Raw genomic sequence first — 57,671 nt, 5'->3', positions numbered from 1 at the left:
GACAGACATTCTGGCCCGTTGTGTTCGATACCCCCCTCCAGTTGAAAATTCCCGGGAGCTTTGTTCTGTCGGAATTCAAGGCGCTGCGGTTTGATACGCGCCGTGCCGGTTTCGGGCCGATGTTCAGCCTCGCGTTCATCACCGCGATCCTGGCGTATGCGGGCTGCAAGCTGGCAAGCCTGAAAGGCGGCAACACAATCTCCGCCGCCGCCGCGACCAGGGGGGACAGTATCGCCGCCCTTGCCCTGCTGCTGCTGGTAATATCCATCTTCTTCCCTGAATCCTGGTGGGCGCGCTATGTTCCTTTCACCTGGCTGAGTATCGTGCTGTTCGCGGCGGCGACCCTGTTTTACGCGGCGGATAGCAAGGTTGGCAAAATCCTCTCATTGCTGCGCTGGGTGGCGGTGATCTCACTTCTGCTGTGTATGCTGGCCGCCACCCTCGGAGCCGGGCGCCAGCTTCTCATTGTCCACCGGTTGACGAATGCCGTCCTAGCCCACAAGGATCTGCCGGTTATCGAATTCTATGTCGAGGAAGATCCCCGCATTCACCTCGACCGGCAGTCCACAACGATCTCCGATGCAGATGAAATCTGGGCGAAGCTCTTCAGCCTGCGTGGCGTCAATGCCCGGGTGATGAGCAATGGCGACCGGGCGGAGGAAAACCCCGAGGTGTGCGACGTTTATGGATATCTGGAAGCGCATGTCTTCTGGTGCGGTTATAAAGCCGCACAGAAGCCTGCGCGCAACTGATCTGCGGGGCGGAGGGGTGCAGGATACATTCCGCCGCGTGACCTGTCCCGCCCGGCGGCGGCCCTGCTATGGCTGAAGAAGTGGCCGCGCCCTGACCCTGAGCAGCAGGAGTGCGGCAATCAGCAGCAGACCCCCGAAGAAAATATAGGATTGCAGAATATTGATCGGCGGCGTGCTGTATGCAACCTCTTCGGCATATGGGAAGAAGTTGGCGACAAGAAAACATCCCACAATACCAAATACGAGGGAGAGAACCGAGGGCAGCGTCTTGTCCGTGCGGAGCAAAATGACGATCAAAGCAAGAAGAACGATCACAACTGGCCAGGCGACACCATAATGATGCTCCCACGCGACCGGCGAGGCGATCGTGAGCAGCAGAACCATCGTCGCCATATCCAGCAAGGAGATCATCGGATCTTTATTGCCCGGATCGTTGCGCACCCACGCTGGACGATAAAAAAGACCGAAAAGAAGGAAGCCGATGGTCGAGGCAAGCGTCCCGGCATAAACGAAGCTGTTATAGGGCGCATAGGCATAAAAGTCCCACTCAAGGGAGCTCACATCACTGAGCAGCCGGTTGAGGATGCCGTTGATGCTCTGGTTTGGCCAGAAAACCTCGCCATGTTTACCGATATAGGACAGCACGGCGAGATAGTCGATATGATCCTGAAAGCCGAAAACGATCAGCGACACAATCCCCACCACGGCCAGAACCGCGAACATGCCCAGCGCGAAATGTTTCTCTTTACGGAGTACTGCCCAAAGGAGGAGTAGCCCGAATTGCGGCTTTACAATCGTCGCCAGCGCAATCATCACCCCGGCAGCTATTTTCCGCTCTTCCAGCCACAACAGAAACGACAAGGCGATCACAAGGTCCAGTATGACCTGTATCTGACCCAGATATTGCGCGTGAATGATCGGGTAAAAGGTCAGAGTCCCGATCAGCATCAAGATGAAAAGGACAAACCGTAGGCCCCAGGAAAACTCCCCATGCTGGTAATAGGAGCGAAACGTTACGATGGCTATTCTGTATACACACCAGGATATGGCAATCATCGAGATAAAAGAGGTAATATTCATGATGCTGAGAAAGTCTTCCCAGGTGACGCCCGAATTCACCAGCCCCATAATCGGCAGCAGGCTGGCCGGCGGATACTGGAATTTGATGTTCTGGTCGAAGAATATCGTCTGGTAAAGCCCCGCATCTGGGTTGGTCATTTTTTCGACCGCTGCCCTGTACATGGGATACCAGGAATCAAGATTGACCTGGAACGTCAGGACGAAATCCATCAGATACAGCTCTTCACCCATTGGGAAGTCATCCTGATAGATGTCTTTCAGAAACCCGAGCAGAATAAGCCCGGCCATCATCACGAGAAACCACGCAAGAGGCCCTGCTTTACTGCCCCGAATATCAGAGGTACCCATTCAAAAACTCCGGCATCACAAACCGATTTCACAAGATCTGGCCGACGCCAGCTGGAATAATAGAGAATATATAACCTGCGTCAAACCATCCCCTGACAGCCCGCCGCGACATTTCCCGCATTTAACAGCCTGAAAAGCCGTCGCTATTATCCATCAAATAGTGTTAAAATTTTCTATAACAGGGCGAAAATCGCCGCCGCCCGATACCGCAGTAGCGCGCATCTCGGTGATTTGCCCTATCCGGCAAGTGGACAGTTGTTCTCATCTCATATTGCATTTCAGCGTCCGGGGCTGCTAAAAAGAAAGGGCGGGAGATTGAAACAGATCTCCATATTAAACTTTTGATTGTACGGAAGAACCGCACGCCTGCCTCACCAACCCTTTTACTCAGAGGGAATAAGAAACTGCTTGCGGTGAGGGCATATGAGGCATCTTCTTTTCGTGTTGTTTTTTGATAGTAATTATGTTGGGTCGCAAGGTTTATGATACGTAATTTCAACGCTATGGCCGCCTATATTTTCATTTTTCTGGCCGCCCTGCTGACCATTAGCCGACTTCCCCTGGAAGGAATTCTGCCTCCGGCCCTTTTCTTCGCATTCTCCCTCATTGCCGTTGCTGCCATCATCTGGATAACCGGCGGTTTCAGATCCATGCTGCTGGCCCTTGGCTCCATTGCCGCCTTTTGTGCCCTTATCCTGCTCTGGGCCTGGTTGACGCGAGGCCTCTACTCTCCGGGTGACGACGAATATATCTATCATATTCATGCCATTTGGGACATCGCCGCCGGGTGGCATCCGTTTTTCTCGCCACATAACAATATCTGGGTAGATTCCTATCCGAGCGGTTTATGGGTCCTGCAATCCTACATCGTCTCTCTGAGCGGGCAGTTGATGTCCGGCCAGGCGCTGCTGATCGGATTTATGGCCGTTACCGCCTTGCTTTCCTACAGCTTTTATCTTGAGCGGATTGCTCCCGTCTTCCCCTTATTCCCTCCTCTCGCCGCCCTGGTCTTTACTGGCCTTGTTATCGCCAATCCGGTCGTTCTGACGCAGGTTATGACGCATTATGTGGATGCCCCGATGTATCTTGTCGGCGCCGCTCTCGTCTTTTTTCTTGTTCTGGACGGCTTCGGAACAAATCGGCTGGCGCGCTGGGCCGCCATTGCCTGCATCCTGCTGCTTCTCAACACCAAGACGGCGGCGCTTTACTTCACCCCGCTTATTGTCGTCGGCGGCTTTCTGATGGAACTTGTCCTTCGCAAAGGAGAGGGAAGCCTGATCCGGCGCATGTGCCAGTGGATTCATTCGAAAGGGTTTCTCTACGTCCTCGCAGCAATATTCGCGGTGCTTGTTATCGGATACAAGCCATATGTCACGAATATCACCGACCATGGCGAATTCATCCACCCCCCGTCGGATGAGATTATGGGATATAATGTACCCAGAAATATCATTCCGCTGTCGATCCCGGAAAAGTTCATCTATGGCCTGCTGGCGAAAACCGGCGAAAGCCGCTGGCCGGTCCCGCTCAATGCGCCGGTAACGCTGAAAATTCCGGGGGCATTCAATATGGACGAATTCCGGGTGCTGCGTTACGACACACGCCGCGGCGGCTTCGGCCCATTCATCGCCCTTGCCTTCTTTGCCGCAATCGGCGCCTTTGCGGTCGCCCGTTTCTCCGCCCGCAACAAAACAGATTATGACTGGCACCCCGCCGGGGATGGCCTCGCCGTTATGGCGCTGACCCTGCTTGTTTCCTCCGCCCTGTTTCCGGAACCATGGTGGGCGCGCTATATTCCGCTTTTATGGCTGGGGATTATCCTGCTCGCCATTTCCAGCCTGATGCTTTCCGGGAAGGGCACAGGCAAGCTCATCAGCAGGGGGCTTTTGACGGTCACAATTGTCGCTCTTACGGGATGTATTGCGGCGGGAATGGTGGGCGCCCTGCGCCAGAATTTAAACGCTTATTACAATAGTTTCCAGATTGAGCAGATGAAACAATTCCCGATCATCGAACTTTATGGAAAACTCGATATCCGCATTACCAAAGACCAGCATTCCAAAAGCACGGGCAGCGAAGCGGAGACATGGCAAAGGCTTCTGGAACTGCGAGGCGTTAATAGCCGGATTGGCGGACAGCCCCGCGGCAAGCAAAAATGCGAACTGGACGGCGTGCTGACCGGAAATCTTTACTGGTGCGCGCCCAAAACATCGGGCGGCGCAGAGGGAGGTAGTTCGTGACAATGGCAGGGCGTCATTCACGAGACGAAAAAAACACACAAATCTGAGAAAAGCTTACGAAATTTTTACCTGTTTCCGCTGGAATCCGGCATTTGTGACAAATAAAGGGGAATGAGTGTGGCGCGATTTGCCTTGGTCGGATCATCGTCAATTTTCATATTCCTGGCGGTTCTACTGGTTATCAGCAGAATACCGGCCCCGGAGACGATCCCCCCCGCCGTTTTTCTGGCGGCGGCAAGCGCCATTTCCGCCGTCCTGCTTTATATGAACGGGGGCATCAGAACCCTGCTGTCCGCCCTCTTGTCCATTGCCGGATTTGTCCTGCTGCTCTTTTTCTGGGCCTATGTCACCCGGTCCTTCTATGATACCGGACACGACAGCTACGCCTATCATCTCCGCGCGGTCTGGGACCTTGCCGATGGCTGGGACCCTTTCGTGTCGGAGCATAAAAATATCTGGGTTGACTCATACCCGAGCGGTTACTGGGTTTTACAATCCTATGTGGTCTCCATCACCGGGTTCCTGCTGTCGGGACATGGCATGGTCACCGGACTGATGGCAGTTACCGGCCTGCTTGCCTATGGTTTTTTTGTTGAAAGGGTAGCGCCTCCGCTCGGCGGCTTTCATCATCTCGCGGCGCTGATTTTTGCCGGTATCATTGCGGCCAATCCTGTCGTCCTGACACAGCTAATGACGCATTATGTGGACGCCCCGCTCTATCTCATGGGGACATCCCTTGTCCTATTTCTGATGATGGATGCCCTTTCGGGAAATCGTCTCGCACGATGGGCGGCAATCGCCTGCATCATTTTGCTGATCAACACCAAAACGGCCGCACTCTACTTCACACCACTAATCGTGTTTGGCGCCTTTTGCATGGAACTGGTTCTCAGCCATGGCGAAAACGGCATTCTCACCCGCGCTTTGCGCTGGATGAAGGCGAAGGGACTACTCTATATGGTTACCGGATTATTCGCCATTCTGGTGATCGGCTACAAGCCCTATGTAACCAATGTGCTGAATCACGGGACGCTGCTATACCCCTCCGTTGATAAAATCATGGCGCCAAACATGCCGGAAAATGTCAATGCGCTCCCCGTGCCGGTAAAATTCCTCTATGGCATCTTTTCGGTGACCGCAGACAACCATTGGCCGATCCCGATTGACGCGCCGATTGTTCTCAAAATACCCGGTACTTTCAAGAAATCGGAGTTCAAGGAGCTGATCTTTGATACCCGGCGCGGCGGCTTCGGCCCCTATTTCAGCCTCGCCTTCCTCACCTCAATCCTGGCCTATGGGGCCTCACGGGTGGCGGCGCGCAACCGAAGTTCCTACCGCTGGCAGCGCACCGGCGACGGCATCGCGGCATTTGCCGTTGTCTTGACAATCACCTGCATGTTTTTTCCGGAAAGCTGGTGGGCCCGCTACGTCCCGCATGCCTGGCTTGCCGCGGCCCTCTTCGGTCTTTCCTCCCTGTTCCTGTCGGGCAGTGGCAAGATGATGCTTGCCGTCCGGGCGTTGCAATGGGTGGCTGTGGTTTCTTTCATGCTCTGTATTCTGGCCGGGCTCATTGGCGCGGGAAGGCAGAACCTTAATACCTACAAGAATACGCAGAAAATATATTACATGAAAGAGCTCCCCATGGTTGAGCTGTCCATCTGGAAGGGCGGCAAGGTCCTTTACTCATCATCCGTTGAAATATGGGAAACATTACTGAAAATGCGGGGGGTTAAGACCCGCGCTATCCCGGACGACCAGGAACCCGCCTGCAATCCGCCATATTATTTATGGGGCGGTGTTCACTGGTGCCCCCTGAAAGAAGGGGAATGAGGATCGGAAAGGCTGATCCGCGTGCGGTTTAACATCCCTTAACAATTTGATGATAATTGTACCCATTGGTGCAACGGCAGGTGCGGACATCGCAGGACCGTCCGAGCCTGGGCGCGAGACAATTTGATCTTTTTATATTACATACATGTCGGGGCAGTCGGCGCCTGTTGACAGGAAAATCAATAAATGACGCGTAGTACCAATAGCATAACCGCTTTCATTTTTGTTTTTCTGGCCATTTTGCTGGTTTGCAGCAGAATTCCGCTGCAACACATCCTGCCGCCTGCCGGGTTCGTGGTCGCCGCGGCGGTCCTTGCCGGGGGCCTGTTCTGGTATCTGGACGGTCGCAGGGCCGTTGTCGTCGGAATTATCTCTCTCGTTATATTCTGCGCCATACTGGTTATCTTGTCCTTTGTGACACAATCTTTCTATCCTGCCGGACATGACGGCTACGGATATCATATAACCGCGGTCTGGGATCTCGCCAAGGGATGGTACCCCTTTCTCAACCATCACAACAATATCTGGGTGGACTCCTATCCGAGCGGTTACTGGACAATCCAGTCCTATATCGTTGCGCTGACCGGCCTGCCCTTCGCCGGAATGTCGCTGCTGCTGGGATTGACTGTTCTTGTTGCTTTTCAGGCCTATGGCTTTTTCCATGACCACCTGCCCGTTGCCAACAAGCGGTTGCGTCTTGTCACAGCCCTGCTTATGGCCGCCCTGATTGCCGGAAATCCGGTCGTACTTGTTCAGCTCCACACTCATTATGTCGATGCGCCCCTTTATCTCATTGGGGCGGCTATCATCTTTTTCATGCTGGATAATGCACTTCAGGCAAACCGCCTTGCCCGCGTCGGTACGATGGCCGCCATTGTCCTGCTCCTGAATACAAAAACCAGCGCGCTTTATTTCGGCCCGCTGATCATTTTTGGCGGGCTGCTCATAGAACTGACCCTGAACCGGAGCGGTCGCTCCTTTTTAGCCAATCTCCTGAGCTGGTTCAAAGAGAAGGGCATCGCCTATATACTTGTCGGCATATTCAGCATTGTCGTTGTCGGATACAAGCCGTTTTTGACGAATATTCTCGATCATGGAGCGCTGCTCTATCCGGATTCAGGGCGCATCATGGACACCAACACGCCGCTGAATGTCGATGGCGACATGCCGACCGTTGTCAAATTCTTCTACGGCGTTTTCGCCAAATCGGAAGATAATTTTTACGATGTCCCGGTGGATGCCCCCATCCATCTCAAAATTCCCGGCAGTTTTTCCAAACCGGAATTCACCGCCCTTTACTTTGACACGCGGCGGGGCGGTTTCGGGCCTTTCTTCAGCCTTGCTTTGATTGCCTCCCTCCTCGCCTATGGCGCCTGTCGGCTGGCCAGCCGGAACAATACGGCTTATACATGGCGCCGGGAAGGGGATGCGATGGCTGTTTATGGGGGCACCCTGTTCCTCGCCTCCGCTTTCTTCCCGGAATCATGGTGGGCCCGTTATGTGCCTTTCCTGTGGCTGGGATGTGTCTTCCTCGCGATCACACCAGTCTATCTGTCAGGCAGAGGTTCACTCGCCTTTCTCTCAAGGGCCCTGATGGGAATTGCAATGCTCGCCTTTCTCGGTTGCATGCTGGCCGCTGTTCTTGGCGCCGCCCGTCAGCACCTGCATGTCTATCAGCGTGCGGAACGGCTCGGTCTGATTGAAGAGTACCCCTATGTCGAGGTGACCCTGATTCCAGACAGCCGCATTTTTGAGGATCAGCATTCCAAGAGCCAGTCGGATGCGCTTGAGATCTTCATCAAAATTCTTGAAATGAAGAACATCCGCAGCGTTGTAACGGAAAATTTCAATCGCGAAAAATGCATCCATTCGGGATATTTTAACGGTGATAGCCTATGGTGCATTCCAGTCGGAAGCCGGAAAAAGCAGGAATAGCAGCAAGCGGTCTTCCCCAGATCAGAATGGACAGTCATGGCAAACAGCATGATACATCATCCGCTTTCCCGCTTTGCCCGCATTGGCGCGGCCAGCATATTCCTGTTCCTGATGCTGCTGGTCATTCTGGCGCGTCTGCCGTTTGATGTTCTTGCCTCTCCCCTCATTTACATGCTGGGGGCCGCTGCCGTTACCTGTCTTGCCGTCCGTCTTCTGGAAGGGCCAAAATCGCAGATTATGGCGCTCGGCGCCCTTGCCGCCTTTATGGCGATTATTCTCCTTTGGGCTATCGCAACACAGTCTTTTTATGAAGTCGGACAGGATGGCCATTCCTATCACCTCGCGGCGATCTGGTCGCTCGCGGAAGGATGGAACCCGTTTTATGCCCCGCCGCATAAAAATATCTGGGTCGATTCCTATCCCAACGGTTATTGGGTGCTGGAAGCCTATATTGTCAGCCTCACCGGTCTTTTACTATCCGGGAAATCGCTGAATATCGGGATAATGGCGGCTGTCGCGCTCCTCAGTTTCGGTTACTTTCATGATCGCCTCGCCCCTGTTTATCCACGCGTTAAAATCCTTGCCGCGCTGATCCTTGGCGGTATCGTTGTCGCCAACCCCGTGGTACTGACCCAGATCATGACCCATTATGAGGATGGCCCGCTATATTTGTTGGGGGCCGGGCTTCTGTTTTTCCTCTTGTCCGATGCCTCCACCCCTTCCCGACTCAGCCGATGGGCCGCCATCGCCTCAATCGTCCTGATGGTGAATACAAAAACCGCCGCCCTTTATTATGTCCCCCTGATTACGATCGGCATCTTCATGGCGGAAGGGTTGCTAAAAAAACCAGGCGAGACAATGATCGGCTATGCTGTCGGCTGGATCCTGCGAAAGGGTGTTCCCTATGGCGCCGCCTTTGTCATCGGCATCGCCCTTATTGGTTACAAGCCCTATGTGACGAATGTTCTCGATCATGATGCCTTTCTCTACCCGGCGGTGGATGAAATCATGGACACCAATCTCCCGGAAAATCTGGAAACGCTTTCGGGACCCGAGAAATTCCTCTACGGTATTTTCTCCCGCACGGAAGACAGCGTCTGGCCCGTCCTCGTCACGGCGCCCATCAACCTTAAATTTCCGGGATCGGTTTGGATCTCAGAATTCAAGGATCTGGACTTCGATACCCGCCGCGGTGGCTTCGGGCCGCTGTTCAGTCTCGCCTTCATCCTCGCATTTGCGTCCTATGGGATCGCCCGGCTGGCCGGACATGGCAGACATGAGATGGATGGACAGCGGGATGGCGATGTCCTTGCCGTGACGGGGGGCCTTCTTATTATCATCTCCGCGGCTTTTCCAGAACCCTGGTGGGCCCGTTATATCCCCTTTGTCTGGCTGGGTGTTTTGCTGCTGGCGCTTGGGGCTCTCTTCCAGTTTTCCAGAGGATTGCCCGCAATGGCAGCGCGCGGATTGCTCGGCATCGTGATCCTGTGTTTTCTCGGCAATATTGCTGCCGGGCTTCTCGGCTCCCTGCGTCAGAGCTTGAACACCTATCAGCGCACCGCAATGATAGAGGAGATGAAACGCTATCCTGTCATTGAAATCTCCCTCATTGAGGACCCCCGGGAAACCAGCGACTATCAGTCTGACATCATCACGTCTTCGGACATGGTCTGGCAGCATCTTCTTGCAGCGCGGGGCATTAACGCCATCATCACCGATGAGTTCATTAAAGAAAATTGCGCGATTTCCGGCTTTTTCGACGGAAATATCCTATGGTGCGCCAAAGGGCAGCCGACGGGCTGACGGCAAATGACCAGATATCTCCATACCGGAACGGCCGCCATCTATCTTTTTCTCGGCTTCTTGCTGATCGTGAGCCGGTTTGCCAGCGAAACCTTCCACACACCGCTCGTCTTTCTTGGCATAGCCTTGCTTGCCGCCCTGTTCGTGACCGTAAAAGTTGCTGGGCGCGCCGGGGGGGCGGCCGGATTCACCGCCATATTCCTGTTCTGTGCCTTCCTGCTGCTATGTGCACTTGCGACGCGGCCTTTCTATGATCCGGGCTTCGATGGCTATGCCTATCATTTGAGCGCCATTTGGGATATCGGCGCGGGATGGAACCCGTTTCTAAAACCACATGCCAATATCTGGGCCGATTCCTATCCCAACGGATACTGGGTCCTGCAATCCTATATTGTCAGCCTGACGGGGATCCTGCTCTCGGGACAGGTGCTGACAATCGGCCTTGCCGCCCTTCTGTTCCTTCAGGCGTTCAGCTTTTATCAAAGCCATGGCCCGAATGTGATGCCCCGCATTCCCGCCCTGCCCGCGCTGATCTTCGCCGGGTTGCTGGCGGGCAATCCCGTTGTGATCGGACAGTTCCTCACCCATTATGTGGATGCACCGCTCTACCTTCTCGGCATTTCGCTCGCGCTTTTCCTTCTCGGCAACCTGTTGACGGGGGAGCGGCTCTCGCTGCTCGCGGCCCTTGCCTGCATCATCCTGATGGTCAACACCAAGACAGCCGCTCTTTATTATGTGCCGCTGATCGTCTTTGCAGCGCTTCTCGCCGATCTTGTCTTCAAGAAGAGTTCAGGCAACCTGATCGCCCGGACCCTTAACTGGATCAAAAATCGCGGATTGCTCTATGGCGGGACTTTTATCATCGCGGTGGTCGTGATCGGCTACAAGCCCTATGTGACGAATGTTGTCGATCATGGACAGCTTCTCTATCCCGCGGTCGGCAGCATCATGAAAGGGAATGAACCGGCGAATGTCGTCCCTCTCTCCCCGCCCATGAAGTTCTTCTATGGTGTCTTCGGGCGGACCGCCCACAGCGACTGGCCCATCGACGCGCCGGTCGAACTTAAAATCCCCGGCACATTCCAGCTCGATGAGTTCAAACTGCTGCGCTTCGATACCCGGCGCGGCGGGTTTGGGCCGTTTTTCAGTCTCGCCTTCATTACTGCCATCGCTGCATATGCCATCGCCCGGATGACGGCCCGCCGCAACGGCAAAGCCTGGCCCCGCACAGCCGACAGCCTAGCCGTTACCGCGGGTGTGCTTCTCGGCGCCTCGATGTTCTTCCCGGAAAGCTGGTGGGCGCGCTATGTGCCCTATGTCTGGGCCGTCCCGGTTTTACTTGTCACCGCCAGCCTCGCTTTAACAAGGCCGGGCGCACTGCGCCTCTGTGCAAGAGTGCTTGCCCTGATCACCCTGCTGGCGCTCTGCGGCAATATCCTGGCTGCCGGTCTAGGCGCCTTTCGTGAGGGGCGGCTGCTCCATAACCGCATGCAGCAGATTGATATGATCGCGCATTATCCCAATGTGAAGCTGCTGATGTTCTATGACCCTCCGGCGCTGCAAGATCAGCATTCCTCCTCCACCCAGGACGGGCTTGCCGTCTGGACACGCCTGCTGGCGGATCGCGGTATCGCCACCGAAATCACGCGCGAACGCGATCAGTTTGACTGCGACATGGCAGACTACCTGAATGGCGGCATCTACTGGTGCATCGTCATTGACGATACGGAGCCATCCATCCCCTGACTCTGGTCGCCCCTCCGGCTTTCCCCGATCCGCAAAAAATGCGATACTGGCAGGCAGAGGATAATCGGAGGAAGACGCCATGACCACAGACGGAATTGATTTCGACAAGGCAATGCTCGACCCGGGCTCGGTCTTTGACACTCCGGAGGAGGTCGCAACCCGCTCCGACCTGACCCTTGACCAGAAAATCGAAATCCTGCGCCGTTGGGCCTATGACGCCAGCGAACTCGCGGTTGCCGAGGAGGAGGGCATGATCACGGGGGAACAATCTCTGCTGGCTCGCGTCCTGAAGGAGCTGGACCGACTTGGCGATGGCTATGATTCGAGCCATACGCCGCCGACGAAACATGGCGGCATTTCGCGTAACAGCATTCGCCCCAAAAAGTAACTTTGGTCAGTGCATTCCGGTATGTGCGATCACGCGGCAGCAAAATACTCTTTAACGGCGGGCGACGATAACCACTTTCTCGCCGACCAGAAGCTGTAACGCTCCCGTCTCGTCAATGCGAAAGCGATCTACTTTTGATAGGGTCTGCAAGAAGCGGCCTTCCTGTTTCATTAAGGCTTCCGGGCAGGCCATCATGGTTCCCGCAAGCTGGCCGACATTGATTTTTCCCTCTCCATCAATCGCAAAGCTGCCTGTGTATCGGTTACAGCCGGAAGTGCCGAAAATCCGGCCTTCGTCATTGACGGCAAGGGTGACATGGCTGTTGTCAATGACACCGCCCCCGTCGATATCCTCCACCTGCCATTCCGCGCCCGCCAGCAAATCCATGGTTTCCCCTCCGCATCCGCGCAAAGTTTCCGTGCTGGTTTCAAGTTCAACCGTCGCCGGATAAGCACGGCCGCTCATATCATCTTCGCAAATCCCCTCGCGGACCGAAAAGGTAAGGCCAAAGCGTGGGAAATCATAGCGATACGCGCCCTGCTCAATGACCGGCGCGGGCAGCGGCAAATCCAGCATCTCCGCCCCGTAGTTCAGGGTGAAAGAAATACGACCGTCTTGAATGACGGCCTGCCATCCGGGTTCATTTCCCTGCGCTGTCCAGCCAGCCTGTACCGGCTCTGTAATTTCGCATTCGAGATATTCTGCGCCGCCCACCTTGACCCGCGCGGTGTTCCCCTTGTTCCAGATCATGGTGCGGCCATCCGCGCTTTCAAATTTCGCACCAGAGGCAGATATGACACGGGGTAGTTCGAAAATCTCATCGCCGGTGTCAAGAATTGCCTGATCCCCCTGAAATCCGATGCGGAAGGTCTGATCGGCGCATGTCATGACACTCTGAAAGCCGGACGGGACATACCCCTTCAAGAGAATTTCGCCAAGATCGTGTTGCCCGCGTCCGGCCGGGATATCCTGCATCTCGCTCACCCAGCGAATTTTATCGCCAAGCAATATCGCCACCTGCAATTTGCCCGCCACATCGGCCGGAATATCAAGACGGAAAGACAAGGGAACCTGCCGCCCCTCTGTGGCCATGCGTACCGAGCCGAGGGCTGTATCCTGAAAACCCGTCACGTCTATCACAAGTTCGGCCCCGGGGGGCAACGCCATGCGTTCGCGATAGGTGGCGCTACCCGTGATCTCGCGCCTCTCTTCCGCCCTCACCGGCAGAACAAGAAAGACCAGCAACACCGGCATAAAATATCGAAACATTGTCTGGATCATTCTCCAACCCTCTCAGAGATATACCCTATTTCACATCTGCGACTTCATTCCGCAGACAAGGACCGGAAAATATCAGGTCCGTCGGTGCCGCCGCAGCAGACCGCGCCAGCCTTTGAACAGACTACGTCTGCTCAGCGGTTCAAATATGGCGTCGCTGCCTTCAGGATCAAGGATTTCATTATCCGCCAGCCACTCCTCAACACCGTTGAGTTCCGGCATCTCAAAGGGGACGAGCGTTCGGCCGGGGGCCTTTCCGCGCAATGTCTCCATAGTCGCGATCAGGGAGCCGTTTTCTTGCAGCAGAGCGGCAACGGTTTCCGCTTCTGTATCCAGATGTTCGGCGATCAGATCATTACGCAGCTCTGCAATCCTTCTTTCAACATCATTATTGCCGGGGTCATCCGCCGCAAGGATTACGTCGCATTCACTGTCCAGCCGGAGCGAACGGTTATTGAAATTTGATGACCCGATCCGGAGATAGACGTCATCGACCACCATGACCTTGGCATGTACGTAAATCTCGGCGCCACCGGCAGTTACCGGGTGATAAAGGCGCAACCGTCCATATTTGTCGATCCGCATCAGGGCCTCCATCAGGCGGGCCCGCGCCGAATCCATGGCCACAGGTTCCAGCCACCCTTCCGCAGAAAAGGGATTGAGGATGACAATTTCCGGGCCGTTTTCTTCCGTCAGGCGCCGGGCAATGGCGTGGGCAATCCGGCGGGAGGCGAAATACTGGCTTTCCGCATAAATCCAGTGCTTCGCCCGGGAGATCAAATCGAGATACATCTCCTCGATTTCATGGACCGGCTCAACATCCGTCATGGCCGGGCGGGTCCGGGCAATGGCGAGACGGATATTTTCAAAAGTTGGCTCAAGGTCGCCGGGCCAGCAGTCATGCTGGTCATCGGCCGGGGACAGCCTTTGGCCGGTCGCCGCATACCAGCGTTTGCGGGCAAGATCACCCATCGCGCGCGCGGCCGCTCCGTCAAAGGCGCTTGTCGCATCATGCCACGGATCATGGGGTTCGCCATCGGGGCTGAGACGGTCGGGATTATCGTCGAGATGATCACGGCGATCCCACCTGCCCGCGGTCATATCAATCCCGCCACAGAAAGCGATGCAATCATCAATCACAACAATTTTCTGATGGTGAGATCCGGCCAGCGGATGCGCGCCGTCCAGCGTCAGGGTAATCTGTTTGTGCCATTTCCAGCGCAGGATCGTCGCCAGCGTATTGCCCCGAAACATCGCCTTGAACGCACCGGTATCCCACCGCAAGAGCCGGATTTCAAGGCTTGGAGTCCGATCCGCCAGCCAAACAATGAAATCACCGAGCTTTTCCGGTCCGTCCTCTTCGTTCTCGCCATCACCAAGGCGAATACGGGCATCAAAATCCCAGCCGATCAGATAAATGCTATGCCGGGCCTTCAGCATGGCCTTGCGGGCCGCCACAAAATAATCCGCCGCATCAACGATGAAGGCAAAGCGCTCCGCCGTCTCAAGCCGCCAGTGGTTTTGCTCCCGCTCCAGAAGTGCCGACATCATGAACAAGGTCCGTCTTGTGTCTTGTATTTCTTAAATCGTCTTCGACTTCCCCTGCCAACAAAGTGTCCGGCACGGAAAACGGGTGCAGATCACGCGGCCCGCTTCCCGGCACCGCCATTCTCGCAAGGCAGGGTGATATTTACATAGATGCGATTTGTGGGCAAATTTTGTCTCGCCCCGTTGACAGGCGATATCAATCCTCCGCCGCGTCAAGATCAACTTCAATATTGATATTCTTCTCGCGAAAAACTTCCTGAAGCACTGCCGCGGCGTTTAGCGCCTTCGGCATTCCGGCATAGATCATCGTGATGTATATCACCTCGATCAGATCTTCCGGCTTTGCCCCGACATTCAGCGCGCCCTTGAAATGGACCTTGAGCTGCGGCGTCAGCATCCCTTGCGAGGCCAGTGACGTCACTGTCAAAAGCTGCCGCATCTTCGGGTCGATAACGTCGCGGGAAAGAACTTCACCATACGCAAAATCGACAACGCCATGGGCCAGGGCCGGAAACTCTTTCAGACGTTTGAGGATCCCGGTGCCATCCGACTCTGTGAGGACACCGAGGGTTTTAAGGCCTTTTTCACGCCGTGTTTCCATATTATTTTTCTCCTTCAGCCGGAACAGAAATCACACGCAACAAAAGGGCAAGCATCGCCCCGCTTCCCTCCCGCAAAGGGGGAAAGGCCGTACTTTGCCGCACCTCTTTCAATCTAGAAGGCCTCAGCAGATATCGCCTGTCAACAGGGAACTCGCGGGCACCGGATAATATCACGCGCTGATAAATCTGAGCGCAGATATTGCCTAAACATTGCCTAAAATGTGGCAAAAGGTTGACCTTTGCGGCCTCATATCCATATAATGGTCATCACCAAGCGGGACTCGCCTGCTTTGGCGTACATCGCCATGTGGATATTCGCCCGACGCCTCGCGTCGACAAAAACTAAGCCTGAGGGAGAACTCCGATAACAATTTGTGCCGTCTCGGCATAAATTTTATTTGTTCAATATTTATATTCATGAAGCCGAAAATTTACGGAAATGGACTATACAAAATCTTCGGGGGCGACGCCACAACTGCCATCGATCTGCTGAAAGCAGGGCAAAGCAAGGACGAGATATATGCCGCGACAGGACAAACTGTCGGTGTGCGTGATGTTTCCTTTAAGGTCGCCGAAGGCGAAATCTTTGTCGTCATGGGACTGTCCGGTTCCGGAAAATCCACGCTGGTGCGCATGATCAACGGCCTGATCAAGCCAAGCGCCGGTGAAATCCTCATCGATGACGTCAATGTCGCCGACTGCTCCGATGAGCAGCTTCGCAACGTGCGGCGGAACAAAGTTGCGATGGTGTTTCAGCACTTCGCCCTTTTCCCTCATAAAACCGTCGCCGAGAATGCCGCTTTCGGCCTCAAAATCAGAGGCATGAAAGCTTCAGAACGCCGGGAGCGGGCGCAAGCCGCGCTGGAACAGGTCGGCCTCGGCGCGCGGGGCGACAGCTATCCGGACGAGCTCTCCGGCGGAATGCAGCAGCGCGTCGGCTTGGCGCGCGGCCTGGCGTCGGAGCCGGAAATCCTGCTGATGGACGAACCCTTCGGGGCGCTCGATCCGCTCATCCGCAATGATATGCAGCAGGAGCTTCTCGAACTCCAGCGGACGCTCAAGAAAACCATTGTCTTTATTACCCATGACCTCAACGAGGCCTTGGCGCTCGGCACCACAATCGCCATCATGCGCGATGGGGTGATTGCCCAGACAGGCACGGCAGAGGAAATCGTCGGCTCCCCCGCCGACGATTATGTGGCCGCTTTCACGCGTGATATTGACCGCTCGCAGGTCTTTGCCGCCGCCTCCATCGCCCGACCGGCGACACCTCTCGACCTCGCAACGGATAATGCCGAGGTCGCCATGACACGGATGGAGGAATTGGGGATCGATGCCGTGCATGTTGTCGATGATGGCAAGCTTGCGGGTATTGTCAGCTATCGCGCGGCGAGCGCCGCCCATCGTGACGGTCTCGATCTTAAAGACGCCCTGACCGATGATTTTCCGACGGCATCACCGGAATCCCTGCTTAATGACCTCTATCCGCTCGCTGGCACAGAATATCCCATCGCTCTGACAGACGAGAAAGGGCAACTCACCGGCATTGTCCACCCGCAAGATGTGTTTCAGCAGCTTGCCAATGAAGAAGAGGAAGAGGAGGAGAAAGAAAAAGCATGATCAGCCCATCCGACTTCCTGTCGCTGCCCTTTGATGACTGGGTGAATATTTTTGTCCGGGACTGGCTTGTGCCAAATTTCCGGCCGGTCTTTCGCGCCATGCAATGGCCTGTTACGCAGGTGTTGAACGGCCTGTCGACATTCTTCAATGCGACACCCATGCTTATCTTTACCGCTGTCCTGTCACTTATCGCCTGGCGAACGTCCGGCCGCGGCGTTGCGATTTTCTCGCTTATCGCCCTCATATTTATAGACCTGATCGGGTTGTGGCCGGAAACCATGACCACCTTGGCTATGGTGATTACGGCGGTTTTCTTCTGTGTCGTGATCGGCATCCCCTTCGGCGTGATGGCTGCCCGCAGTGATATTTTCCGCACTATTCTGCGCCCCATCCTCGACGTCATGCAGACAATTCCCTCATTCGTCTATCTGGTGCCCATCGTCATGCTCTTCGGTGTCGGCGTTGTGCCGGGGATTATTGCAACGATCATCTTTGCCTTGCCGCCCATCATCCGGCTGACCGATCTTGGCATTCGCAATGTCCGTGAAGACCTGATCGAGGCGGCTACCGCCTTTGGCGCCACCCCCTGGCAAATGCTGGTCGAGGTGCAGTTCCCCCTCGCGATGCGCACCGTTATGGCGGGCCTCAACCAGACACTCATGCTGGCGCTCTCCATGGTGGTGATTGCCGCGATGATTGGCGCCGGAGGTCTTGGCCTGACGGTGTTCACCGGCCTTGGCCGTCTTGATGTCGGTAATGCGACGGCCGGCGGTGTCGGCATCGTCCTGCTTGCCATCATTCTCGATCGTATCAGCCAGTCACTCGGTGAGGCCCGCGCCATGCGCGGCCCGTCGCTTCTGGCGACCATTCGGTCATTGTTCTCGCTGCGGGCAAACAAGCCCCCGGCGGAAGTCGAAAGGGCAGGCTAATCCCGCCCCGCCGCGTCTTGCGCGGTTCCCATGTCCCCATGTTTCGGGGACGCAAGAAGAATACAAGGAGACTATTCATGAAGAAATCATCCATGTCGCGTCTGTTAGCCCTTGCGCTGTCGGCCAGCATCCCGCTTGCCGCTCCGGTCGCGATGGCCGCAGAAGGCCCGGGTGCAGGCACCACTGTCAAGATGGCCCAGGCCAGCTGGGATACCGGTTGGTTCCCCGCCCAAATCTATAAGCAGTTGCTGGAAAAGCTCGATTATACTGTCGAAGGACCGACAACGCTCGACAATCCGCCCTTCTATCAGGCCGTGGCCCAGGGTGATCTCGATTTCTGGGTTAATGGCTGGTTCCCGACGCATAATTCCTATGAAGATACATATTCACAGGGCGCTGAGCTTGTCGGCGCTGTCGCCAAGGGCGGCGCACTCGAAGGCTATCTTGTCGACAAGGCCTCTATCGAGAAATTCAATATCAAGTCGCTTGCGGATTTCAAGCGCGACGAAGTGAAGGAAGCTTTCGACCGCGATGGCGATGGCAAGGCCGACCTTGTCGCCTGCCCTCCGGGCTGGGGCTGTGAAATAAACATTGCGCATCACCTCGAAGCCTATGGTCTGCTTGATCATGTAAATCCGATCAAGGCAAGCTACACCGCCTCCATGGCCGATGCTGTCGCAGCCTATGGTGAAGGCAAGTCCATCCTGTTCTATACATGGACACCGAACTGGACCGTGGACACGCTGAAGCCAGGCGAAGATGTCATGTGGATTGAGGTGCCGGAAGTGAATCTGCCGGATGCCATGAAAGATCTCGAAGATGCCGCCACCGTTGAAGGTGTTGAAGGCTGCGTCAACGATCCGTGCAAGCTGGGCTTCCCGGCCAATGATATCCGGCCCGTCGCCAACAGCGAATTTCTGGATGAAAATCCGGCCGTCCGCGCACTCCTCGAAACGGCGTCCATTCCGATTACCGATATTTTCTCCCAGAACGCCAAAATGAATAATGGCGAGGGTGATCCTGAAGATGTCGCGCGTCATGCAAGCGAGTGGATTGAAGCCCATGCCGATCTCGTCGATGGCTGGCTTGAAAAGGCGCGTGCCGCCGCCAACTGATCTCATCTCGTGATCAACATCAAAAGCGGCGGTGCAGAAATGCATCGCCGTTTTTTTATTCTCACTGGCCAACATGCTGTTACTGTAAATCAAAATCTTTCCATATATCAGGTGCCCAAGGCCCCGACATTCAACTATGAGGCTCGCCAGCCGATTGCGTTATTTTTTATGGGTTCCTGCATGTAAAAAACGGCAGAGTTTGACGATGCGAGCTTCATGTTATGGTCCCGTTCGCCATGATTGCGCACGGTTGATGACAGGACACCACCTATTTCTGTGTATTGTATGTCAACCAGACTGATATCGGTGCTGAACGCATCGTCCCGGAACACTCTTTCAAGAATCTGAACGAGGCTTATGGCTATAATGCACAAAGGGAAACAAAACTGACAGCAAGCCAGCGGCAAGTCCCCCGCTAGCGGCAAATAACCAATCATTTCCACGCAATGGGGTCAGATGCAGAAGAACGGCAATTGCCGGAATCTGCACGAGTACAAGCGCGGAAAGGATCGCCGCAGCCGCGATGCCTATGGCCGCCTTGGTTGAAAAACGGCTCAACCCTGCCGTCACGGTGGCGCTGGCGACGATCAATACCACCATCGCCATTGTTCTTGCATGTGCTACGTCCTGCCCCGAGCCAAGACTTCGTTCATACCCGAGAACTACGGCCAAAGTGATGATTGCGCCAACCAAGCTGATAATCGTCCATTCTCGCCAATCGAAAAAATGACGCTTGCGTTCTCTCCCTACCGGCTTCAGCTCGTTACGTGATGGCAATTGCTGAAAGACCAGAAGTGCCGTCGGGTGGATGATCAACTCGAGCCAGACGATATGCACCGGCAGATAGAGGAGCGGAAAGCCGGCGAAAGGGATGAAGGCCGCCGTGACGACGAGCGGAATGTGTATCATCAGAAGATATGCGAAACTCAGCTTCAGATTGTCGAAAAGTTGGCGGCCTTCTGAAATGGCATGGATGATGGTCCGGAAATTGTCATCCAAAAGCACAATCGCGGCGACCTCGCGAGCCGTGCGCGTGCCGCGTTCACCCATCGCAATGCCAATGTCCGCTCCCTGCAGTGCGGGCACGTCATTCACCCCATCCCCGGTAACAGCTACGATTTCTCTGGACTGCTGCAATGCCTTAACGAGGTCCAACTTCTGTGCCGGGACGGCGCGCGCAATCACATCTATGGTGCGTAATCCATAGGCCCCATCACGATCGAGCAACTCATCCAAATCACCTCCCTCGATAACCCGAGGGCTCGCAGGGCCGATGCCGATTTCACTGGCGATCGCGCGCGCCGTTGCGGGGTGGTCGCCGGTGACCATGATGACGCGAATGCCGGCATGCTGCGCGTTCGCGACGGCTGCGGCGACACCTTCGCGCACCGGATCCTCGATTGCCAGCAATCCAAGGAAAATGTAATCGCGATCCGGCTCGCCTCCGGTCCAGGCATCGGCCGCTATGGTCCGCTCACAGCAGGCGATGACTTTGTGACCGCTGGTTGCGAATTCTTGCGTCTTCGCTTCCCACTGCGCTTGTTCTTCCGGTGTCAGGCGCGACATCTGGAGGATTGTTTCCGGCGCCCCTTTTGCCGCACAAAAGACAACCCCGGACGGTATAGTTATGACGGCAACTTCACGCCGACGATCCTCCGTGAATGGGAATATCGCCAATGCCGAGCCTTCAGCCTGTACAGCGCGCTCCAGAATTGCGATATCGAGCGGATCGCCGCTTCCTGGGCGCGATGCCGTAGCGGCCGCGCGCAGCAGACGCTCATCAGTGATCCCGGCTGCCGGTTCCAAATGAGCGAGATGCANCCGTCCATCGGTAAGCGTTCCTGTCTTATCGGTGCAGATACAGGTAACGCGCCCGATATTCTCAACTACTACAGCGCGCCTGACCAACGCCTGGCGCCTGGCCAGTCGATAAACCCCAACACCCAAAAAGAATGCGAAAACAACCGGAAATTCCTCTGGAAGAGCAGCCACCGCCAGTGTCACGGCGGTCACAATGGCATCGATGAGTCCATGCCCCTGATAGAAGCGTGTCGCAGCAAGTGCTAAACAAACAACGCTGGCCGCGACGACAAGAACCTTAACAAGCGATCCGATTGCCTGCTGCAGTGGAGTCCGTTCATGTCGACCAATCTGGGCAGACCGAACGATTTCACCATATAATGTGTCCCCACCGGTGAAGATCACGCGCAATCGCGCTTCGCTCGTAAGCAAACGTGTTCCTGCAAGGCCCCAATGGAGGCTATCAACGGCAATGTCTCCAGCTCCGATAAGTTGGTCGACGAAAGGTGATTTTCTCACGGGCATCGCTTCCCCCGTCAGAGCCGATTCATCGATTTGCAGGCCATTCCCTGCCACGATCACACCATCCGCCGGGATAGGCTGGCCTTCTCCAACTACGATCAAATCGCCCGGCACCAGGTCAACGGCCGGGACATACATCACGGCGCCGTCACGTATAACGGCTGCGACCGTCGCAAGTCGGGCTGCCAACCCCTCGATCGACGCCTGGGTACGTCTGTGCAGATAGGCATCCATCCCTGCGATGGGCAGAAGGGCGATGGCAAGAATAATGGCTTCCGTATAATCACCGAGCCACGTGAAGAGCGCCGACGTTCCGGCGAGGAACCAGATCATTGGGTCACGAATCGTATCGCGCACGAGATCGGCCCATCCCGTCCTCGGCGACTCGATGATGACGTTGGAACCGTAACGGACGCGCCGTTCATTGAACTCTGTAGCCGTCAGTCCACAAGCGCCGTCCGTCAATCTTTCGATGCGATCTAAAGGCACCAGCCGGCGCATATCAGCATCCTTTCAATTTTGGTGGGAATAGCAGCATTTGTAGGCGTTCTATGTACCACGCAAAAGGTTAGGCAACGCCGCACCACAGGTCAGGGTCAGCCGAGCGGTGCTTGTACCCCGATGGACCCTTCCATCGTTTCAGCGTGTCCGCTTTCAGACTGGGATGGGCTAGCACGCGATCTTTCGCCACTTCCGTCGTCGTTAAATGTTTCGCCGATCAAACGGGAGCCTCGAGAGTCGCCTCGGAGGCTAACAACGCGAATAGAGCAACAAGAGATCCGGCCTTTTCCCCACGTCATAGACGATCAGCCCTATTACAACCGTCATCGCGCAGCTAAACAGCTCAAGGAATATCATAGCTCCGTCATCTGGATTATGATCGACGTAACGCCTAACCCCGAATAGCAGTAAATCAAATACAAAGCCGATGATCGCACTCGGTCGGCAAACAAAAACGCCAAATCTTACGCACCGACAGAGCAATAAGCTCTCACATCATACGCAGTCCAATGAGTGAGCCGACAACATAACCTAACAAACATGCATCACTCGTGCATTGTCCTCGATAATCAAGGCGACGACAAATGCAATAGCAAGAGTTCAATGGCACACTCTAACGAGTGTGATCCCAGACATACACATTATATCGGTGTTCGTTCCCATTATCGCCCCTGCGAAAGCATTTTTTATCTTTATGGACGGAAAGCCGCTTGCGAACATTGATTTGGATCAAGTGCGTTATGCGAGAAAGTCTATAGAATATTAGGAAATATTGTTGTCTTTGTAGACTTTTAACAGCAAAAGAGGCGCAGGTGTTCAAATCAATTCTTGTTCCTGTTGACGTTGCGCATCGCAGCAGTTGGGAGCATGCACTGCCGCAGGCGCTCGAGCTTGCCGCAGCAGCAAAGGGGACAGTCACAATTATGACTGTCATTCGCGACATGAAGATCATGTTCGAAGGGGTATACTTCACTTTTCAAGTGGAACAGATGTTGGAGGGTGCACAAAGCAAGCTGTCCGCTATTATTTCTGAGCAAGCCAAAGATGGCGTAAAGATAACCTCGGAAGTGCGCATAGGAAGCATTGGCCGTGAAATCCTGTCCGTGGCGAAGGATCGAACGATTGATCTGATCTTGATGGCATCGCATCGACCGGAAATGCGAGATTATCTCATAGGGCCAAATGCATCCTTCGTTGCACAGCACGCGGACTGTTCCGTTCTCGTGCTGCGACACCAATGAACATTCAATAAGTGTGAGGGGCGCTTTATCCATCCTACATGTTGTTGAAGCGCGGGCCTATTTGAGTGTGGAGGACAAGGAGCCCTTTTTGCGTGCATCTGCTCTGCTTCCGGAGTTGATTTGTTGGAGAGGGCCGTTAACGCAGAAACGCCGCCAAGTTATTGACCTGGCGGCGTTTATATTGGTTGCGGGGAGAGGATTTGAACCTCTGACCTTCAGGTTATGAGACGGATGCGCCACGATTCAAGTTATTGTTTTTATTTAATAAAAAACACTTTCAATAATTCCTGTGTGAGATTTTGTGCGAGTCACTCACACATTTTTCAAACCACCTGATTCATTTTTTTATCCTACATAACTTATTGAATCTGCACAAGTTTTTCGTTTCGCTTCGCCTATATGACTGCTCTGAATCGCCTTTTTGTGCGAATTTCGCCGATTTTGGCCAATTTTGAGCCTATTACACGCCTGAGACAGTCAGCTCATCCCTACGCGGAAACCCGCCTCTTTGGGCGTGAATCGGCCCAAAATGCCCGCTTCCGATGGAGCCGCCGTCGCCCTCACCCATGCCGGGGTGGCGGCGTCTCAAGGAGAAGCAAGATGCTGCCTACTTTGGTGGAGAGCCTGAGCCCTCTCAGGCTTAGAAAGGAACCGGCAATAAGATTTGTGATATGTTAGCACATACCGAAATCCGAGCTTCGGGGGTCGGGGCGGGTTCGACTCCCGCCACTGTACTAGTGCTGACCGCCTCAATTGTAACCCTCAGCCTCATCGGAAGATGCGGCGACAAACTTAAGGAGGCGCACATGAGAGAAAATCAGCGCAAAAAGTCTAAGAAATCGAGGTCTAAGACCTGCACAGTGAAGCATCGTTTAACGACTCTGGCAAAACCACTAGCCTATATCTTCGATATCGTATGGGCGATTGGCGCTAGCGTGGTGGCGGTGATGGCATCTCCGCTCCTGATCCATTGAAAGGGCCGCGTACGCGCGGCCCTTTCCAATTCCACAATCCACCCCCACCTGAGCCCAGCGACAGAAGTGCAGCTAGGCGCTTCAACCCAAACCCACTATTTCACGGCCTCAAGCTCACGGCTCGCCTTTCGTGCAGCTTCCGCCATTGGGTGCCTGAAATAATGCTCATTCAAAATCTTTCGCAGCGATGCCTGCTTGGCTTTATCAGCATATGCCTTCAGCCCCTTTCCATCGAGCCAACCTAACGAATAACTTTCAAAATCTAGCTGTTGTTTTTTGAGCCACTTTAGGGCGCTGTCCGTAAATTCTCCATTCGACCAGATTTCAAAACGGATAGTCTTCTCTGTAAGGCCATCGCGTGTGAGAATTTTTTGAATTAGCGGAATCCGATCCGAGTACCATTTTCTGACCTCCGTCTCGCTCACGCGTGATCCTGGCAGTTTGGCTTTGCATTCAAGCACGAGAAGGCTTTTGTCATCTCGATTTAGTTGGACGTCTATCTCCGCTTCGCGACCAGTTTGAAGATCGGTACACCTCTCGCCACACGTTAGGAACCCGCCGTCAACGTCTTTCACCAAACTTCCGATGACCAACTCGAAGAGCGTGCCGCGCAAATTATCCGCTGCGCCCTGGACCTTTGTAAGGCTCTGGAGAATGGAATCGAGATGACCCGGATTGACTGATGCTGTTGCTCCTGCGTCTGTCAGAACAGCGACGAGGTTTTTCAACGCCTCAGCTATCTCGTCACCAAACAGGTTTTGCAACGTGATCGCCAGAATGCCCTTTCGCTTTGCAAGATCGAATGCCGCCGCTGAAAAAACATGGCCAATGAGGAGAGGCATAATCGGGCCGACATTCGATGGAGCTGAAGCCATATCGCACTTGCGGACAAAGGCCTCTGCTTCCGCTTCGTTTATGGTGTCCGTCAGATTGATATCACATACAAGGAAACCCGGCTTTGCCTTGCCGTCTTTCACCGAAATCAGCGGTCGAAAATACGAAGGCGCAGTCAAGTCCCACGAGATGCCAGATACTACCGGGGCAGGCTCCTCAAGCCGCATGGCGAAACGGCCGTAGCTGCCGAAGCCAATACGGCGGGCCCACTCCTTCACTCCGTGTAGTGCAATATTTTCTGCGAGTAGGCGGGCCCTTACTGTTGGGATTGCCTCGCGGACATAGGAGAGAGGGCGAAACTGGACGTAGGTGCCATCACCGTCTCCAACCTCGACCTCTTCAAGCAGATTGATCGCGCTTAGCCGTTCAAAGATTCGATCGGGAGAAAGCTGTCTTGTTCTCGCTGCGGGGGCACCTGTCACTCTGGCAAAAAGCCCCTTCGGACATCTGCCGCCTCTAGCAAGCAGATTAACGACGGTTGCCCAATAGGTCTTGCCAGCCTGGTGAAATGCTCCTTCCAGCCCGCGCCAAAAAGCGTCGGTACCATACTGGTCCGGCAGATAGATGAAACGCGCATTTTTCTCGAAGCGAACACCGGCCAAGCGCTCAACGTCTCCCAGTGATCTTTGCACCCTTTTTCTTGCTGCACTCTCTGACGCACCATCCGATACCATGCGGGCGATAACATCAGAGGTGAGACTTGGCCCGTTGGCCTTTAGCAAGTATTCAACTGAGTCGATGGCTTGTCTCCAGCATATGTCACACTGCTCTATTTATAAAATCTTCTCTTTAGTCCGGCCTCTTTTTTTCGACAAGTCGACGAAATCATCTTTTCACATTTAATATCATATACTTAACAAAGTGCCAAAACAGGCAGAAAACGGCAATCTGTCCACTCAGAATGTCCCCGACCAGGCTTCATGAGTTAGCCGCTGCCCTCTTACTTCGCTGATCATTCTTCCCTTTTATCTCAGGCTCGCGTTCCGCGCGGGCCTTTTTCCTTCGTTCTGGCGCACCGCCCTGCGTGCGCCGCAACTGGCTGCCGCGTAAGCGGCATAGGCCAGTCCTTCTCTTTCGTTCCGGTCCTGACGGATGCGGCTCTGGGCGGAGCGCTTCTTCCGGGCGTCATCAAGGCCGCGACGGTCGCGGCTGGAGAGACGAGAAGGAGAAGACCAATGACCTATCGGATGAGCTGCGAACAACTCCACGGCCTGTCGATCAGGGAACTGAGCGCAATGTTCAAAATGGCACGTAAGGCAGTGATCTCGACACGGCCCTGCACCGCCGAACACGCCGAAGCCGTCGCGGCGATGCGCCGGATCGCCAAAGTCATCGCATACAAGGATGCGCAGATGCGCGCCTTCATCCCGGCACCCCGCCGGATCAAGGCACCGAAGCCGGGGCTCTAAGCCCCCGCCTTATGGCGCTGTCACAACAGCGCCATTTGGATGTTGGTCGGGTCTTTGATGCCATAGACCTCTCGGGCCATGCGGATGGTGGCTGTGCCCTGAAAGATCGGCTTGCAGTAGCGGTCGGGAACAACCGTGTTCCAGTCCGCCCAGATTTTGAGGCCAGCAGCCTGGAAGGTCAGGGACATATCGCCGGGGCCGCCGCTGCCACCATAGATACCGAGTTCGTATTCGAGTGCGGCCTTCAGTTCTTCGTCGGTCATTCCGCGTTCGGCGCGCTCTTTCCAGCGGCCCTCGGACTGGGAAAAACCATTCGTGGCTTTCTTGAAGGCATAGAGCTTGTCCTCGTGCGACAGCTCGCGGGGTTCCTTAACGGTCATAACAAATCTCCATTCGTGAAAATGAAGGGGGCCGCCTAAGCGGCCCCCGTGAAGCGGTGGCCCTGCCGGAGGCAGTTGTTCAGCCACAGATTCAGAAAATCGTTCAGCTCGCGCTTGAGCTGCGGCACGACCTTGCCGGGCGCGGGATAGACTTCCCTGTAGATCGGCGGGATCGCCTGCTGGAAGGTCAGCGCCTCGGCCATGGCCCGCTCGGGATAGATGCGGATTTCCATGTCCGGGTCGGCGCAAAGGTCGCCGTTCTGCTGGAAATAGTGCGAGAGCGCGATGACGATGGTGTCGGCCCGGCGTTCCAGCACGTCCATGTTCAGGTCCATGAACGGTTCGCCGATATGGCTTTTGTCGTAGCCCTTGCCGGATTGGATGGCGGCGATTGCGCCCAGCCGGTCCAGCTTCCTGTAAATGGTCTCGTAAAGCATTGGTGTTTCCTCCTTGTTGTTGGGGGCCGCTTATGCGGCGGCCCCTGCTTTCGGTTGATTGCGGCAGACGAAGATGCGGCCCGGTGCGCTGGGAACGACGGTGAGCACCTGACGGAAGCTCTTGCCGTTCTTGGTCGGCCACTGCGCCCCGATGCGGGTCCAGGGCGCGTTTTCCCTGTCTGGCGCGAACCACACGATGTGGCTGGGGGCGCTGGTGTTGTTGGTGTTCTCGCTCATGTCGATGTCCTCCATCGTTGGGGTTGAAGTCCGAATAGGGCTCAGAGGAAGCCGTCGTTGGAGGACTGGACGGCAAGGCCGCGCGCGCGAGTTGGTGCGGGCAACACGGTCGCGGTGAAGCGCGCCGCCTGCTATGCTGGCGGGGAGCCTTGCGGACAGTCCCAGACGGCTAGAACAGGCCGTTTCAGGAGGACGAAACCCGGCGGTGGACGGGCTACGTGCGAGAGCCCACACCAGCCGCCGCGAGGCAGGGTGTGAAAGGCCAGACGGGTGACTGAAAACGCGGCTCAGCTCGGTGCAAGATTGTGGAAGGCGATAAAGGAAGGCGACCTTCAAAGGTGCCGTGCGCTCGTCCTGGCCGGGGCCGATCTCGCCGTAACCAATGACGAAGGCTGGACGGTGCTGCACGTGGCCGCCACGGTGGAACACCCGGCGATCACGCGGCTGCTGCTGGAATCAGGCGTGCCGGTCGGCGCGCGCATCAAAAAGGGCGGCTGGACTCCGCTCCATGTGGCCGCAGCGAACGGCCATGCGGAGACGGCAAAGGCGCTGCTGGATGGCGGGGCCGATGTCAACGCAAAGGCAAGCGCGGACTTCACGCCGCTGCATGTGGCGGCCTGGTACAACCGGCTGGGGGCTGCAACGTCGGTGCTGATGCAGCACGGCGCGGACCCGGAGGCGAAAACCGAAAAAGGCCGGACGGCTGCGGAGCTGGCGCGCCACAAGGATCACCCCGGCGTCGAGGTCCAGATCATGGCGCTTGAAGCGGGACTGCGGAGCGGCTGGATCGAGGGTCAATCGGAACGCGACAAGGATGGGTAAAGAACGGGACGAGTTGATCCGCCGCTATGGCGGCGTGCCGATCTCCGAGGAACAGCCCTCCGATGCGGAGCTGATGCGGCGTTACATCGAAAGCTACTCCCGCAGGGGCCGCCTTCCGCCAGAGGTAGAGGCGCTTCGCCGGGACATGGGCAAGACGTGAGAATCCCATTCCGGCATGGCGAGACAATCCTGCATATCGCAGCCCGCCGAAACTGGATGGTGCTTTGCCAATGGCTGCTGTGCTTGGGCGTGGATGTAAATCGGACAGATATTCTCGGAAGGACTGCACTACACCACGCTGCTCAGCATAATGCAGTAGATGCAGCAAATTTCTTGGTCGAACGGGGAACGGACCTCGACGCGAAGGATTGGCAACAGCGGACAGCGCTGGAGCTAGCCGAGACCGGGCGCAGTGAAGCTATCTCGAATTTGATCCGTGAAAAACGCAGTCTGGCGCACGCTCAGTACGTCAAGGGACTGAAGGTCCAGCGGAGCCGAAAGTGACGCGCTATTCCTTCCTTGAAGGCGAAGAGCTAGCTTAGTCCTTCTGTGAAGGGCCGCGCTGATGGTGCGTGTCTGTGACGAAATCGATGAAGGCAACCGCCGCGCCTACAGCAAGGCGCGCATGTCTCGGTTCCAATCCCCGGTGCTTGCCATCTCGGCCATGACCGGAACCATAAAGACCACGCAACTCCGCAAGGTACCGCGTCAGGGCCGAAAGATTCCGTAGGATTAGTCGAATAGTCTCAGCGCCCTTTGCCTCGTCAGAAATTCCCTCGGGAACTAGTTTTAGTTCCTTAGCCAAGAGCTTGGTAAGTTCGGGCAAATCAGCCTTACGCGAAAAATCCACCCCCCTCTTCGACAAAATGCTTTTGCAGCATGTCTCGACAAGCTCCTTGGCAGTTCCGATAGCCAGCGCTGGATCGCGTTCAACTGCGTTTTCAAGCCGTTCGATCTCCTTCTGCATCCAGCCTGCATCGAGCGCATCAGCCACCGAGCGCGCCCGAGAAACCGAACGTCCTCCAGTGACCTGCACTGGCTTGGCGACAAAGCGAGGCCGGCCTGCAATCTTCTCTTCCTCGACGAGGTGCCACCCTTCGGGCCGGAGCTGGTCATTGAAATGCTGAACCAGCTTGAGGGCCTCATTGCGATCCGGGCGAACAACCGGGTGAACCATCTCACATAAAAAACGAAGAAAGGTCTCTGTCGGCCCCTTCAAGAGGTCAAAGCGTGAGTCATCATAAATCCAGTCGTCAGGCCAATCTTCAGGGTTGTTCACCCGATGTTGCCAAATGTCTCCGGATGCATTTTTGAAACGGCTGTCGTAGGATGGAAGAGATTCAAGATCGTAGAGACGTTGCAGGAACTCAACGTCTTCGAGACGGCCGCTCCAAGCGATCTGGTCGATTTTCAGGCCATCGATGATGTTTTGGCGCGTAGGACGCGACACATCTCCCTTGGCGTGCCGCCACTCAGGACGAGGATCGACCTTAGGGGTGATTTTTACACCGTACCAGTCGCTCGTGTGGCGTTCGAGGACAGGCTTCAGTCGATTATCGATCTGTTCCTCAATCGCTTCGCGGCTAGCACCAAGCTGGGCGTAAAAGGTTGGATCAACGAGCAGATAAATCGTCCATATCGTTGTGCCCCCATTCCAGTTGTCATAGCCGGTCTCTTCGACCCTAGGTGTGGAAGTGCGTAATATTTCCGCTGCATCGGTCATGCCTTCTGCTGTAAGCATTTCCGAAACAGTCGCCAGATAACTCTCCGGGTCTTCTGCTAAACTCTTCAAGAGGATTGCCCCTCGCCTCTAAGCCCCAACGCGCGCAGCCACGCATCGACCTGCCCAAAGGCGTCTTGTTGCCACTGATCTGGCGTGCGCCCCTCCAAAATATCCGTGTCCTCGACAAACTGTTTGACACACGTGGGGCCATAGCCGTCCACCTCATCAAACTTGGCGGCAATACGTTCAAATCCAAGCCTCCCGTTTTCGTGGTCGAGGAGAGGACGACAGGCTTCTGCTAGTGCATCAATGCCGTCAGGGTAGTTGCGGACGCAGTAGTAGATGTCATAAGCATCCTTTTGCTTGTGACGGCCATTGATGGCATGCCCCTTCATCGCCAGCAATGCCGGTATCGAACAAACAGCCACCTCGACGGAGTTCTTGCCTCCAGCAGGCATTGGTCCTGTGATCGCAACCATTTGATAAAAATGCAGAGCGAGATCAGCACCATCGGCTCTCTGCACAGCAAAATTACTGATTAGAGGCGGAACATTTTTCACAATGTCGGCGTCTCGTGGCATCAGGAAATCGACAATAATGTCGATAGGTCCACCTTCGCCGGGCACTTGGCGAACGAGTTGGAAACGACGCAATTCTTCTCGCTGCTCATAACCTTGTTCTTTCAGCGCGTCGATCAGATTGGCGTATTCGCCATCTCCTAGAGCTTCCGCATCCAGGCTAAGATCGACATCGATTGTGCCGACATGTGCCATGTCGGCATCCCCGAGGAGCAGCCAAGGTACAGCACCGCCGACAACGGCGAACTTGCCGCGAAAACTTCCCAGGATTTGGCCGATCTCCACCAGCACCGCCCTTACAGCAGCGGTGGTTCGGTCATCATAATTGGCTGCGGATTGCGGTTCCGGCGGGTTTACTTCTGCCATTTCAATTCCTCCCGACGAAGATGATCCGCTGCCTCCCGGCCTCGCTCGCCTGCTGAAGCGAGGTCAAGATAAGTCCGTGCAGGACTCGTGCAGAAGATTCCTGGGGCTGGCTCGGTCGTGTCGGTGAGAAGCCAACTATCCTTCGGAAGAGTAATGACTACGTTCTCGCCCTTAGATGTTGAAGACAATCTAAGTTCTTCCTTTAGTCGCTCTAGCCCAATGTCATCAGCGTAGAAGAAATTTGACCCGGTTCTGGCGTAGGGCGCCAACCAATGCGCGGCAGAGAATGAGGCCAATACAGCGTGTGCTTTGTCGGCTCCCACACGAAGCACTCGCCGAACAGCTTCATCAAACGAGCTGCCATGTAACGGTGTGTAGAAACGGAGCTTCTTGCCAGCAGGCGGTTCATAGTCTTCTTGCCATGCGTCTAGCAGAGAATCCGGCTCCGCGAGAAACATCCCGTCGGAATCAGCCTGCGCCCATTCACGATCCAACAAAGCAGCTCTCACGTTGCTGACATGGCCGAGGCTAACCTCAGCCGCCTCGGCCAGTTCGGCTACGCGCCATGCACGCTCAGGATCACGAAGCATCACGAGCAAGACCTGAGCAGCTTTAGGCTTGAAGAGAGACTTCAACTCCCGCTTCTCGGCCGGAGGGGCTCTCCCGACAAGACGCTCAATAAAGACCCCCTCAAAGGTGATGTAAGCATTGCCCTGAAGGTCCATAAAACCAACGCCATGCTCGCGACATAGCTCCTGCGAGTCAGGTGATAAGTACGGCGCTACAAAGATGGGAGTTGCGTTACCCTCTACGTGAGCAACGTAATTGCGCAGCTGAAGCACCGCAGACCTGACATGTCGCGGCTGACCGTTGGCCTTCACTTCGCAGACAAGCGTGTGCGGATGATTAAACGCACGAAGACGCACGCGTATATCGATCCCTCGGTCACCATGAAATGCTTCGAGTTCGACATCCTCTAGGATCACAGGCGGTATTTCGCCCAAAAGCTCTTTAAGCTTTTCGGCGGCTTGGATCTCTATCTCTTTCATTGATTCTGGCATTTTCAACATTCGCTGAAAATACTCGAACCAGTGAAAATTGTCAACCGGACTTCACTGAAAAAGCCCTTTTCAGCAGTTGTTGAAAGGGGTATTTTTGGTGAAAAATGACATTGGAGACCGCCTTCACCACTCCTAACAATACAAAATATATCATATTTATCAATTTAATAGGGGATTCTTAACAAATCCCGCCATCGGCTCGTGAAGAAGGCAAAACACGTCTATTTGGGCGATTTCGGCCTCTTCTCAGGCTCAGGCCCATCCGGCTCCAAATTATCCGGCCCAAGCACTTGCCCCGGATCAATGTCCATCTCGTTCGGGTCGAGCCGCGCATAAACCCGCATATCGCCGATGCCGGGGGCGTAAAAGGTTCTTAGCAGCTCGCCCGCGTCTGTTGGCACCCGCTCCCCGGGCTTGACGGTGATCGTGTCTTCTTCCGGCTCCGGCGGTTCCTCGTCCCAGCCGGGATTGTCCTCGGCGAAGGCGTACTCATCGACGTAGTCGTCATCGTGCGGTGTCTCCGGCGCATCCTCAGGCGGCGGGGCAAATGCCTGCGCCCAAGGCGGCTCCCATGGTGGCAGGGCCTGCTGCGCGGCCACCCATGGCGGGGTCCATTCGGATTCGTCAGGCGGCGCTGCGGGTTGTGGTACAGGAAACCATGCCGGATCAATCTTGATCGGCTCCGGCCTCGGGCCGCGTGGCCGGGCGAACCAGTTGAACAACGCACGGACACCAAGCAAGCCGGTCAGCTTGTTGAACAGCCCTTTGAGGCTGAACCGCGTGACGGGTTGTCCGCTCCTGCGGTCCTGCTCCTCCCGTCGGGAAGGACCGCTTATCGGTCGTAGCCACCGCCACGGTCAGGGGGCTTGCTATCGGGCGGTTGCGGGTCTCGGGCGCGGTCCAGCTCTTGCTGCCGGGCGCGTTCCTGATCGCGGCGGTGCATATCTTCAAGCTGGCGATGCTCGCGCTCGAAGGTCGTCTCCATTTTGTTGCGGGCCTGCTCGCGGTCGCGCAGCAATTCTTCCATGCGGGCTTCGCGACGTTCAGCATCGCGGACATCCCGATCTTTCTCACGGCTTTGCCGTTCGTCATAGCGGTCACTGATCCGCTTCGGGTCGAGACGGTCTTTGAGCTTGTGCTCGAACCGTTCAATACCTTTGCCCGGTTCCATCTGTTTCCAGTCCACCTTGCGCTCGATATCGCGCTGTTCCTGAATCTGGCGCTTGACCAGATCCATCTCGCGCGCGATCCGCTTATCCCAATCCGCCTCGAAGATTTCGCGGCGACGGTCGTGGTTCTGGTTTAGCTCGGTGCGGGCCTCTGCAAGGGCCGGATCGTCGGGCGCAAGGATCGGCAATGCCTCTTGTGACTTTGCCGAAGCCTCTGCCGTTCCCCGGCCTTCCTCTGCTTCCTCTCGGCCCGAGGCGCTGCGGCGGGCATCACGGCGCTGCTCCTGTAGCTCTTGCGCCTCGGCAACGCTCGGCAGGTTGGCCGGGTCGATATCCTCGATCTTCTCACGGATGGCTTTTGCCTTGGCGGATGTGACCTGCCGGTTGAGGCTGTGAACATCGCCAGCGATATCGACCAAGACGAACACGCGCTTGTCGCCATTGGCGAGAACGTAGCCGTGATCCTCCAGCGCGTTTTGGAATGCCTGGCCGTTGTCGGACTGTTCATAGAGGGCGGTGATCTCGGCCTTGCGCGCGATGGGGTCGAGCCCGCTGCGCTCGGACTGTTGCCACTCCATCCGGTTCATCTTGGCGACGGGCCGGTCCTGCGACTTGTCGCGCTTGTAATGCGCGCCGGGCACGTGTTCGTGCCCGAACTCCTGTTCAAGCTGGTGGGATGCGCGTTCATGGGCGAGATAGTTGTTGCTGTCGGATCGCAGGGTCATCGTGTCGATGTCGGTGCGCGCCCATACGACGTGAATATGCTCGCGGCCCTTCTTCTCGTGCAGCACCACCACGCGGGGCTGGCCTTCAAGGCCAAGCTCTTTTTCCAGCACGGACACGCAACGGTCCCATTGCTCCGGCGTCATCTTGTAGTCGGTGTGGGGATCGATATTGGCGTGGTAGAGCCCCTTCTTGCCCCGCGTGCCCGATGCCAGCGCCTGCATGTCAGCAAGCGCCGCATTGAGGTCTTCGATGGCGACGCCGTCGTAGCCGAGGACGAGGACACGCTCGTTCGTGTCGCCGCGCATCAGGTGCTTGGCGAGGCTCCGTGGTGCTGCCCGGCTGCCGCCCTTGATAATCACGGCGTCCTCCCGAGAGCTTGCAGGATGGCGGCGCGCATCTCGGCGATTTCGACCGAGGCGGCCTTCATGTCATCGACAAGGCCGTAAGGGTCATCGCCGGTATTCAGGGCGCGGGCGATCTGGTTGACGTTGCTGCCCAGCTTGCCGATCTGCCCCAGCAGGCGGACAAGCTCCTGCCGCCGGATGGGTGGCTTGCGGGCGGCGCGGGGGCCGGGACTATCAAGGGCGGCAGCGCGCAAATATGCGCCAAGGGCAAGGCCGGTTTTATCGGCAGCGGATTTGAGGAGCGCGTGCTCCTCGTCGCTCAGGCGGACATGCGCGAGCTTCTGTCGTCTGCGCTTCTCGCTGCCCGCCATCCGGTCAGCCTTCCCCTCGTGGCGGGAGCAAGGGGTCGCCACCTGAGCGGATCATAAGCTGGATATATGTCCCAAGCGGGACTCCGCACGAATTGGCGCAACGGCGGAGAAAGTGACGCTCCTGACAGGACAATCCCATCATCAAGGCGATGTCGTTGCGCAGATAAGGCGCCTCATCCAGCAACTCGCTAAGAAGCTCAGGCAGGTTGTCCATACGCGCCTCCGTCACGCCAAGTGCGCATCCAAGGACGCCCTCCTTGGCAGAGTCCAGCACGGTTGCTGGTGCGGGTTCAGGGGGCATACCCCTGACGCGGGTTGAGGGGGTGCGCTATCCCCTCGCCAGGTTCCAAGGGCGGCGCGCCTTGGTCGTCATGTCGGGGCGAAACCCGACGCCGCATCCAACCGAAGGGGTTGGCCGGTCCAGCACGGTTGCTGGTCGATGCCGCTGTCGAAACAGCGGTCTGGGTTCAGGGGCGAAGCGTCCTGACCGGGGATGCAACGGGGCCGGAGACCCCCTTGCCAAGCCAGGCACGCGTGCCGAAACGACACCGTCGATTCGGGGCCGGGCCGGTCGTGCGGTTATACCGCACATGGCTTGCCCTTCACCTTATGGTATATTTCAGGCTATCACATATATGGAAAATGTGCGACACTTGCCGCTCGCTTTTGTAGCCGATTTTGGCCGCCGGAACAACGCGCGAACGCCCTGACACCGGGGCCTGCACCGCGCATATCGCGGTCCGTTGGCATGGCCTGAGAAGCCATGACACGGCCCGCTCATCACGGGAGCCGCGATGAAAACGCAGACCCGCGAACTGGTCACGATTGCCGGAATCTTCGTCGGGATTCCGTTCGCGGCACTGCTGTTGCTCAAGGGCGATCACGAGCTGTGGTGGGAGCCCCTCGCCATGGCATCGCTGGCAGCCGGAATGCTCTTCACGGCGCTTGCCGTTCTCTCGATGTTCGGTATCCCGAAATCACCCGAAGACACCGCCCAAGAAGACGAGGAAGAGGACGACGATGAAGCGCGCCCCAGATGGAAACATGTCCGTCTGTGGCAACTCTGCGCCGGGCTCGGCATTCCCTTCCTGCTCTATGCCGACGCCGTTACCGGCGATACCGGCAACTTCAACCGCATGTCGGACAGCCTCGCCTTCTGGCCGGGGATTGCCGCGCTCGGCTATCTCGCGGCCAGAATCGTCTGGCGCGCCCTCGTGGCATTCTTCGGCGGCGAGGAAGAAGAGCTGCAACCGACCACCCACGGCTCGGCCCGGTTCGCCACGGACAAGGAAATCAAAAAGGCCGGACTACTCGCCAATGCGGGCGTCTATCTCGGCCAGTATCCGAACCTCAGCAATGATGGGCTGTGGTTCGATGGCGACGGGCATTTGATTACCGTGGCCGCGTCCGGTGCCGGTAAGGGTGTCTGCTCGGTTATCCCGAACCTCCTCACTTGGGAAGGATCGGTCATCTGTAACGATCCAAAGGGCGAGAATGCCGCAGTCACCGCGAAACGACGGCGCGAGATGGGGCAGGAAGTCCATGTCCTGAACCCATGGGGCCTGCATGCAGGCCCGCCATGGGACTTGCCCTGTTCGGCCTTCAATCCGCTCGACTGGCTCGACATCAATAGCGACGATGTGGGCGACGATGCCGCCATGATGGCGAACGCCCTCGTGCTCCGCGACAAGGGCACGTCGGGTGTGGAGGGTCATTTTGCCGATGAGGCGGAATCCCTGCTGACCGGCCTGATCCTCTATGTCGCCTTCATGGAAGAACCGGATCGGCGCAACCTGCTCACGGTGCGCGAGCTGATTACCCAAGCCCCGGAAGACTGGACCGATCTGCTGCGCAAGATGTCGAAGCTGGTGCAAGCGGACGGGCTGATTGCCCGTGCCGCCAACCGCTTCCTCTCGAAGTCGGATCGTGAAGGCCCGGCGGTGCTCTCGACCGCGCAACGCCACACCAATTTTCTCGACAGCAACCGGATGCGGCTGGTGCTTGGGTCGTCGGACTTCGACCTGGCGGACCTCAAGCGCAAGCCCATGACCATCTACCTCTGCCTGCCGTTCGAACATGTCAGCGGGCAGTTTGCCCGCTGGCTTCGGTTGATGATTACGCTGAGCCTGACGGCGCTTTCCCGCACCAAAGGACCATCTCGCCCCGGCGTGCTGTTCCTGCTCGATGAGTTTGCCGCGCTCGGGCATCTGCGCATGGCCGAACGCGGCATGGCCGAAGGGCGCGCTTACGGCGTGAAGATGTGGCCGATCTTGCAGGACCTGAATCAGCTCAAGGACAATTACCGGGACGGTTGGCAAACCTTCATAGGCAACGCCCGCATCATCCAGTTCTTCGGCACGGCGGATTTGTTCACGGCGAAATACGCCTCGGACATGCTCGGCAAGACCACGGTGTGGGCGAGCGGATCGAGCGGAGACAGGGAAAGCACGAGCGAGGCAGGTCGCCCGTTGATGACGCCGGATGAAGTGATGAACATGGGGCCGGATGAGGAACTGCTGTTCTTCCGGGGTGGCCTGCGACCGATCAAGGCGCAGAAGCTGCCCTACTTCCTATCCAGCCTGAAGGACCACGCCGATCCGAACCCAATGGCGGAAGAGCATTTTAATCAGGCCGGAAGCTAATCATTAAACACCGGATATTTAACAATTAATTGCGCCGTTAATATTAGATTCTACTTCGGCGTGTATAATATCTCCTATACTATACGGGAGATAATCATGGAGATATTCAAACAACAAAATCCGTTTGATATTAAAATCATTTCAGCCGACGGAACATTTCTCGGGGTTCTGGAGTTCGCCTCCGTCAAAGAGCTCTGCAAGCACCTCCGCCACAACAACCTGCCCGATGGGCAGGTTTTTTGTTTGGCGGGTCTGGACCTGAGCGGCGGCTATTTGCGGCAAGCCAGACTGACCGGTGCGAACTTGACCAACTGCAATCTCGAAGGGGTTTGCCTGAGCGGCGCAAACCTCGCCGGGGCAATCCTCGACGGCGCAAATCTCAACGGCGCATCGCTCAAAGGCGCATCGCTGCGCGGCGCTAGTTTGAAGGGGGCCAAACTGGTCGCGGCAGGCATGTGGTGGGCCGATCTTGAAGGCGCAAACCTTGAGGGCGCGGACCTCCGGCACGTTAACCTCAACGGCGCGGGCGTCGAGGGTGCAAACCTTGCCGGTGCCGATCTCGGCGCTGGTGCGCTGGCATGGGTGGATTTCGAGGCCGCCAATCTCGAAGGGGCCAGCCTGCGCAAAGCCTATGTGCGGGCGGCGTATTTCCGGCGAGCGGATTTACGCGGGGCGGATGTCTCGGGGGCCTGCCTCGACGGGGTAGATTTCCGCACGGCCTATATAGAAGGAATGCGGGTCGATGATGCCGATCTGCGCGGCGTCCACGTCGTCTCGGAGCAGATGCGCGGAACCGTGGGCACGCCTGCTGTTGCACCGCCGGTCACGGCGGAACAGGTCGAGCAGAGTGTCTCATGACCGGGCAGACATGGGTGGTCTGCGGGGCGGAGTTTATCGAAGGCGATGTGATCCGCTGGCATGAGGGCGTGTTTCAGTCGAGCCGCTACGACCGAAAACACCGGGTGAAGGTCGGCGAACGCAGCATCACAGCCCAGGTGCTGTTTGATCCGACGGACCAGAACGAGCTGCTGGAGCTACAGGTATTGGCGAGCGAAGGCACGAACCCTTTCAAGCCGGATGAGTTGCTCCGCCGCGCACGGCGGACGGTCAGCCACGAGGACACCGAGCGTCTGGCGTGGTCGGATGAAAAGGCACGGGCATCGGTGCTCGATTCCCTACCCGAGGCGCAGCGTAAAACAATGCAGGCTGCACAGACACCGGCAACGAAGCCAATGACGCAACCGTCACCGACAAGAACGGTGCCGCCGGTGGCAACCGGCGCACCATGGCGCAGGCGCAGAGCAAGCGCCGGAGCCTACGCCGCGAAACCGTAAGCGGCGGATTTGCATTTTGCGAGTATTGGCAAAATGCCATCGGGCCGGGCATATCCCGGCCCGAAAATTTAGGGGTTGGGTCGGGCGGGAAAGAAGGGCCGCCTAAGCGGCGGCCCGATCATCTTCTTTTTTTGTCTGCAAACCCTGCAGAAAGTCTGCGGCGCGCTGGGCATGAGCGGCGGCGGTGAAGATCGCGCGCTTGTCGTTCTTCAGCACCTTGAGCCATGAGCCGATATAGGCGGCGTGATCCTCGCGAACCTCGGGGGTAAGGCCAAGGTCAGCGGCAAGGAAGGCTGAACCAAGCTCGGCAACAAGCTCTTCCATGGCGTAACCTTCATCGCCAAAGCGCTTGCGGCCAAAGTCGCGGTCAAGGCGCTTGGGGTGGCGCGTCCAGTGGGTGGTTTCGTGGGCCAGGGTGGCGTAATAGCTCTCGGCATCGCGGAAGGCCTCAAAGGGCGGCATTTGTACATAGTCGGAACTGACAGCGTAATAAGCCTGATTGCCACCATGCCGGATATCGGCAGAGGTCGCGGCAAAGAACTTCTCCGCATGATCGATACGCTGGACCGGATCAAGCTGCGGCTCGGCCACGGCATAGAAATGCGCGGGCAAACCCTCGACCTGCTCGACGTTAAAGACGGAATAGCCCTTCATGAAGGGAATATCCCGCTCCTCTTCCTTGCCGGTATCTACGTCAAGCTCGGTGCGGGTGATGGTATTGGCATAGACAACAAGTGAGCCCTTCTCGCCCTTGCGCACATGCGCGCCAAGCTCCTTAGCCTGTTTGAAAGTCATCCAGATCGGCGCGGCAAAACCACGCTCAACGGCGGTTGCCCAGAGCATCAGGATATTGATGCCGTTATAGGGCTGACCGTTATGGCGTAGCGGTCGTGTAATCCGCCCGGCTGCGTGCTCGGCGTTCCATGGCTTGAGCCATGTACGAACGCCTTGCTCAAGGTCAGAGACGATCTTGTCAGTGATACGGGTATAGACATCAGCTTTCATTGCCTTTGCTCCTTTTGGTTAGTCGCGGTTGCGCTGCTGCTGCAACCGAACTAGCCACGCGGCAATGAGCGGGGTGAGGCCGTCACAGGCCGTCCGCCGTGGGAGGGGGATCACCCGACCTGCACGGCAACGAAGTGGACGGAAGGTTGGGGAAACCCCGGCGGACGCCCGCAGAGAAACGAAGGGCCTGGCCTTGACGGCCAAGGGGCCGCAGGCCCCAAAAAAAGACAAAAAAGAAACGGCCAAAGGCCGCTCATCCGGGGCGGCAGAGCCGCCTAAATGCGCGAGGGATGGACGCCGAATGGCCAAGACCCGGCATAGCCGGGGCTTGGTTCACGACAGCCCGGTCCGGCAATGCCGGACGCGCTTATTGATTGTTAGTTCAGGAAATGGTGCGCCCTGTGCCAAGCGAGTTTTTCCCTGTGCTTGTCGGTCAACTGGATTGGCACGTCCCAGCGTAACTCGGCGCGGGCCGTCTCGCTCAGGGCCGGCGAGAATTGTGGTCGGCCTTCATCGTCAAAGGTCACCAGGCCCCGGTCGAAGGCCGCGTCCCATAGCGCCGAGAGCAGAAGACCGTTGTGAATGTCCAGACGTTCGGCGTCGCTCGCGCAATCCTTCCAGGGGATGATGTGCGAGGCACGGACTAGAGCGGTATCGGTGATGCCAGTGAGCGGGCATTGACCGTTCCAGTATTCCAGGAGGCTGGTGCGAAAAATGTCCTGTCCAATACGCTGCACGACAAGACGCTCGGTCTCGGTTGTTCTGGGGAGCCCCTGTACCTTCGCCTGGAACGTGCGAAGGGGCGCATCCGGAAGGCTTGCAGCGAGCCGGTAAATCCGAGGCAGGATTAAATAGAGTTCCCGCATTGTCCCGAACCGGAAGCGTGATAAGCCAGGGCCCTGCAGCGGGTCGGCCGCCAGGCCCGCTTCCGTGATCACGCCTCCATGGTCGAGCGCGAGGAACCATGGGCCAGCCGGACCTTCGGCAGCCAGCCAGATCGTTCCCTGCGCCGTCGTCGACTGGAACGCCGCCCACCCATCGGTCTCACCAAGCCGACGCCGAAAGCCATGCTGTTCAGCGGCCTTGCTGCACTCGGTTGAGACGATGAAACTCTGAGGGCTTTCAATCATCAGAAGTCCATCGCAAACAACCGCGCCTCAGGCGGTGTGGATGAGAGCTGCAAACGCATCGCTTCGTGAGCAAGCGCCTGCTGCGAAGGGGCTGTTGTTGTGGTGACGATATACTGGAAGGGCGGAGGGCTTGACTTTTCTTCGAGGCTCAAAACGAAATCAAATAGATTCGAGTATATATCAGCGTCCAGATCAGCTTCGCGTGGACTGTCATGGATGAGGAATGACGGTATGCTCGCGTTGCCGTTCGCGGAAAGGATCATCGCAGCCAGATCGAACGCCACGATCTTGAATGACTCCACAGCGGCCGTAGAAAGCCCGATGCCGCGGTCAAGAAGTATCTCCGGATGCAAACCGTTCCCGTCCAGCCACATTTTGCCGGAGCATCCTCGGGGCATGAGACTCGCGACAAGTTGCTGGAATATGGTTTCGAGGTTGCCGATAGCGGCAGCAGCGCGCTCCCGTTCCAATCGCATAGATTCACGCAGTCCATCTATTTGACTCTCGATAGATTCCACGCGTGCGCTGACCGCAGCTCGTTCACTCAATTGGCGGTCAAACCAATTTGCTTCCCGCACAAGTTCCCGCGCGCTTATGTGTTTCTTGTCTTCGTCAGACAGCTGTTTCTCGACTTTCACGAACGCCTCATCAATTGCGGCGATCTCCCGATCCAGGCTGGCTATCTCTGCATCTAACCTGGAGATCTCACCGGGGAGCGTTGACCTTTGCTGCTCCATATCCGCAATCCGCTTCTCCGCGCGATCAATCCGGGTTCGAACCTCGTCGAGATTGCAGCGCTGCAGCGAGATCCCGCAGCCGTTGGCTTTCACTTCGTCGATGTTCACGTGGCAAATTGTGCATCGGACGATCACGCCCGTCTCCAGCCGGGCTTGTTCCGTGCCCTGCTCGGTACGTGCAGCGGCAATTTCGTTCGGAATGCCTTTCAGTAGAGCCTTTAAGTCAGCCCTTTCCTCAACAATTTTGTTTCGCTCAGCCTGAAGCGCTTGACGCTTTTTTTGCTGATCCGCGCTCCGCGTACGGCCCTTCGTATGATCCGTGCCCGCGACTTTTGCCAGTTCCTCATTGGCGCGATCGATGAGCTCTTTCCGTACGATCTCGTCGGACGGATCGCGATCCTTCGGGTATGAAAGGCTTTCGCAGAGTTCATCAAACCTCTGTCGCTGAAACCAATCGAGGTGACCCAACTTCTGGCGAAGTCTATCGCGCTCGTTTGAGAACGTCCTTGCCTGAGCAGACGCTGAAACTTCCGCTGCCGACAGAGCGCCAATTGCGAGGCGAACGACGGTCAGCTTTGTTTCAAGAGACAGTTCCTGCGCGGGTGATCCGGACCCAGACCGTTTTGATCGCCAGTCGAACACATCATCCAGTCGGCACTCCTGGTCGCGAGCAAGCCATCCGAGCAGCACGTCCCAGACCTGGTCTGATTTGAGATTATCAGGCACCTGATCGCGATAGCCGGAGCAGAACCGGTCAGAAATCACGGGTGCGATCGTTTGGGGATTGGTGCCGACCAGCAGTTGGTCGAACGTGTCCTCGATACGATTAGCTTGCACCGCGCGCGACGGCAGGTTCATACCGATCGGACGGGTCACAACCCAACATTCACCGTCGACCATGATCTCTGCGCCGACAAACCCGTCGGGCAGTTTGTGTTGCATCAGCGGGCGCTGGTCTTCGTTGGAAAAATGCCGTTCCCCGAGGCAATAACGGATCAGGCGGCAGAACGTCGACTTCCCGCTCCCGTGCGGTGTGGCGCCCCTGCCATTGGTCGAAAGATCGGGCGACCAGATGATGTTGACGCCCGGGCGAAGCGAAATGTCACGCAGGAGTGTTGAGGCATCCTGCCAGAGTGCAACGCGCCTGACCCAAAGCCGTGGCCCCTGCTGGCCTTCCGGCAAGGTGAACTCGATCTCTTCTGGTTGGAAGAAATCAGGCTGCAAGGCGACCCTCCTGAATGAAAGGGAGGATGTCAGCAGACACCCGCGTCAATCCCTGTTCCAGATCGACGGCCTGAAGCCTTGACCATGCGAAAAGTGCCCGTCCGACTGCCGGGTCGTCAACGCTTAGGGTTGATCGGTCGAGAGTTGGGCCCGCGCTCCATGCGTCGCCATCCGGCGATACAGTCAGAACGGCCGACGACACAAGCTCATTGAAGGCCGCGCCCCACGCCGCGTTGGTTGGCGGCACCAATTGCGTCACGCCGGACGGATGCCCCACGATTCGCCGCCACTCCTGGCGATCTGTATCAGAAAGGAAGCCGTCGAGCAGGCTCGGTTGCAAGCAGGCCAGCGTCGCGAGACGCACGCGGCGGAGGTCGGAGGACTTCGGCAAAATGCCTACCACCGCCCGAAGCTGGGTACGGACGCGGTCGCGCTCATCGACACCTTGCGGCCATGCCCAGACGCCAGCGGCAATTTGCTCAAGTGGCGGGAGTTGAATGGGTGACGGGACGGGCGTAGCGACAACGTCGGCCAGGCCGAGTTCGGAAAAAATTGCCCTCGTCCGTTCTTTTTCGAGGAACCGACCCCAAATCTCGGTCGATTTATCCTTCCAAATCGGAAATGTGTCGAAGACATAGCCAATCTCATCGGCTTCAAAACCGAAGAGGTGGAAATATAGCGCATCGACCCAAGCGCGGAGTTCGATACGTTGCTCCAAATCAATTACGCTAAGATCAACACGATCAAGCTCATCACAAAATCTTGCGACGCTACCCGATGTGTTAGTCAGGGACGCCACTGCATTGAGTAAGGCCTCTTCATGGCGAGCAAGATTATCGCGTGAAACTACAAATGTTTGAAGTAGCATCGACTTAGTGAAATTAGCCCCATAAAATTTTTGTCGTAGCAAATAGTCGTATGGGACTGAGTTAAACATGGAAAGAAAAAGAGCAGAGGCGGTCGGATCACTCTCGGCTATCACGACATTCGGGCACTTGTAGTTGAATGCGGTCGGACCAACAATGCAACCCACCGCTGTTCTAAAATTGCTGATGACATTCGTCGTGTCTCTGAACGCGATGTTCCAATCGTAATTAATCCGCCTGGAAAGAGTATTCTCTTCATAGAATTTACGCCTCACCCAATATCGCGGCACAATTTCAAAACCTCGATCAGCCTTTTGCTCTTCCGTTGGGTTAATCGTCGCTGCCTTGATGCCAAACCTCTTTTCGACAGGAATTCCATCAAAGGTTGCAAAGCGATGATCGTACTGGTGGATGAATTTGCCCTCATAGACAGGCGCAAACTCCTCAACACCCCGCACAAACCAAGAGCCCCTGAGTTCGAATCCATCTCCTTCTAGGCTCTCTCTGCTCCGCAGTTCCGCCGCGTCACCTGTCATATGGAGGCCGCTGGAATAGCGAGCGCTCCAATCCGACTGCCCTAAGGTAGGCAAGGAATTAGAAACACGCGTGAGAATCCGGAGGTCATCAGGAGTCTCGCATTGCGGGAGCGTTCCAGTCTCTGGATTCACGCGACGAGGAAAGGCCCTATCAACATCAATGACCGACTTGCCATCAGATAGCTGAGCTGGGTTCGTAAGGCCGACTGCAAGTTGAATACTCGCATCGGGTTGGGCTGGTCCCATTGTCGCCAGAGAGTAGCGCTCATGAAATCCAACCGACGAAAAGAGCATCTCCCAGTTCTTGAAATCAAACACGGCATGCAACTGTCCGCTAACGATCAGCTTATCTGTGAATGCCTTCCATGTTGATCCTGTAAACATCAATGATTTTAGTATCAAACCTGACCAACCTGACTTTTTGATCAAGTGTGTCGATAGTTCCCCAAAAAGGGGATAAAGATTCAATTCGCCGACAGCGGATTGAGGGAATCTGCCGGAACCGCGAACAAACGCCCCCCTCGCCGAAGCCTCTCTTTGCGCGTCGTTCCAAGCCTGAGCGAGTGCTGGCGACCGCCTCAGTTCTGCCTCGATCGCCTTTTTGCGTTTTGTAGCGTTGGCCTCAGCGGCGATTTCAGGAATGCCGACGAAAAATTCCCTCTCGAGAATAGTGTATTTTTCCCACGGCGGGTTGCCCAGCACCACGTCGAACCCGCCGCGCTGCATCACATCAGGGAATTCCAGCGGCCAGTGAAAGGCGCGGGCGCGGCGGGCGGCCATGGGCGCGTCCATCATCGCCTGCCTGATTTTGCCCTGATTGAGGGCCATCCACAGCTCCTCGGTCGTCGGCACTGTGCGGGCCGAGGCCCCCGCCGGTGCGCCGCCCACCTTGGGCAGCAGGAAGGCCGCGACATAAAGGTTCGCCGCCGCCCTCGCCCACACAAAGGCCTGCCCCTTGCGCAGTTCCATGAACCGCGCAGCCTTGGCCCCGATCTGTTCGACCGTATCCTCGGGCAGTTCGCGGAAGCCCGAAAAATCCACCGCCAGCGGCTTCATCTCGGGCATGGCAACCTGGCCGGTGCCGAAATCGAACCCGCCCTGACCCGACGTCGCAGCGCGGTTGGCCTGCAGGTAGTATTTCGCCGTGTCCTTGTCGTCGCCGGTCAGCGGCTTATAGGCGGCATCGGGGATGCCGTCCTGCAGCACCTTCAGGTCGAACACCCCCAGCAGCGCATCGCCGCAGAGGATCTGCGCGTCGAAGAAGCCCAGCGGAAGGCCGGGGTCCACCGTCTCGATCCAGAGCGCGACCTTGGTCAGCTCCACCGCCATCGGGTTGCGGTCCACCCCGTGGATGCAGCAGCGCGCGACATCGCGCAGCGCATGTCGGAAATCGGCGAGCGAGGGCGTGCCCTCGGCGCGGATGCGGGCGAGGCGCGTGGCGATGCGGCGGGCGGCGGCCAGCAGGAAGTGGCCCGAGCCGCAGGCGGGGTCGATGACCGCGAGCTTCAGCAGCGCCTTGGCGGGATCGGCCGCCTCGGCCTCGGTCTTGTCGAGCACGGGGTCGAGCGCGGTGTCGAGCAGCGCCTGAACCAGACTGTCGGGCGTATAGTAGGAGCCGGTGGTCTTGCGCTGGTTGCCCTTCTGCTCGGCGGCCTCGGAGGCGAAGAGCAGCGTCTTGCCGTCATCGCCCAGCTGCGGCTGGAGTTCGAGGAGGGATTCGTAGACCGAGCCCAGTTCCTCGGTTTCCATCGCGCGCCAGTTGACGGGGACCATGCCAGATTTGTCGGAGAGCCAGGACAGGCGGTAGAGCGCCTCCATGAAGCCTTTGTTCCGCAAGCGCGCGGTTTCGAGGTGGGGCAGCTTGTCCTCGGAAAAAAGGCCGCCGAGGGCCGGCAGGGCAAGCCGCTCCTCTCCATGTGCGAGGGCGCGGAAAACGACCTTGATGCCTTCAAAGCGGTCGAAGTGCTTATCCCATGTAGCAGCGCGGAAGCATTGTGTACGAAGCGCAGCGAGACTGTAGCCTTCGGCGTACAGCTTGCGGGCGTCGGCCTTGGCCTTTTCCGGGTGCAAGAGGTTCCGGTCTTCAGCCACCATGAGGAAGATCAAACGGTAGACGAGGCGCAGGAGCTCGTTGAACCATTCGGTGAGGTTCGCTTCGCCGGATTTCAGTTTGGCGGCTAGGTCGGGGTTAGCCTCGAGGAAGCCGGAGCCGAGCACCTTAAGTGCGATCTGGACCTGATCGGCCAGACGGTCGCGGGCCGCTTCGCCTTCTTTGGAGCCGGTTTCTCGCCACCGTTCGAGGGCGCAATCTGTGGCGGGTGCACCTTCGGCTCCGAAGCGGGAGCGATGGATTATCAGTAAGAGGGCGGCGAAGGATGCTGCATCCTCATTGGCAAAGATTTGGGCCAGGTCGGCTTCAATGTATGCGGGCCGCGTCAGCGAGGCATTGTCCCGCATGAGGCGAAGATGGGTGCCGTTGATCACAAGGCCCCACAGCGCCTCCTCCCTGTCATTGAGATAATCCTGAAGGGCGAAGGCCGGAGATCGCGAGCGATCAACGGAGAGCGTTGGGCTTCGTTTGTCCAGCGATTCCTCCGGCGGAACCACGACAACTGGTATGCGGGTCCCCGCGATGAACGAAATGATATCGCCTTCAGCGACAAGATCGTCGAAACCGAAAGTTTCTTTGAGAAAATTCCGGACAAACCGGCGCGTGGCATCAACGGAAGGGTTTTCAAGCGCCGCAAAGGCATCGTAATGCGATTGCCCAACACGAAAAGCGGTCGAGATTTCCTCGCGTGCCGTCAGTCCCTTGCGAACACCGTAGGATTCCTCAGATTGTTCAGGCGCTTCCCTTCGGTCAATTTTAGCGACCATTGCAGGCGCAATGAGATTGCCCTCAAGCGTGAGAGAGGGCCATGCCGACATATCTGTGACGGGTTTACGGGCCATGGCTTATTCCTCGCTCGGCATCAGGACAAAGAGGCCGATCACATCGGGCGGCAGAACGGGTTCCACGCTGACGCGTGAGGCCGATCCCGCCGCAGCCCTGAGGCGCGCGTGGTCTTGCACAAGCTCATCAGCCCGCGCCCTGACGAAATCCGCGAGAGGCCCTTCGATCAACAAAGGCAGGTCTTGCTTTGCCCCGGCAATAAAGCGGTCACGCGCGACCGGCGCGAGATCAGCGACAGCGGGTGTGGCGAGGAGATCCCGCGCCGCGTCTCCAACCGCCAGCACCTCTGTACCCTGAAGAGCGACGAGGGCGGCTTCCTCTGCCAGTAGCAGGCGCTCCTTCCGGGCGTGAACCGTCAGCTTGAAACGGATACGCAGAAGTGCGAGGCGCGTCATCTGCTGGACGGCCGGCGTCGGCCATGCCCCGACACGACCAATTCCAAGCTCCGAGAGCGTCTCCGGATCAAGCGAGGCTTCGACCAACGACTCCGCCAATGTTGCCGTTAGCGGATGTGTCCGGGTCAGAAGCGCTGTCCCGGACGGTGCAGGTTCAGCCATGGCGAGGTGCACAGACTTCTCCATGCCCCTCTGTGCCAAGCGTTCTTTGAGGCCTGTGTTCAGGGCGTGGACATGCGCAAGCAATACAGACTTGCGCTGCTCAAGTGGCACCCCGAAGCGCGCCATTGCCCGTTCGACAAAGCCCCTTGCTTCCTCTGGCGATCCGAGGAGATTCCGCACCTTCTCCCATTCGGGGGCAACTTCCTGTGGCTTCATGGCATTTTGCGCGAATATCGCCCGCGATTTCTTTTCCTTGTCGGACGCATCACGCCAGCGCGTCTCCATCACTTTCGTGCCGTCGCCGAGACGCAGATCAAGCACCATCTGCTGGCCGGAGCTTCCTCGCCGCAACATCATCGATGCCATCAGCGCATCGGTCACCGGCCCGCGTTCATCAGGCAGCGGAACGATTACGCCCGTTGCCTTGCGGATTTCTTCGGCCTTGCGCAGGATCACATCCAGAACGGCCCCGTCGATCGCGCTGTCCGGCGAGAACATCATGATCGAGCGAACCAGCTCTGCAGGCTGTCCAAAGCGGTCGACCCGCCCCTCCCGCTGCTGATGCCGTGTCGGATTCCAGGACAGATCGTAATGTACAACCGCATCGAACAGCTGTTGCAGGTTGATCCCTTCGGACAGACAATCGGTAGCGACAAGAATTCGCTGAACCTCTTTCTCCCCCTCGGCGGACGCCATTTCAGCAACACGATCCCGCCGCTCATCCGGCGTCAGAACGCCGGTGACAGCTTCAATGGCGAGCTTTGGAAAAGACTTTCTGAGACGATCGCGGACATGTTCCGCTGTTGCTAGGTAGCGGCAGAAGACGACCGGGTTAGCTCCCTGCTTGATAAGAGGCGTCAACGCCTCAACCAAGGCTTCGAGCTTTGGATCGACATTTTGGAGGAGGACTTCCGCCCGCTCGATGAGCGCTAGGAGCGCCGGATCGGTTTCGAAAATGGTGTTTGGTTCGATATCGACGGCGTCCTCATCATCTCCGTCCTCGTCGTAGATTTGTGGCTCGAGACGATCCGCCTCATTAGCGGCGCGATTGCGCAGGGCGCTCAGCGCCGAAGCAGGAGATGAGCCGGCACAGCGCATGAGGGCAAGAGTGCCCCAGAAAGCCAGTCGGCGCTCACGTTGGCCTGCTCCGGCTTTCGAGACGACCCCCATACAGTAGTCGATAGCCTCTTCCTGAAAATCCAGATGGGCCTGTGACAGACGATATGGGAATTCGGTGGTTTCATGTTCGGGAAAGGCCCGATTTTCACCCCAGTCCCCAGAGACAAGATCGATCCGTCGACGCTGCACAAAGTGCCGCGCGAGACGTTCTCTGTATCTGCTGTCTTCAAAGTTCATAGAGGCGAAGGAAGGATCGGTCAGCGAGAGTAGACGCGCGAAAGCTTCTTCATCCCCGGAATGTGGAGTTGCAGTGAGCATTATCATGCGCCGATCCGGATCTCTGGCGAGGCCCGACAGGAGCTCAAAGCGCTGTTGCCGGCCTTTATGTGTGCCAACGCAGGCATGAGCCTCGTCGACGACTACAAAGTCGGGGCAAGCGCGAGCAAAGCTTTCCCGGCGTTTTTCGGCCTTGATGTAATCGAGACTGACGACTGTGAAAGGGTAAGCGTCAAACAGCGTCTGCGCGAGAGGAAGGCCACGCTCCAGTCGCACCGCCGTCCCTGAAGTGACCGCGACTGCGTCGATGCCGAAGCGAGACTTCAATTCTACGAGCCACTGATCGACAAGATGCGGTGGACAGAGGACGGAGAAAGCATCGACCTCGCCTCGGTCCATCAGTTCCCGAAGGATGAGGCCAGCCTCAATGGTTTTTCCGATCCCGACATCATCTGCAATAAGCAGCCGCGGTATCTGAAGGCGGAGCGCCATAAGCAGCGGGACCAACTGGTATATTCGTGGCTCAAACGCAAGCTGAGCTGCGGAGCGAAAGGGGCCCGCGCCACGACGCAATGTCAGTCGCAGCGCATCGGCCAGCAGGGCAGCCTTCGACTGTACCGTGGATACAGCATTCTCCGGCAATTCAAAGCGCGCCGGTTCGACCGGCATTATTTCGAGCGATGGGTCAAGAATAACCGTATCGTTCTCGCTGCCTGAAAGCGGGCGAAGGGCAAGAATGTCCTCGCGCGGAGCAGGAAGCGCGACCCATTCTCGCCCCCGTGCCCGGACCAGATCACCTGGTGCAAAGTTCACAGTCATTGCATCAGCCCTTCACCAGCGAAATCATTTCCTCCGGCACACCCGCCGAAGGGTTATCCAGAAGCTCGAATACAGTCCATCCCTTGGCCTTCGCGGTTTCCCGTGCCGCTTCGGTCAGAGTCGTAGTGGCGGCAGCAACGAAATGGCTCCGCCACGCAAAACTGACCTCCACATCAGCCAAAGTAATTCCGGAGGTATCCGCCGGTGGGAGACCGCACTCTGCAAATGCTCCCTCCCAGCTTTTCTCAGCACCGGATCTCTCTGGAGCCGCCGCCACGATGACCTCCCCCCGCGCCAGGTCGATCAGCAACTGCCTAGCCTCTTCGCTCGTCCGGTCGATCATTTCGTGATCCGGCTGATTGAAGTAGGACAGCAGACAGCGATAGCAGCCGCGAACGCAGGCCTCATCATCTCGATCCTCCAGCAGATCGGCCGTCCCACCAGCGATTGCCTCATCGACATTGTCAAAATGCATAAGGTAGAGCGCCTGACGGGCCACCTTACTCAGAGCCTTTGGGTCTTCGACAAGCCGGTTAAGAACGCCTGCGCCGCCTTCGGTAGCTTCATAGGCTAGAATTGCTCGGCGGTTGTCGCGAGACGGGAGAGGCTCGCCGAGTATCTCCCCCTCCTCCAGTTGGAAAGCAACTTCAATGCCCCGCATCAAGGCATGTTGAACGGTTGGGATGGTTTCCAGGGAGTAGGCTTGAGGCTCTTTAAAACGCAAGAGCAGCGCATTCTTCCGATCACGGACTATCGGCACGATACGAACCGGCCTGACCACGTCCGGCGGAACATCCTCGTCTGGATTCTCGTCTTCGGACTTAGCCCAATAGCCGCTACGCGGATCAATCATGAATCCATAAACGGTTTTTTCCTTGCGGCGCTTGAGGCCCTTGTTGATCCGGCTAATCTCGGCGCTGTTCGCATATTGCAGAACAAGGAGCGATGTCTCCTCGCATTTGAACTCGACCTGTGTGATCTGAAGACGCTCATCCTTTTTTGGCCAGGCGAACACAGTCTGAATGTCAAAGCCTTGTCGGACCCGCTCTTCGTCATTTGCAGTAATCCGTTCTACGGGCGCCGTTTCGACGTTGTCGATTCGCAAAGTCCGTTTGACCGGAACCTCACCTGCCATGTGTCCGTCGCAAGCGTGACACCTTTCCGCTTCACCTTCGTGGCAAGCTCCACAATTAGGGCAAATGTAAATGTCTTTGGTCGCTAGTTCTGAGCCATCGCCCGTTCGAACCTCGGGCGGAAGCTTCGCTTTCATGACACGATAGGCTCGTCCCTCGTGATAGATGAGGCTGCGAGGTCCAAACTCCGAAATCGCAAGGAATCGAGCACGCTGAAGGAAGGAGCTGGTTTTGCCCTCGCCAGGCACAAAGGCATAGAGAGGCAGGCGTGGAAAGTTGTATCCCGGCAAGAATCCTTCTGTTGCAAGGTAGCGATAGGAATAGAAGTCAGATCCGTTTGACGCATTGCCCTGTTCAAGAATGGCGATCTGATCACTGGCCTGCATCTGTGCGGCCTTGATCTTCCGGCGATCGGCGCCAGATAACCCAGGAATCTCTGAGCGTGCATTGGCTTCAGAGAGCTGCGTCCGAGCTGAATTATAGAGCTCGCGCCAGCGATCGAATGCACGACCAAACTCCTGCGGCGCCTTCATGGCAACCTCGAGCACGAAGTCGTCAGGATCACCCATCCAAATCGGCGGCTTGTTGTCGACCGAGGTCAGGATCTGATCTAGCACGCGCTTCATTGGTGCTCTGGCGCTGGTGACCAGGCCAGAGTTAAGGATGACTTCGCGGATTTCCTCTTTCAGCGGGTATTCATCCTGCTTGAGATCAAGAATCTCCGGGATGTCGGGCGAGAGGGAGAGCTTCGTCTCAGCAAGCCAAACCGCATGGAGATGGCAGCGCACCAACTCTTCGTTGGTAATGTCGAGAGCAGGCGGCCTGACGACCCCAGCGACCATGTCATTACGCCGCTCGAAGAAATACTGATCGTGCGGCGACTGCGCAGCGCAATAGGTCATGATCACAGCCGCCTGTCCCGATCGCCCGGCACGGCCTGCTCTCTGGGCATAGTTCGCGGGCGTTGGGGGGACATTTCGGAGATAAACCGCATTAAGTGCCGAGATATCGACGCCAAGTTCCATCGTGGGAGAACAGAAGAGCGCCGGGAGGAACTGGTCAGACTCTCCAGCCGCCTTAATCTCGCCAGCATGCTCCTTGAGCTCGGCGAGGTCATCCTCCTCAAAACGGAAACGCCATTCCCGCCACTCGCGTTGCTTCTGAGAAACCTGGGCAGTATGCTCACGCCCCTCCAAGCCCGAGAATGAACTTTGACCCCTCTTCAGGTCTTCCGCGATCGAGCAGTAGAGATCGTTGAAATAGCGGTTGCCCTGCGGCTCTCCCGCGCTAATGGCTTTGCCTGGCACCAGGCGAATGGCCGAGGGCGTTAGGCGCCAACCACGAAGATCCTCTTCAATTTCGACAGAGGAAACGAGACCTTCCTCGGCGAGAAACTCCAGAAGGCCGTTCACAAAGTTTAGGTAATCTTCCTTTCCTAGCTTAGTGCCAATGACGCTCTTTCGATTTATCAATCTGGCGATCCGTGAATTGTGGCCAGCCCGCAGAATTGTCTGCTCCTCTCGCAGCCCAAAGCGATTCTTGCCCGGGGCTTGGAGAAATAGCGTTGTCCGGCTTCGCGGACTTTCCTTGAGATCGATCGACCAAGGCACGCGTAGCAAGGAACGAGACTTCTGCGCCACGCCGTCGAGGACGGCCAGTTCCAGCGCCTCCGTGCCGACCGCCAGGCCTTCAAGCATCGCTCCGAGAAGCCTCTTCAGTAACTGCTTTCGAGCGTCATCATCCAAAGCCCCAAGATCTGGCAGGATGGCCAATAGTCGACCTTTGTCTTCCGCGATCTCGTCGAGCCCAATGAACTCGACATCAATAAGCTGAAGGACAGACAGGCTCGGATTCGTGTAACGCCAGCCTCGTCGTAAGTCAGTCCAGACCCGATGGGCCAGAACCTTGGCCAAAGAGCGCTGAGCATCCTCACGGATAACTGCGCCAGCAATCGGATCCAGCATCCAGTGGATCCGTGCTCCCTTATTGGCAGCCGTAAATCCCAGGGCTTTTACGACTCGAAGACCAAATTCATCTTCAGTCAGGCCGTCCTCGCCAGCATCGAGAACAGCACGCAGTATCGCGCCGCGGAGCAGGCTTACGAAAAGGAAATCGTTGAAATGGCCAGCCTGGAGGGCAGCGTCCTGGCGGTTATCGGTGAAGCCTAGAATCTTCCGCTTCTCTTCCGAAACGCCGCTCTCAGACTCGTTCATCCATTGGAGGGTGCTCGAAACGAGGAGCGTGGTCGCGGAACTTCGTCCTTCACCAGACAGCCCTGCAAGCTTGCTACGTTCCCGCATGCTAGGGTGAGGTTCGTCTAAGCAACAGGGGCAGAAACCGAACTTGCCGGGTATGAACCAAAACTGGCTGCCAGATGCGTGATAGCGACCATCAGGTGAAAGGCGCACCATCTCAGGTATGCGTTTCTTGCGATGTGCCCTCAGACGCTCAACGCCGTTGCGGTCCTCCCGCCAGTCTTCGGGGTAGGTTTCGATCTCACCAGTGAACGCGTAGTCCGGAACGCCTTCACCTGTAGGAGTCAGATAACCAGCAACGTCCCCATCCTCATCATCCTCAATTGGGGTGTCATCAATATTGCGTGGTAGGAATCGAAAACCGCCTTCGTCTTCAATCTTCGTAACCACGTGAAATTCATGCCCGCATTCCCGACAAAACCGGGTGGGGTAGAGACGATTACCTGGGGCCTCCGGATCTTCGAGCTGGCCTTCAAACAAGACACGACGGGGCTGGTCAGTTAGCGTCGTGAAAATATCCCCGGCCCCTGAGATGAACCGATGAAGCTTGAAAGCCAAAAACGCGCCACTCCCGGCCCCACCGCGTTCGGTTTCAGGCAGACTGATACATGTCAGAAAAGTCTCTAAGGTTTGCTGACATGTTGCGGCGTCGACGCCGCTGTCGGCTGACAGCTTTTCTACAGCATCTTCAAAGGGAATGGGCTTTCTGCGCTTGAGTTCCAGACCGTCTTGAAGACCAAGCATCAGCTCAGTCCACACTGCGAGCGGATGTGTCGTCAAAGTCTCATCGGTCATGTTGGTTGGGAGTTCGCTCCGAACCAACTCTGGAAGTTCAGGGAGAACATCTGTCAAATTCAGCGTGTCATCAGTCGCGCGCTGCAGGGATTCATCGATGACGGCATCCGGTCCGATTGAGGCGCCAAAAATGCGTGAAGCCACCTCCGCCACAGCCACTGCTCGGCCCTCTTCGGATCCTTCACTGGCCATGGTCGCCGATGTACCAATGCAAAGCGGAGCTTTGTCGGGAGTGCAGCGATCCCTTAGGCGCCGCACAAGAATGGCCACATCAGCACCTTGCCGCCCCCGATAAGTATGAAGCTCATCAAGAACGATGAATTCGAGGCCACGGGCATTCTCTATGACCTGAGTATCAAGGCTGTCTTGACGGGTCAAAAGGAGCTCAGCCATCATGAAGTTCGTAAGCAGGATGTCGGGCGGGTTTGCCGCAATCCGCTGGCGCTCTTCCTTGCTTTCCTGACCAGTGTATCTTTTTACGACGGGTTTAAGGTCGTTCGGCAAGCCCGATTGGGAGATAAACTTATCGATCTCCTTGATCTGACTATTGGCCAGAGCGTTCATCGGATAAATGATGATAGCTCGCGTTCTCGGCGAGCCCCCAGCCTTTCGAGCCCGAATAATGGCATCAACGATAGGAACAAAAAAACAGAGGGACTTACCAGAACCAGTCCCTGTGGTTACAACAAAACTATTGCCAGCATTGGCCTTCGCGATCGCCTGTCCCTGGTGCCTGTGAAACCTGATCGGCGTTGGTCCGAACCGAAAGACCTGGGCGGTAGCTGAATCAAGATCGCCCGAGTTGACAAGGTCGTCGACGGTTGGCCCAGCTTCGTAGCGCGGGTTTAAAGAAAGAAGCGCGTCGGGCCAGAAACGGCCATCATCATACGCACGCGCAATCGTCTCATTCAGATCCGGCGCCCCGATCTTAGTGAAAGACCGAGAAAAATTGTCGTAGCTCTCAATGAGATGGTGATCGAATTGAAAGGCCTTCATCTCTCGTCCTGCCCCTCAAACATGAAATCGTTGCCCTGAACTCCGCGCACTTTTTTAGAGTTTTCAAGAAAACCGCTTTCCAGTTCTTGCAGCGTGAGTTTCCTCATAATTATTTTTCCTCACTCAAAGAACTTTTCCTCCACTGTGTCCAAATAAAAAGCGTCATTTGACCTGATTTTTCTTGGGCACTATGGCTTGATTTGCGACTGAACACTCTTGAATATAGGCCCGCATAAACTCCCTCAGCACCTGAGCCGCAGGTTTATCCTGCTTACGGCAAGCTTCCAGAAACTGCTCACGCAGCTCCCTCTGGACGCGAATGCGGAGGCCGACATCCTTCATGGCGCTAGAGTGTAACCAATGGATACACGTTTTTGTAGCTCAAAGTTGTGAAAATCAAAGACAGCAACAACTGCATTTACGGCATTTTTCTTAAGGCCTTGGGCTATCCCTCGCCTTGATGCCCCACGGGCTGGCTCGGACGGCTGAACGGCTTCCCTCTCAGCCTGACAGGCGGCGCACCGCAATCGCTCGCTGCTGGACGATCTATAAGCGGCGGCCTTTACCCGTCCAGGTCCATTGATGCCCATCGGGCTGGACCTGACGGCTCCTGAAGCTGCCTTCCGAGCCTGACGGGTTTAGATCATGCCTCCGGCCTCTTGCCGGAGTCGTCGTCCTTGGTGGATTGCTCTTTGCGCTTCGGTCTCTCGCGCCGGACATTGACCAGTGATGTGTCGATCATGTCCTTAAGATGGGCCGCATAGTGCTTCTCGATCATCTCGACGCTGGTGCGGCAGTTTTTAGCGACCTGATAGATGTCAGCGCCTTCGAGAAGGCGGAAGCATATATAGCTGTGTCGCAGGCTATAGGCCGTGCGGGCTTTGCCGTTGCGGTCAAACTTCAACTTCGCATCCGTGAGGATGCGGTTGAACATCTTCTTGAACTCGCCCGGGAAAAGCGGGTCGGTCAGCTTCGGGGGCGCTGTCTGGACCACATCCGAGCTGTCATCGCTTTCCCGATCAGCAACTGGCCGCTCTCGGTCACGCAGCCGCTCGAACGGGCGCACCGCGCCGGGCATGCTTTTACAGTAGCCGACGCCGCGCTTGCCACGCACCTCGATCTCAAGAATTTGCTGACCGGAGTATTCGTCCTCGACGATCTCAATATCGCGGAACTCAAGATGCCTTACCTCGTCGGGCCGGAGTCCAGTGTTTGCCATGAAGAGCACAAAGTCATGCAGCTGCTCGGCATGCCACTTGAAGCGTTTGGTTTTGGGGTTATCGGCGTTCGCGCGCGTCGCCTGATATAGCTGCTTATATTCGTTGGGCGTGAACCATGGCCGATGCTCGACCTTGCTCTGCCGCCGGTATGGGTCCGACAGGTCGGGCAGGTTCTCCAGCCAGCCATGACGCTGGGCTGTCTTGAGCACCATGCTCAGAGTGACAACTTCGTTATGGATGGTATTGCGGGCGGCTTCCAGGGCTTCGGCTCGGCCTGCTTCTTGGCCTTGGCCTTGGCCTTGCCCTTGCGGCCCACGTCTTTGTCGGCTTGCTGATCGGTCGGATCGTCGCGCTTGGGCTCCGTCATCCGGTGAACACGATATTCCTGCACCAGACCGGAGGTGATCTGGTTGACGGTCTTCTTGCCGAAGAAGGGCACTAAGTGGAGACGGATACGGTCCTTGTGGCCTTGCACCCATTTCGGGGAACGACGGCCTCGGGTGATGGCTTCGTATTCCTCCTCGAACTTCTTCGCTGCCTCGGCAAAGGTCTTGCCGGTGTGCAGCTCGCCGAACCGGTCCTTGGCGCACAGTTCGAGATACCAGTCCTCGGCCACGTCCTTGGCACGGGCGAGGCTGCGTTCCTTGGTGCTCTTACGCCACTCCTTGCCTTTCATGTAGGTGGAGCAGTGCCATGCACCGCCGTCTGCGCGGCGGTAAATGCGGACTTTGTCGCCTAGGGTTCGGTGTATCTCCATGGTACGCCCATTGGTGTGATTTTGTGTGAGTCCTGTGCGACCCATTTTTATTATATCACAGGGCGATTCCGGAAAGAATCGGAAGGTTTCAGACATAAGAAAAACCCCTCTAAGTCAGTGACTTAGAGGGATTTCAATTTGGTTGCGGGGGCAGGATTTGAACCTGCGACCTTCAGGTTATGAGCCTGACGAGCTACCGGGCTGCTCCACCCCGCGGTAATTCTGTTTTTGTGGAAGGGATTGTTTGTCCTTCCGATTGCGGTGTGGCCCGGTTTGTATGTTGGCTTCCGGCTTTCGCCTACAGGCCTGGGCTGCTCCACCCCGCGGTAATTCTGTTAAGGTAAAAAGCACCCTGTTGGGTGCTTTTTACCTTGATAGCGTAAAGAGGATGTTTCTGTTTTTTGCGGGCCTGGCGGCGACCTACTCTTCCGTGTCTTAAGACAAAGTACCATCGGCGCTGGGAGTTTTCACGACCGAGTTCGGAATGGGATCGGGTGCAGACCTCCCGCCATGACCACCAGGCCGGCAAAAAGCAGAGATGTTGTTTG

Annotated in this window: 43 protein-coding genes, 1 tRNA gene and 1 rRNA gene (1 of these 45 running past the window's edge); 19 read left to right on the top strand and 26 right to left on the bottom strand. The window is 56.8% G+C overall.

Features of this window, described 5'->3' with window-relative positions; translation table 11 throughout:
* Positions 1-752: the end of a hypothetical protein gene (locus CMN55_RS01040; protein ID WP_293947658.1), read on the top strand. The gene continues 1,021 nt to the left of window position 1, outside the view; the window shows 752 of its 1,773 coding nt (coding positions 1,022-1,773); its start codon lies beyond the left edge, outside the window; its stop codon occupies positions 750-752.
* A gap of 66 nt (positions 753-818) precedes the next feature.
* Here CMN55_RS01040 and CMN55_RS01035 read toward each other — a convergent pair whose 3' ends face one another.
* A complete protein-coding gene (locus tag CMN55_RS01035; RefSeq protein ID WP_293947657.1) occupies positions 819-2,180 on the bottom strand; it encodes a glycosyltransferase family 87 protein in 1,362 nt (453 codons plus the stop codon).
* Positions 2,181-2,662: 482 nt separating this feature from the next.
* On the opposite strand from CMN55_RS01035, the gene CMN55_RS01030 reads away from it, so the two are divergent.
* The 6 genes from CMN55_RS01030 (at position 2,663) to CMN55_RS01005 (ending at position 12,122) form a co-directional block, all read left to right on the top strand.
* Complete coding sequence (locus CMN55_RS01030; RefSeq protein ID WP_293947656.1) at positions 2,663-4,420, top strand: hypothetical protein; 1,758 nt, start codon at positions 2,663-2,665, stop codon at positions 4,418-4,420.
* Between the two features lie 117 nt (positions 4,421-4,537).
* Positions 4,538-6,250 (top strand): hypothetical protein, encoded by a 1,713-nt coding sequence (locus CMN55_RS01025; RefSeq protein ID WP_293947655.1) that lies wholly within the window; start codon positions 4,538-4,540, stop codon positions 6,248-6,250.
* Positions 6,251-6,436: 186 nt separating this feature from the next.
* Positions 6,437-8,185, top strand: a complete 1,749-nt coding sequence (locus CMN55_RS01020) for a hypothetical protein (protein ID WP_293947654.1) — start codon at positions 6,437-6,439, stop codon at positions 8,183-8,185.
* Positions 8,186-8,221: 36 nt separating this feature from the next.
* Positions 8,222-9,988: a hypothetical protein gene (locus tag CMN55_RS01015; protein ID WP_293947653.1), complete on the top strand. Its 1,767-nt coding sequence runs from the start codon at positions 8,222-8,224 to the stop codon at positions 9,986-9,988.
* A gap of 6 nt (positions 9,989-9,994) precedes the next feature.
* A complete protein-coding gene (locus CMN55_RS01010) occupies positions 9,995-11,734 on the top strand; it encodes a hypothetical protein (protein WP_293947652.1) in 1,740 nt (579 codons plus the stop codon).
* A 79-nt stretch (positions 11,735-11,813) separates the two neighbouring features.
* A complete protein-coding gene (locus tag CMN55_RS01005; RefSeq protein WP_293947651.1) occupies positions 11,814-12,122 on the top strand; it encodes a hypothetical protein in 309 nt (102 codons plus the stop codon).
* Between the two features lie 51 nt (positions 12,123-12,173).
* Here CMN55_RS01005 and CMN55_RS01000 read toward each other — a convergent pair whose 3' ends face one another.
* The 3 genes from CMN55_RS01000 to CMN55_RS00990 form a co-directional block, all read right to left on the bottom strand.
* A complete protein-coding gene (locus CMN55_RS01000) occupies positions 12,174-13,391 on the bottom strand; it encodes an META domain-containing protein (protein WP_293947650.1) in 1,218 nt (405 codons plus the stop codon).
* Positions 13,392-13,475: 84 nt separating this feature from the next.
* Positions 13,476-14,951 (bottom strand): phospholipase D-like domain-containing protein, encoded by a 1,476-nt coding sequence (locus CMN55_RS00995; protein ID WP_293947649.1) that lies wholly within the window; start codon positions 14,949-14,951, stop codon positions 13,476-13,478.
* A gap of 193 nt (positions 14,952-15,144) precedes the next feature.
* Entirely contained in the window at positions 15,145-15,549 is a 405-nt protein-coding gene (locus tag CMN55_RS00990; protein WP_293947648.1) for a carboxymuconolactone decarboxylase family protein, read from the bottom strand.
* Between the two features lie 418 nt (positions 15,550-15,967).
* Here CMN55_RS00990 and CMN55_RS00985 point away from each other — a divergent pair, with 418 nt between their 5' ends.
* From CMN55_RS00985 to proX, 3 genes are all read left to right on the top strand, one after another.
* A complete protein-coding gene (locus CMN55_RS00985; RefSeq protein WP_293947647.1) occupies positions 15,968-17,170 on the top strand; it encodes a quaternary amine ABC transporter ATP-binding protein in 1,203 nt (400 codons plus the stop codon).
* Complete coding sequence (locus tag CMN55_RS00980; RefSeq protein WP_293947646.1) at positions 17,167-18,099, top strand: ABC transporter permease; 933 nt, start codon at positions 17,167-17,169, stop codon at positions 18,097-18,099. Before CMN55_RS00985 ends, CMN55_RS00980 begins: the two co-directional genes overlap by 4 nt.
* 77 nt (positions 18,100-18,176) lie before the next feature.
* A complete protein-coding gene (gene proX, locus CMN55_RS00975; protein ID WP_293947645.1) occupies positions 18,177-19,214 on the top strand; it encodes a glycine betaine/L-proline ABC transporter substrate-binding protein ProX in 1,038 nt (345 codons plus the stop codon).
* A 336-nt stretch (positions 19,215-19,550) separates the two neighbouring features.
* Here the strand turns inward: proX and CMN55_RS00970 are convergent, their stop codons facing one another.
* Positions 19,551-22,037 carry a cation-translocating P-type ATPase gene (locus tag CMN55_RS00970; protein ID WP_293947644.1) on the bottom strand — a complete coding sequence of 829 codons (2,487 nt, stop codon included), beginning with the start codon at positions 22,035-22,037 and terminating at the stop codon, positions 19,551-19,553.
* An 812-nt stretch (positions 22,038-22,849) separates the two neighbouring features.
* Between CMN55_RS00970 and CMN55_RS00965 the strand changes: the two genes are divergently transcribed.
* Together CMN55_RS00965 and CMN55_RS00960 are read left to right on the top strand one after the other, a co-directional pair.
* Positions 22,850-23,278: a universal stress protein gene (locus tag CMN55_RS00965; RefSeq protein ID WP_293947643.1), complete on the top strand. Its 429-nt coding sequence runs from the start codon at positions 22,850-22,852 to the stop codon at positions 23,276-23,278.
* 806 nt (positions 23,279-24,084) lie between these two features.
* A complete protein-coding gene (locus tag CMN55_RS00960) occupies positions 24,085-24,252 on the top strand; it encodes a hypothetical protein (protein ID WP_293947642.1) in 168 nt (55 codons plus the stop codon).
* Positions 24,253-24,347: 95 nt separating this feature from the next.
* Here the strand turns inward: CMN55_RS00960 and CMN55_RS00955 are convergent, their stop codons facing one another.
* A complete protein-coding gene (locus tag CMN55_RS00955) occupies positions 24,348-25,748 on the bottom strand; it encodes a hypothetical protein (RefSeq protein ID WP_293947641.1) in 1,401 nt (466 codons plus the stop codon).
* Positions 25,749-26,321: 573 nt separating this feature from the next.
* Here CMN55_RS00955 and CMN55_RS00950 point away from each other — a divergent pair.
* Positions 26,322-26,555 (top strand): hypothetical protein, encoded by a 234-nt coding sequence (locus tag CMN55_RS00950; protein ID WP_293947640.1) that lies wholly within the window; start codon positions 26,322-26,324, stop codon positions 26,553-26,555.
* Positions 26,556-26,575: 20 nt separating this feature from the next.
* Here CMN55_RS00950 and CMN55_RS00945 read toward each other — a convergent pair whose 3' ends face one another.
* The 3 genes from CMN55_RS00945 to CMN55_RS00935 are packed head-to-tail and all read right to left on the bottom strand — an operon-like array spanning position 26,576 to position 27,609.
* On the bottom strand, positions 26,576-26,935 hold the full coding sequence (locus CMN55_RS00945) for a hypothetical protein (protein ID WP_293947639.1): 360 nt from the start codon (positions 26,933-26,935) through the stop codon (positions 26,576-26,578).
* Between the two features lie 35 nt (positions 26,936-26,970).
* Positions 26,971-27,372: a DUF1249 domain-containing protein gene (locus tag CMN55_RS00940; RefSeq protein ID WP_293947638.1), complete on the bottom strand. Its 402-nt coding sequence runs from the start codon at positions 27,370-27,372 to the stop codon at positions 26,971-26,973.
* 30 nt (positions 27,373-27,402) lie between these two features.
* Complete coding sequence (locus CMN55_RS00935; RefSeq protein WP_150004854.1) at positions 27,403-27,609, bottom strand: hypothetical protein; 207 nt, start codon at positions 27,607-27,609, stop codon at positions 27,403-27,405.
* A gap of 270 nt (positions 27,610-27,879) precedes the next feature.
* On the opposite strand from CMN55_RS00935, the gene CMN55_RS00930 reads away from it, so the two are divergent.
* Genes CMN55_RS00930 through CMN55_RS16925 form a run of 3 tightly spaced genes read left to right on the top strand, consistent with a single transcriptional unit; the run spans position 27,880 to position 28,935 of the window.
* Positions 27,880-28,431 carry an ankyrin repeat domain-containing protein gene (locus tag CMN55_RS00930; protein WP_293947637.1) on the top strand — a complete coding sequence of 184 codons (552 nt, stop codon included), beginning with the start codon at positions 27,880-27,882 and terminating at the stop codon, positions 28,429-28,431.
* Positions 28,424-28,591, top strand: a complete 168-nt coding sequence (locus CMN55_RS00925) for a hypothetical protein (RefSeq protein WP_293947636.1) — start codon at positions 28,424-28,426, stop codon at positions 28,589-28,591. Before CMN55_RS00930 ends, CMN55_RS00925 begins: the two co-directional genes overlap by 8 nt.
* Positions 28,588-28,935, top strand: coding sequence for an ankyrin repeat domain-containing protein (locus CMN55_RS16925; protein ID WP_366931927.1), 348 nt, complete (start codon positions 28,588-28,590; stop codon positions 28,933-28,935). The genes CMN55_RS00925 and CMN55_RS16925 overlap by 4 nt, the downstream gene beginning before the upstream one ends.
* A gap of 34 nt (positions 28,936-28,969) precedes the next feature.
* Here CMN55_RS16925 and CMN55_RS00920 read toward each other — a convergent pair whose 3' ends face one another.
* The 7 genes from CMN55_RS00920 to CMN55_RS00890 all read right to left on the bottom strand — a co-directional run bounded on the left by CMN55_RS00920 (position 28,970) and on the right by CMN55_RS00890 (position 35,070).
* Complete coding sequence (locus CMN55_RS00920) at positions 28,970-30,223, bottom strand: abortive infection family protein (RefSeq protein WP_293947634.1); 1,254 nt, start codon at positions 30,221-30,223, stop codon at positions 28,970-28,972.
* Complete coding sequence (locus CMN55_RS00915; protein WP_293947633.1) at positions 30,220-31,098, bottom strand: nucleotidyl transferase AbiEii/AbiGii toxin family protein; 879 nt, start codon at positions 31,096-31,098, stop codon at positions 30,220-30,222. Before CMN55_RS00915 ends, CMN55_RS00920 begins: the two co-directional genes overlap by 4 nt.
* Entirely contained in the window at positions 31,086-32,159 is a 1,074-nt protein-coding gene (locus tag CMN55_RS00910) for a type IV toxin-antitoxin system AbiEi family antitoxin (protein ID WP_293947632.1), read from the bottom strand. Before CMN55_RS00910 ends, CMN55_RS00915 begins: the two co-directional genes overlap by 13 nt.
* Positions 32,160-32,380: 221 nt before the next feature.
* Entirely contained in the window at positions 32,381-32,899 is a 519-nt protein-coding gene (locus CMN55_RS00905; RefSeq protein WP_293947631.1) for a hypothetical protein, read from the bottom strand.
* Positions 32,900-32,991: 92 nt separating this feature from the next.
* Complete coding sequence (locus CMN55_RS00900; RefSeq protein ID WP_293947630.1) at positions 32,992-34,413, bottom strand: relaxase/mobilization nuclease domain-containing protein; 1,422 nt, start codon at positions 34,411-34,413, stop codon at positions 32,992-32,994.
* The gene (locus tag CMN55_RS00895; RefSeq protein ID WP_293947629.1) at positions 34,410-34,769 is read right to left on the bottom strand and encodes a plasmid mobilization protein; all 360 of its coding nucleotides are present in this window, start codon (positions 34,767-34,769) and stop codon (positions 34,410-34,412) included. Before CMN55_RS00895 ends, CMN55_RS00900 begins: the two co-directional genes overlap by 4 nt.
* Before the next feature lie 4 nt (positions 34,770-34,773).
* On the bottom strand, positions 34,774-35,070 hold the full coding sequence (locus CMN55_RS00890) for a hypothetical protein (RefSeq protein WP_293947628.1): 297 nt from the start codon (positions 35,068-35,070) through the stop codon (positions 34,774-34,776).
* A gap of 493 nt (positions 35,071-35,563) precedes the next feature.
* Between CMN55_RS00890 and CMN55_RS00885 the strand changes: the two genes are divergently transcribed.
* From CMN55_RS00885 to CMN55_RS00875, 3 genes are all read left to right on the top strand, one after another.
* Entirely contained in the window at positions 35,564-37,411 is a 1,848-nt protein-coding gene (locus CMN55_RS00885) for a type IV secretory system conjugative DNA transfer family protein (RefSeq protein ID WP_293947627.1), read from the top strand.
* 96 nt (positions 37,412-37,507) lie between these two features.
* A complete protein-coding gene (locus CMN55_RS00880) occupies positions 37,508-38,269 on the top strand; it encodes a pentapeptide repeat-containing protein (RefSeq protein WP_293947626.1) in 762 nt (253 codons plus the stop codon).
* Positions 38,266-38,745: a hypothetical protein gene (locus CMN55_RS00875; protein ID WP_293947624.1), complete on the top strand. Its 480-nt coding sequence runs from the start codon at positions 38,266-38,268 to the stop codon at positions 38,743-38,745. Before CMN55_RS00880 ends, CMN55_RS00875 begins: the two co-directional genes overlap by 4 nt.
* 102 nt (positions 38,746-38,847) lie before the next feature.
* On the opposite strand, the gene CMN55_RS00870 is transcribed toward CMN55_RS00875, so the two are convergent.
* The 10 genes from CMN55_RS00870 to rrf all read right to left on the bottom strand — a co-directional run bounded on the left by CMN55_RS00870 (position 38,848) and on the right by rrf (position 57,645).
* Positions 38,848-39,750 (bottom strand): ArdC family protein, encoded by a 903-nt coding sequence (locus tag CMN55_RS00870; protein WP_293947623.1) that lies wholly within the window; start codon positions 39,748-39,750, stop codon positions 38,848-38,850.
* Between the two features lie 377 nt (positions 39,751-40,127).
* A complete protein-coding gene (locus CMN55_RS00865) occupies positions 40,128-40,880 on the bottom strand; it encodes an HNH endonuclease (protein WP_293947622.1) in 753 nt (250 codons plus the stop codon).
* Positions 40,880-42,841 (bottom strand): DUF2326 domain-containing protein, encoded by a 1,962-nt coding sequence (locus CMN55_RS00860; protein ID WP_293947621.1) that lies wholly within the window; start codon positions 42,839-42,841, stop codon positions 40,880-40,882. The genes CMN55_RS00865 and CMN55_RS00860 overlap by 1 nt, the downstream gene beginning before the upstream one ends.
* The gene (locus tag CMN55_RS00855) at positions 42,831-47,195 is read right to left on the bottom strand and encodes an Eco57I restriction-modification methylase domain-containing protein (RefSeq protein ID WP_293947620.1); all 4,365 of its coding nucleotides are present in this window, start codon (positions 47,193-47,195) and stop codon (positions 42,831-42,833) included. The genes CMN55_RS00860 and CMN55_RS00855 overlap by 11 nt, the downstream gene beginning before the upstream one ends.
* Before the next feature lie 3 nt (positions 47,196-47,198).
* A complete protein-coding gene (locus CMN55_RS00850) occupies positions 47,199-49,967 on the bottom strand; it encodes a DEAD/DEAH box helicase (RefSeq protein ID WP_293947619.1) in 2,769 nt (922 codons plus the stop codon).
* A 4-nt stretch (positions 49,968-49,971) separates the two neighbouring features.
* Positions 49,972-55,146, bottom strand: a complete 5,175-nt coding sequence (locus tag CMN55_RS00845) for a DEAD/DEAH box helicase (RefSeq protein WP_293947618.1) — start codon at positions 55,144-55,146, stop codon at positions 49,972-49,974.
* Between the two features lie 643 nt (positions 55,147-55,789).
* Positions 55,790-56,578: a site-specific integrase gene (locus CMN55_RS00840; protein WP_293947617.1), complete on the bottom strand. Its 789-nt coding sequence runs from the start codon at positions 56,576-56,578 to the stop codon at positions 55,790-55,792.
* A gap of 2 nt (positions 56,579-56,580) precedes the next feature.
* Positions 56,581-57,123: a tyrosine-type recombinase/integrase gene (locus CMN55_RS00835; protein ID WP_293947616.1), complete on the bottom strand. Its 543-nt coding sequence runs from the start codon at positions 57,121-57,123 to the stop codon at positions 56,581-56,583.
* Positions 57,124-57,262: 139 nt separating this feature from the next.
* Positions 57,263-57,339, bottom strand: a tRNA-Met gene (locus tag CMN55_RS00830).
* 191 nt (positions 57,340-57,530) lie between these two features.
* Positions 57,531-57,645: ribosomal RNA gene (rrf, locus tag CMN55_RS00825) — 5S ribosomal RNA — on the bottom strand.
* Between the last annotated feature and the right edge of the window lie 26 nt (positions 57,646-57,671).

Origin of the sequence: Sneathiella sp., from assembly GCF_002694385.1 — a bacterium.
Lineage (GTDB): Bacteria > Pseudomonadota > Alphaproteobacteria > Sneathiellales > Sneathiellaceae > Sneathiella.
The sequence above is the reverse complement of the archived record's forward strand: the minus strand, read 5'-3'. Positions and strand labels throughout refer to the sequence as shown.

What these genes read in the sequence shown, in the direction of transcription:
- CMN55_RS01035 (WP_293947657.1), bottom strand. Translation starts at nt 2,180, where the DNA reads ATGGGTACCTCTGATATTCGGGGCAGTAAAGCAGGGCCTCTTGCGTGG.
- CMN55_RS01030 (WP_293947656.1), top strand. Translation starts at nt 2,663, where the DNA reads ATGATACGTAATTTCAACGCTATGGCCGCCTATATTTTCATTTTTCTG.
- CMN55_RS01020 (WP_293947654.1), top strand. Translation starts at nt 6,437, where the DNA reads ATGACGCGTAGTACCAATAGCATAACCGCTTTCATTTTTGTTTTTCTG.
- CMN55_RS01015 (WP_293947653.1), top strand. Translation starts at nt 8,222, where the DNA reads ATGGCAAACAGCATGATACATCATCCGCTTTCCCGCTTTGCCCGCATT.
- CMN55_RS01010 (WP_293947652.1), top strand. Translation starts at nt 9,995, where the DNA reads ATGACCAGATATCTCCATACCGGAACGGCCGCCATCTATCTTTTTCTC.
- CMN55_RS01005 (WP_293947651.1), top strand. Translation starts at nt 11,814, where the DNA reads ATGACCACAGACGGAATTGATTTCGACAAGGCAATGCTCGACCCGGGC.
- CMN55_RS01000 (WP_293947650.1), bottom strand. Translation starts at nt 13,391, where the DNA reads ATGTTTCGATATTTTATGCCGGTGTTGCTGGTCTTTCTTGTTCTGCCG.
- CMN55_RS00995 (WP_293947649.1), bottom strand. Translation starts at nt 14,951, where the DNA reads ATGATGTCGGCACTTCTGGAGCGGGAGCAAAACCACTGGCGGCTTGAG.
- CMN55_RS00990 (WP_293947648.1), bottom strand. Translation starts at nt 15,549, where the DNA reads ATGGAAACACGGCGTGAAAAAGGCCTTAAAACCCTCGGTGTCCTCACA.
- CMN55_RS00985 (WP_293947647.1), top strand. Translation starts at nt 15,968, where the DNA reads ATGAAGCCGAAAATTTACGGAAATGGACTATACAAAATCTTCGGGGGC.
- CMN55_RS00980 (WP_293947646.1), top strand. Translation starts at nt 17,167, where the DNA reads ATGATCAGCCCATCCGACTTCCTGTCGCTGCCCTTTGATGACTGGGTG.
- proX (WP_293947645.1), top strand. Translation starts at nt 18,177, where the DNA reads ATGAAGAAATCATCCATGTCGCGTCTGTTAGCCCTTGCGCTGTCGGCC.
- CMN55_RS00960 (WP_293947642.1), top strand. Translation starts at nt 24,085, where the DNA reads ATGAGAGAAAATCAGCGCAAAAAGTCTAAGAAATCGAGGTCTAAGACC.
- CMN55_RS00950 (WP_293947640.1), top strand. Translation starts at nt 26,322, where the DNA reads ATGACCTATCGGATGAGCTGCGAACAACTCCACGGCCTGTCGATCAGG.
- CMN55_RS00945 (WP_293947639.1), bottom strand. Translation starts at nt 26,935, where the DNA reads ATGACCGTTAAGGAACCCCGCGAGCTGTCGCACGAGGACAAGCTCTAT.
- CMN55_RS00940 (WP_293947638.1), bottom strand. Translation starts at nt 27,372, where the DNA reads ATGCTTTACGAGACCATTTACAGGAAGCTGGACCGGCTGGGCGCAATC.
- CMN55_RS00935 (WP_150004854.1), bottom strand. Translation starts at nt 27,609, where the DNA reads ATGAGCGAGAACACCAACAACACCAGCGCCCCCAGCCACATCGTGTGG.
- CMN55_RS00925 (WP_293947636.1), top strand. Translation starts at nt 28,424, where the DNA reads ATGGGTAAAGAACGGGACGAGTTGATCCGCCGCTATGGCGGCGTGCCG.
- CMN55_RS00915 (WP_293947633.1), bottom strand. Translation starts at nt 31,098, where the DNA reads ATGGCAGAAGTAAACCCGCCGGAACCGCAATCCGCAGCCAATTATGAT.
- CMN55_RS00910 (WP_293947632.1), bottom strand. Translation starts at nt 32,159, where the DNA reads ATGCCAGAATCAATGAAAGAGATAGAGATCCAAGCCGCCGAAAAGCTT.
- CMN55_RS00895 (WP_293947629.1), bottom strand. Translation starts at nt 34,769, where the DNA reads ATGGCGGGCAGCGAGAAGCGCAGACGACAGAAGCTCGCGCATGTCCGC.
- CMN55_RS00890 (WP_293947628.1), bottom strand. Translation starts at nt 35,070, where the DNA reads ATGCCCCCTGAACCCGCACCAGCAACCGTGCTGGACTCTGCCAAGGAG.
- CMN55_RS00885 (WP_293947627.1), top strand. Translation starts at nt 35,564, where the DNA reads ATGAAAACGCAGACCCGCGAACTGGTCACGATTGCCGGAATCTTCGTC.
- CMN55_RS00880 (WP_293947626.1), top strand. Translation starts at nt 37,508, where the DNA reads ATGGAGATATTCAAACAACAAAATCCGTTTGATATTAAAATCATTTCA.
- CMN55_RS00875 (WP_293947624.1), top strand. Translation starts at nt 38,266, where the DNA reads ATGACCGGGCAGACATGGGTGGTCTGCGGGGCGGAGTTTATCGAAGGC.
- CMN55_RS00870 (WP_293947623.1), bottom strand. Translation starts at nt 39,750, where the DNA reads ATGAAAGCTGATGTCTATACCCGTATCACTGACAAGATCGTCTCTGAC.
- CMN55_RS00865 (WP_293947622.1), bottom strand. Translation starts at nt 40,880, where the DNA reads ATGATTGAAAGCCCTCAGAGTTTCATCGTCTCAACCGAGTGCAGCAAG.
- CMN55_RS00855 (WP_293947620.1), bottom strand. Translation starts at nt 47,195, where the DNA reads ATGGCCCGTAAACCCGTCACAGATATGTCGGCATGGCCCTCTCTCACG.
- CMN55_RS00850 (WP_293947619.1), bottom strand. Translation starts at nt 49,967, where the DNA reads ATGACTGTGAACTTTGCACCAGGTGATCTGGTCCGGGCACGGGGGCGA.
- CMN55_RS00845 (WP_293947618.1), bottom strand. Translation starts at nt 55,146, where the DNA reads ATGAAGGCCTTTCAATTCGATCACCATCTCATTGAGAGCTACGACAAT.
- CMN55_RS00840 (WP_293947617.1), bottom strand. Translation starts at nt 56,578, where the DNA reads ATGGTGCTCAAGACAGCCCAGCGTCATGGCTGGCTGGAGAACCTGCCC.
- CMN55_RS00835 (WP_293947616.1), bottom strand. Translation starts at nt 57,123, where the DNA reads ATGGAGATACACCGAACCCTAGGCGACAAAGTCCGCATTTACCGCCGC.